The sequence below is a fragment of the Streptomyces sp. NPDC088254 genome, assembly GCF_044740925.1.
Classification (GTDB): Bacteria; Actinomycetota; Actinomycetes; order Streptomycetales; family Streptomycetaceae; genus Streptomyces.
Genome location: NZ_JBIURQ010000018.1, coordinates 1 through 49088 on the forward strand (window position 1 = coordinate 1; position 49088 = coordinate 49088).

General features: G+C 70.9%; 38 protein-coding genes and 1 pseudogene. 25 read left to right on the forward strand and 14 right to left on the reverse strand.

Annotated features, from left to right (window positions below; genetic code table 11):
* Window positions 1-90: 90 nt before the first annotated feature.
* The 3 genes from ACIOC0_RS38555 to ACIOC0_RS38565 all read right to left on the reverse strand — a co-directional run bounded on the left by ACIOC0_RS38555 (window position 91) and on the right by ACIOC0_RS38565 (window position 2281).
* Window positions 91-987 (reverse strand): aminoglycoside phosphotransferase family protein, encoded by an 897-nt coding sequence (locus ACIOC0_RS38555; protein ID WP_402161503.1) that lies wholly within the window; start codon window positions 985-987, stop codon window positions 91-93.
* A gap of 143 nt (window positions 988-1130) precedes the next feature.
* The gene (locus ACIOC0_RS38560) at window positions 1131-1646 is read right to left on the reverse strand and encodes a ferritin-like domain-containing protein (protein ID WP_402161506.1); all 516 of its coding nucleotides are present in this window, start codon (window positions 1644-1646) and stop codon (window positions 1131-1133) included.
* On the reverse strand, window positions 1643-2281 hold the full coding sequence (locus ACIOC0_RS38565) for a hypothetical protein (protein WP_402161508.1): 639 nt from the start codon (window positions 2279-2281) through the stop codon (window positions 1643-1645). Before ACIOC0_RS38565 ends, ACIOC0_RS38560 begins: the two co-directional genes overlap by 4 nt.
* Before the next feature lie 205 nt (window positions 2282-2486).
* Here ACIOC0_RS38565 and rimP point away from each other — a divergent pair, with 205 nt between their 5' ends.
* The 9 genes from rimP to ACIOC0_RS38610 all read left to right on the forward strand — a co-directional run bounded on the left by rimP (window position 2487) and on the right by ACIOC0_RS38610 (window position 13947).
* Window positions 2487-3014, forward strand: coding sequence for a ribosome maturation factor RimP (gene rimP / locus ACIOC0_RS38570; RefSeq protein WP_402161509.1), 528 nt, complete (start codon window positions 2487-2489; stop codon window positions 3012-3014).
* Between the two features lie 2 nt (window positions 3015-3016).
* Window positions 3017-4003, forward strand: coding sequence for a transcription termination factor NusA (nusA, locus tag ACIOC0_RS38575; protein WP_130444844.1), 987 nt, complete (start codon window positions 3017-3019; stop codon window positions 4001-4003).
* Window positions 4004-4105: 102 nt separating this feature from the next.
* Complete coding sequence (locus ACIOC0_RS38580; protein WP_130444846.1) at window positions 4106-4402, forward strand: YlxR family protein; 297 nt, start codon at window positions 4106-4108, stop codon at window positions 4400-4402.
* 148 nt (window positions 4403-4550) lie between these two features.
* Window positions 4551-7616 carry a translation initiation factor IF-2 gene (infB, locus tag ACIOC0_RS38585; protein WP_402161513.1) on the forward strand — a complete coding sequence of 1022 codons (3066 nt, stop codon included), beginning with the start codon at window positions 4551-4553 and terminating at the stop codon, window positions 7614-7616.
* Window positions 7617-7823: 207 nt separating this feature from the next.
* Entirely contained in the window at window positions 7824-8117 is a 294-nt protein-coding gene (locus ACIOC0_RS38590; protein WP_130444850.1) for a DUF503 domain-containing protein, read from the forward strand.
* 53 nt (window positions 8118-8170) lie between these two features.
* On the forward strand, window positions 8171-8620 hold the full coding sequence (gene rbfA, locus ACIOC0_RS38595; protein WP_351096043.1) for a 30S ribosome-binding factor RbfA: 450 nt from the start codon (window positions 8171-8173) through the stop codon (window positions 8618-8620).
* On the forward strand, window positions 8617-9522 hold the full coding sequence (truB, locus tag ACIOC0_RS38600) for a tRNA pseudouridine(55) synthase TruB (protein WP_402161515.1): 906 nt from the start codon (window positions 8617-8619) through the stop codon (window positions 9520-9522). Before rbfA ends, truB begins: the two co-directional genes overlap by 4 nt.
* Before the next feature lie 289 nt (window positions 9523-9811).
* A complete protein-coding gene (locus tag ACIOC0_RS38605) occupies window positions 9812-12907 on the forward strand; it encodes a trypsin-like peptidase domain-containing protein (protein WP_402161517.1) in 3096 nt (1031 codons plus the stop codon).
* Between the two features lie 92 nt (window positions 12908-12999).
* Window positions 13000-13947 carry a bifunctional riboflavin kinase/FAD synthetase gene (locus ACIOC0_RS38610; RefSeq protein ID WP_402161520.1) on the forward strand — a complete coding sequence of 316 codons (948 nt, stop codon included), beginning with the start codon at window positions 13000-13002 and terminating at the stop codon, window positions 13945-13947.
* A gap of 76 nt (window positions 13948-14023) precedes the next feature.
* On the opposite strand, the gene ACIOC0_RS38615 is transcribed toward ACIOC0_RS38610, so the two are convergent.
* The 4 genes and pseudogenes from ACIOC0_RS38615 to eccE all read right to left on the reverse strand — a co-directional run bounded on the left by ACIOC0_RS38615 (window position 14024) and on the right by eccE (window position 20243).
* Window positions 14024-17071: an AAA family ATPase gene (locus tag ACIOC0_RS38615; protein ID WP_402161570.1), complete on the reverse strand. Its 3048-nt coding sequence runs from the start codon at window positions 17069-17071 to the stop codon at window positions 14024-14026.
* 594 nt (window positions 17072-17665) lie between these two features.
* A pseudogene (locus tag ACIOC0_RS38620) lies at window positions 17666-17794 on the reverse strand (SCO5717 family growth-regulating ATPase); the annotation flags it as partial.
* A 362-nt stretch (window positions 17795-18156) separates the two neighbouring features.
* Window positions 18157-18927, reverse strand: coding sequence for a hypothetical protein (locus ACIOC0_RS38625; RefSeq protein WP_402161522.1), 771 nt, complete (start codon window positions 18925-18927; stop codon window positions 18157-18159).
* Window positions 18928-18929: 2 nt separating this feature from the next.
* Window positions 18930-20243, reverse strand: a complete 1314-nt coding sequence (eccE, locus tag ACIOC0_RS38630) for a type VII secretion protein EccE (protein WP_402161525.1) — start codon at window positions 20241-20243, stop codon at window positions 18930-18932.
* A 194-nt stretch (window positions 20244-20437) separates the two neighbouring features.
* Here eccE and eccB point away from each other — a divergent pair, with 194 nt between their 5' ends.
* From eccB to ACIOC0_RS38665, 7 genes are all read left to right on the forward strand, one after another.
* A complete protein-coding gene (eccB, locus tag ACIOC0_RS38635) occupies window positions 20438-21964 on the forward strand; it encodes a type VII secretion protein EccB (protein ID WP_402161527.1) in 1527 nt (508 codons plus the stop codon).
* Window positions 21965-22018: 54 nt separating this feature from the next.
* Complete coding sequence (gene mycP / locus ACIOC0_RS38640; RefSeq protein WP_402161573.1) at window positions 22019-23239, forward strand: type VII secretion-associated serine protease mycosin; 1221 nt, start codon at window positions 22019-22021, stop codon at window positions 23237-23239.
* Between the two features lie 186 nt (window positions 23240-23425).
* On the forward strand, window positions 23426-23860 hold the full coding sequence (locus ACIOC0_RS38645) for a hypothetical protein (protein ID WP_402161529.1): 435 nt from the start codon (window positions 23426-23428) through the stop codon (window positions 23858-23860).
* The gene (locus ACIOC0_RS38650) at window positions 23860-25575 is read left to right on the forward strand and encodes a hypothetical protein (RefSeq protein WP_402161531.1); all 1716 of its coding nucleotides are present in this window, start codon (window positions 23860-23862) and stop codon (window positions 25573-25575) included. The genes ACIOC0_RS38645 and ACIOC0_RS38650 overlap by 1 nt, the downstream gene beginning before the upstream one ends.
* A gap of 202 nt (window positions 25576-25777) precedes the next feature.
* Window positions 25778-26875 carry a S8 family serine peptidase gene (locus tag ACIOC0_RS38655; protein WP_402161533.1) on the forward strand — a complete coding sequence of 366 codons (1098 nt, stop codon included), beginning with the start codon at window positions 25778-25780 and terminating at the stop codon, window positions 26873-26875.
* Between the two features lie 75 nt (window positions 26876-26950).
* Complete coding sequence (locus ACIOC0_RS38660) at window positions 26951-27289, forward strand: WXG100 family type VII secretion target (protein ID WP_402161535.1); 339 nt, start codon at window positions 26951-26953, stop codon at window positions 27287-27289.
* Window positions 27290-27345: 56 nt separating this feature from the next.
* On the forward strand, window positions 27346-27648 hold the full coding sequence (locus ACIOC0_RS38665) for a WXG100 family type VII secretion target (RefSeq protein ID WP_402161538.1): 303 nt from the start codon (window positions 27346-27348) through the stop codon (window positions 27646-27648).
* Window positions 27649-27931: 283 nt separating this feature from the next.
* Here the strand turns inward: ACIOC0_RS38665 and ACIOC0_RS38670 are convergent, their stop codons facing one another.
* The 4 genes from ACIOC0_RS38670 to eccCa form a co-directional block, all read right to left on the reverse strand.
* On the reverse strand, window positions 27932-28474 hold the full coding sequence (locus ACIOC0_RS38670) for a hypothetical protein (RefSeq protein ID WP_402161540.1): 543 nt from the start codon (window positions 28472-28474) through the stop codon (window positions 27932-27934).
* Window positions 28475-28574: 100 nt separating this feature from the next.
* Entirely contained in the window at window positions 28575-30866 is a 2292-nt protein-coding gene (locus ACIOC0_RS38675; RefSeq protein ID WP_402161543.1) for a DUF6571 family protein, read from the reverse strand.
* Window positions 30866-31387 (reverse strand): hypothetical protein, encoded by a 522-nt coding sequence (locus tag ACIOC0_RS38680; RefSeq protein ID WP_402161545.1) that lies wholly within the window; start codon window positions 31385-31387, stop codon window positions 30866-30868. The genes ACIOC0_RS38675 and ACIOC0_RS38680 overlap by 1 nt, the downstream gene beginning before the upstream one ends.
* A 421-nt stretch (window positions 31388-31808) precedes the next feature.
* A complete protein-coding gene (eccCa, locus tag ACIOC0_RS38685; protein ID WP_402161547.1) occupies window positions 31809-35777 on the reverse strand; it encodes a type VII secretion protein EccCa in 3969 nt (1322 codons plus the stop codon).
* 321 nt (window positions 35778-36098) lie between these two features.
* Between eccCa and eccD the strand changes: the two genes are divergently transcribed.
* Window positions 36099-37601 carry a type VII secretion integral membrane protein EccD gene (gene eccD, locus ACIOC0_RS38690; RefSeq protein WP_402161549.1) on the forward strand — a complete coding sequence of 501 codons (1503 nt, stop codon included), beginning with the start codon at window positions 36099-36101 and terminating at the stop codon, window positions 37599-37601.
* A gap of 103 nt (window positions 37602-37704) precedes the next feature.
* On the opposite strand, the gene ACIOC0_RS38695 is transcribed toward eccD, so the two are convergent.
* On the reverse strand, window positions 37705-38004 hold the full coding sequence (locus ACIOC0_RS38695) for a DUF397 domain-containing protein (protein WP_352252956.1): 300 nt from the start codon (window positions 38002-38004) through the stop codon (window positions 37705-37707).
* A gap of 267 nt (window positions 38005-38271) precedes the next feature.
* Here ACIOC0_RS38695 and rpsO point away from each other — a divergent pair, with 267 nt between their 5' ends.
* The 5 genes from rpsO to ACIOC0_RS38720 all read left to right on the forward strand — a co-directional run bounded on the left by rpsO (window position 38272) and on the right by ACIOC0_RS38720 (window position 43787).
* A complete protein-coding gene (gene rpsO, locus ACIOC0_RS38700) occupies window positions 38272-38559 on the forward strand; it encodes a 30S ribosomal protein S15 (RefSeq protein ID WP_130444864.1) in 288 nt (95 codons plus the stop codon).
* 359 nt (window positions 38560-38918) lie between these two features.
* A complete protein-coding gene (locus ACIOC0_RS38705; protein ID WP_402161552.1) occupies window positions 38919-41144 on the forward strand; it encodes a polyribonucleotide nucleotidyltransferase in 2226 nt (741 codons plus the stop codon).
* Window positions 41141-42520: a M16 family metallopeptidase gene (locus ACIOC0_RS38710; protein WP_402161554.1), complete on the forward strand. Its 1380-nt coding sequence runs from the start codon at window positions 41141-41143 to the stop codon at window positions 42518-42520. The genes ACIOC0_RS38705 and ACIOC0_RS38710 overlap by 4 nt, the downstream gene beginning before the upstream one ends.
* A gap of 59 nt (window positions 42521-42579) precedes the next feature.
* Entirely contained in the window at window positions 42580-43332 is a 753-nt protein-coding gene (gene dapB, locus ACIOC0_RS38715) for a 4-hydroxy-tetrahydrodipicolinate reductase (RefSeq protein ID WP_351096078.1), read from the forward strand.
* 11 nt (window positions 43333-43343) lie between these two features.
* Window positions 43344-43787 (forward strand): hypothetical protein, encoded by a 444-nt coding sequence (locus tag ACIOC0_RS38720; protein ID WP_402161557.1) that lies wholly within the window; start codon window positions 43344-43346, stop codon window positions 43785-43787.
* A 105-nt stretch (window positions 43788-43892) separates the two neighbouring features.
* Here ACIOC0_RS38720 and ACIOC0_RS38725 read toward each other — a convergent pair whose 3' ends face one another.
* Window positions 43893-44447, reverse strand: a complete 555-nt coding sequence (locus tag ACIOC0_RS38725; protein WP_402161560.1) for a hypothetical protein — start codon at window positions 44445-44447, stop codon at window positions 43893-43895.
* Between the two features lie 91 nt (window positions 44448-44538).
* Entirely contained in the window at window positions 44539-44784 is a 246-nt protein-coding gene (locus ACIOC0_RS38730; protein ID WP_402161562.1) for a hypothetical protein, read from the reverse strand.
* A 258-nt stretch (window positions 44785-45042) separates the two neighbouring features.
* Between ACIOC0_RS38730 and thyX the strand changes: the two genes are divergently transcribed.
* From thyX to ACIOC0_RS38745, 3 genes are all read left to right on the forward strand, one after another.
* Window positions 45043-45783, forward strand: a complete 741-nt coding sequence (gene thyX / locus ACIOC0_RS38735) for an FAD-dependent thymidylate synthase (RefSeq protein ID WP_402161565.1) — start codon at window positions 45043-45045, stop codon at window positions 45781-45783.
* 204 nt (window positions 45784-45987) lie between these two features.
* On the forward strand, window positions 45988-46887 hold the full coding sequence (gene dapA, locus ACIOC0_RS38740; protein WP_402161567.1) for a 4-hydroxy-tetrahydrodipicolinate synthase: 900 nt from the start codon (window positions 45988-45990) through the stop codon (window positions 46885-46887).
* A 144-nt stretch (window positions 46888-47031) separates the two neighbouring features.
* Window positions 47032-48717, forward strand: coding sequence for a ribonuclease J (locus ACIOC0_RS38745; RefSeq protein ID WP_351096088.1), 1686 nt, complete (start codon window positions 47032-47034; stop codon window positions 48715-48717).
* Window positions 48718-49088: the final 371 nt, after the last annotated feature.

Below are 49088 nucleotides of genomic sequence, written 5' to 3' on the forward strand. Positions count from 1 at the left end.
TGCGGTGAAGATTCGACACCTCCACCACACACGGGGGCCTTCGCCACGATCAAGACCGACCCGCGTTAACAACGCTCGTGATCAATACACCTAGAGCCAGCCGGCGAACTCCAGCAGCAGTTCGGCGTCCCTGGGCCGCCCCACCCTGAGGGCGCGCACGCCGGACTCGACCGCCCGGAACAGGGTCCAGCCCCGCACCCGCTCCTGGTCCAGGTCCAGCGAGTCCGCAAGCTTGCGCACCCGCCGGCGCGTGGTCGACGCCCCGGACGACGAGGCGATCAGATCCTCCACCCGGTCCCGCACCAGCCGGGCCAGGTCGAAGGCGCACTCGCCCACCACCGGATCGGGGCCCACGGCCAGCCACGGCATCCGCTCACCCGCCAGCACCTTGCTCTGCCGGAACGTCCCGTGCAGCAGCCGGTGTTCGGGCGGCGCGGCCAGCAACTCCGCACGCGCCGTGAGCGCCGCGTCCACCAGCGCACTCGCCTCGGGGCCGGCCGCGGTGCCGCGCATCGCCTCCGCCTGTCGCCCGGTCCGCTCGGCGACGGTCTCGAACGACTCCCCGGCCGGCGGCTCCACCCACAGCCGTCTGAGCGTTCCCGCCGCCTCCAGCAGCGCCTTCGCCTCCGGCAGCGACCGCACCGACACATCGGGATGCAGCCGCTCCAGCACCAGCACTCCTTCGTCGGCCGGCCCCTCCTTCAGCTGTACGGCGCCCAGCCCGCCCCAGTGCGCGAGCGCGGCCCGCTCGGCCTCGGGCCGGAACCGCGGCGGGGCCAGCTTCAGCACCGCCGGCGTGCCGTCCGCGTACCGCACCAGCACCACGAGGCTGCTGCGCCCGCCCGGCACCTGCACCCGCTCCACGGTCAACTCGCGTAGAGCGGCGGCCTGTCGGGCCGCTTCGGGCAGCCCCGCCAGCCACTCGTCGCCGTCCGGCGCCGTCTCACCGAGCGCCCTGACCAGACGCGGCGGCGGTTCGAAAGTCATGCGCGAGCCGTCCCTTCGTGGTCGTGCTGCTGGATCCGGTGGTGCTTCGTGCTTCGTGCGTGCTCAGTGGTACTCGATGCTCAGCGGTGCGGGGCCGCCGGTCCGCTTCTGCCCGGCTCCGGCCGCCCGGCCGGCGTCCGCCGTCATCGAGCGGGCGCCGGCGTGGCCGAGGCTCCGGCACCCGTGGCGGCCGGATCCGGGGCCGGGCCGGCCCGCTCCGCCAGACCAGGGAAGGCTACGCTCCCCCCGCGCCAGCGAACCGCCCGGACCGCCGCCTCCCGCAGGACCCCGGCCGCCTCACGGCGCCGAGCGCCCCCGGCCGCCCGCACCAGGTCCGAGTAGACCCCGGCGACGCGCTCCTCCAGCTCCACGGCGAGCCGCACCGCCGCCGCGGAGTCCGGCACCGCGAACGGCAGCGCGTACGCCGCGCTCGCCGCCACCGGCACACCGCCAAGGTCGCGGACCTGACGCATCAGAGCGTCCCGGCGCGCCCGGTGCGCGTCATACGCCGCACGGGCCTCCGCGCGCCGCTGCTCGCCGATCCGCCCGCCGACGACCCCGTACCCGTACACCGCCGCGTGCTCGGCGGCCAGCGCGGCCTGCAGGGCCGTCATCTCGGCTGCCCGGACGGTGTCCTCCGTGCCCTGTGAGCCGCTCATCGGGTCCCCTCCGTCAGCAGATACGCGTGCGCCGCCCCGGCCGCCGCCACCGAGGCCACCAGCCGGGCCAGTTCGCCCGGCAGGCCAGCCAGGGCCGCGACCCGGCTGTCGGCCAGCGTCCGTTCGGCGGCGGCCAGCGCGGCGAGGGCGTCCTTCTCGTTCGCCGGAACGGCCGCCGCGGAGGCGGGCGGTGCGGAACGGCCGGCGGCGGCCGCCCCGGAAGCGGATGCCCCCGAAGGGGAAGCCGAAGCAGCCCCGGAGGGCGCCGCCCCCGAAGGAGAGGCCGAAGCAGCCCCGGAAGACGCCGCCCCCGAAGGCGTAGGTCCCGAAGCCCCCGTCGCGCCGCCCCCGAGCGCCTCCGTGTGCCGCACCACCTCCGCCCGGAGCGGCGTCAACCGCTCCGCCAGCCTCGGGTGCGCGGCGAGGACGGCGTCGTACCGCGCCGCCAGCGCCGCGCTGTCCCGGGCCGCACGCGCGCGTTCCCGCTCCGCCGCCGAAGGGCTGCCGCCCGGGCCCTCCTCACCGGAGTCCCCGGGCCCCGAGCAGCTCATCAGCAGGGCGGTCCCGGCGGCGGTGGCCAGCAGGGCTCTTCTGCGCGGCCCGGACAGGGTGCGCGGCGGCGGAGGGAACGGCACGGCAGACGTCCTCGGGGAACTCGAAGGGAACACCGATCAGGGCCCGCACACGCGCGGCACACCCGTGATCACCGTACCCGCGCCCCCGCCCCCCGCCGGTCACCGGCACCGCCCGGTGGACGGCAACACCCCCCGCGACCCGATACCCTTTGATCAGACACGCGACCCATCCCACAACAGCACACGCGGCCGAGGAGTCACCCGGATGAGCACCACCCAGAGCGAGAGGCTGCGAGAACTGCTGGAACCCCTCGTCGCCTCCCAGGGCCTGGACCTCGAAGAGATCGCCGTTGACTCCGTCGGACGCAAGCGGGTGCTGCGCGTCGTCGTCGACTCCGACACCGGAGCGGACCTGGACCGGATCGCCGATGTGAGCCGCGCGCTCTCGGCGAAGCTCGACGAGACCGACGCGATGGGCGAGGGCGAGTACACCCTCGAGGTCGGCACCCCCGGCGCGGAGCGTTCCCTCACCGAGCACCGCCACTACGTGCGTGCCACCGACCGCCTGGTGAAGTTCCAGCTGCGCGAGGACGGCGAACTCGTCGCCCGCATCCTCGCCGTGGACGACGAAGGCGTCGACGTCGAGGTTCCCGGAGTCAAGGGCCGCAAGCCCACCGCCCGCCGGATCGCGTTCACGGACATCGACAAGGCGCGCGTGCAGGTCGAGTTCAGCCGCAAGGACAAGCAAGACGCGCAGGACGCGAAGGACATGAAGGAAGAGGAGGAGGCGTAGCCGTGGACATCGACATGAGCGCCCTGCGGGGCTTGGTCAGGGAGAAGGAGATCTCCTTCGACCTGCTGGTCGAAGCGATCGAGTCGGCCCTCCTCATCGCCTACCACCGCACCGAGGGAAGCCGCCGTCACGCGCGCGTGGAGCTCGACCGGCAGACCGGTCACGTGACCGTGTGGGCGAAGGAGGACCCCGACGACCTCGAGGAGGGGCAGGAGCCCCGCGAGTTCGACGACACGCCGTCCGGCTTCGGCCGTATCGCCGCCACCACGGCCAAGCAGGTGATCCTGCAGCGCCTGCGCGACGCCGAGGACGACGCGACGCTCGGCGAGTACGCCGGCCGCGAGGGCGACATCGTCACCGGTGTGGTCCAGCAGGGCCGCGACCCGAAGAACGTGCTCGTGGACATCGGCAAGCTGGAGGCCATCCTGCCGGTGCAGGAGCAGGTCCCCGGCGAGACCTACCAGCACGGCATGCGCCTGAGGTCGTACGTCGTCCGGGTGGCCAAGGGCGTGCGCGGCCCGTCCGTGACGCTCTCGCGGACGCACCCCAACCTGGTGAAGAAGCTGTTCGCGCTGGAGGTGCCGGAGATCGCCGACGGGTCCGTCGAGATCGCCGCCATCGCACGTGAGGCCGGTCACCGTACGAAGATCGCGGTCCGTTCCACCCGTTCGGGTCTGAACGCCAAGGGCGCCTGCATCGGCCCCATGGGCGGTCGTGTGCGCAATGTCATGGGCGAGCTGAACGGTGAGAAGATCGACATCGTCGACTGGTCGGACGACCCGGCCGAGATGGTGGCGAACGCGCTGTCACCCGCCCGGGTGTCCAAGGTGGAGGTCGTCGACATGGCGGCCCGCTCCGCGCGCGTGACCGTGCCGGACTACCAGCTGTCGCTGGCTATCGGCAAGGAAGGGCAGAACGCCCGGCTCGCCGCCCGGCTGACCGGCTGGCGGATCGACATCCGGCCCGACACCGAGCAGGCCGGGGAATAGATCCAGGCCTCGGCACGCTCAGATCACGTCAGTTATACGCGCGGCAACTGTTCGAATCCTGCCCCGAAGGGATGAGGGCGCCGCGGGGAGGTAGACTTAACTGTGTCTGGCCGGACGCACGACCGATCATGCCCTGAACGCACCTGTGTGGGGTGTCGGGAGCGGACGGCCAAGACGGAGCTGCTGCGCATCGTGGCGGTCGAGGACGCCTGCGTCCCCGATCCTCGCGGTACGCTGCCCGGCCGGGGTGCGTACGTGCATCCCGCCTCGGTCTGTCTCGACCAGGCGGTACGCCGCCGGGCGTTCACGAGGGCGTTGCGTGCCCCGGGAGCGCTCGACACAAAGGCGTTGCGCCGGTACGTCGAGCAGACGACAGTTGCCGATCAGGCAACACCGTAAGGAAGCGTTGCGTGGAACCCCCGCGCGGCCCAGGTACCCCGCGAGTTGGAAGTAGGTCGAGATTGCGATGAGCACTCGATGAGCACGCGATGAGTACGCCCATGAAGTAGCGACGGTCCGGCCGCAACCCGGACCTAAAAGGAGCGAAGTGGCTAAGGTCCGGGTATACGAACTCGCCAAGGAGTTCGGCGTGGAGAGCAAGGTCGTCATGGCCAAGCTCCAAGAACTCGGTGAATTCGTCCGTTCGGCGTCTTCGACCATCGAAGCGCCCGTGGTACGCAAACTGACTGACGCCTTCCAGGGCGGCGGCAGCGGCAAGTCCGCCAAGCCCGCCCCGCGCAAGGCCGCCCCCAGGCCCGCGGCGCCCTCCCCGGCGCAGGCGGCCCGTCCGGGCCCGGCCGCACCCCGGCCGGCTGCCCCCAAGCCCCCGACGGCTCAGCCGCCCGCGGCTCCGGCCGCCTCGTCGGCGCCGTCCGCCCCGTCGGGCCCCGCGCCGACGACCCCCGGCCCGCGTCCGGGCCCGCGGCCCGCGCCGCGTCCGGCCCCGGCTGCCCCGGAGTTCACCGCTCCGCCGTCGGCCCCGGCCGCCCCGAAGCCGGCCGCCCAGGGTCCGCGCCCCGGCGCGCCCAAGCCCGGCGGCCGTCCCGCGCCCGGTCAGGGTCAGCAGGGCGGTCAGGGCCAGCGCCCGGCCGCGCAGGGTCAGCGTCCCGGCGGCGGCTCGCCGCGTCCGGGCGCCCGTCCGGCCGGTCCCCGTCCGGGCAACAACCCCTTCACCTCCGGCGGCAACGCCGGCATGGCCCGTCCGCAGTCGCCCCGTCCGCAGGGCGGCCCCGGCGGTCCGCGTCCCGGCGCTCCCGGTGCCGGCCCCCGTCCGCAGGCGCCCGGCGCCCAGGGCGGCGGTCCGCGTCCGCAGGCTCCCGGCGGTCCCCGTCCGTCCCCGGCCGGCATGCCGCGTCCGCAGGGCGGCGCGGGCGGTCCGCGTCCCGGCGGCCCGCGTCCCAACCCGGGCATGATGCCGCAGCGTCCCGCTGCCGGCCCCCGTCCCGGCGGCGGCCCCGGCGGCCGCGGTCCCGGCGGCGGCGGTCGTCCGGGCGGCGGCGGTCGTCCCGGTGGCGGCGGCGGCTTCGCCGGCCGTCCCGGCGGCGGTGGCGGCGGCTTCGCCGGCCGTCCCGGCGGTCCCGGCGGCGGTGGCGGCGGCTTCGCCGGCCGTCCCGGCGGTCCCGGCGGTGGCGGCGGTGGCCGTCCCGGCTTCGGCGGCCGTCCCGGCGGTCCCGGTGGCCGTGGTGGCACGCAGGGCGCCTTCGGCCGTCCCGGCGGTCCCGCGCGTCGCGGTCGCAAGTCGAAGCGGCAGAGGCGCCAGGAGTACGAGGCCATGCAGGCCCCGTCGGTCGGCGGCGTGATGCTGCCTCGCGGCAACGGCGAGACCATTCGCCTGTCGCGCGGTGCGTCGCTCACCGACTTCGCCGAGAAGATCAACGCCAACCCGGCGTCGCTCGTCGCGGTGATGATGAACCTCGGCGAGATGGTCACGGCCACGCAGTCCGTCTCCGACGAGACGCTGCAGCTCCTCGCGGGCGAGATGAACTACGAGGTTCAGATCGTCAGCCCCGAGGAGGAGGACCGCGAGCTGCTCGAGTCCTTCGACATCGAGTTCGGCGAGGACGAGGGCGACGAGGAGGACCTGATGGTCCGCCCGCCGGTCGTCACCGTCATGGGTCACGTCGACCACGGCAAGACCCGGCTCCTCGACGCCATCCGCAAGACGAACGTCATCGCGGGCGAGGCCGGCGGCATCACCCAGCACATCGGTGCCTACCAGGTCTCGACCCAGGTCAACGACGAGGACCGCGCGATCACCTTCATCGACACCCCGGGTCACGAGGCGTTCACCGCCATGCGTGCCCGTGGTGCCCGGTCGACGGACATCGCGATCCTGGTCGTCGCGGCCAACGACGGCGTCATGCCGCAGACGGTCGAGGCGCTCAACCACGCCAAGGCGGCCGACGTCCCGATCGTCGTCGCGGTCAACAAGATCGACGTCGAGGGCGCCGACCCGACCAAGGTGCGCGGTCAGCTGACCGAGTACGGCCTGGTGGCCGAGGAGTACGGCGGCGACACCATGTTCGTCGACATCTCCGCCAAGCAGGGTCTGCACATCGACTCGCTGCTGGAGGCCGTGGTCCTCACCGCGGACGCCTCGCTCGACCTGCGGGCCAACCCGAACCAGGACGCGCAGGGCATCTCCATCGAGTCCCGTCTCGACCGCGGCCGCGGCGCCGTGGCGACGGTCCTCGTCCAGCGAGGCACCCTGCGGGTCGGCGACACGATGGTCGTGGGCGACGCCTACGGCCGAGTGCGCGCCATGCTCGACGACAACGGCAACAACGTGGCCGAAGCCGGCCCGTCGACGCCGGTCCAGGTCCTCGGCCTGACCAACGTCCCGGGCGCGGGCGACAACTTCCTCGTCGTCGACGAGGACCGCACCGCCCGCCAGATCGCCGAGAAGCGCGCGGCCCGCGAGCGCAACGCGGCCTTCGCCAAGCGCACGCGCAGGTTCTCCCTGGAGAACCTGGACGCCGCGCTGAAGGCCGGCGAGGTCCAGCAGCTGAACCTGATCATCAAGGGTGACGCTTCCGGATCCGTCGAGGCGCTCGAGTCCTCGCTGCTCCAGCTGGACGTCGGCGAAGAGGTCGACATCCGCGTCCTGCACCGCGGCGTCGGTGCGGTCACGGAGTCCGACATCGACCTGGCGATGGGCTCGGACGCCATCGTGATCGGCTTCAACGTGCGCGCGGCCGGCCGTGCGCAGCAGATGGCCGAGCGCGAGGGCGTGGACGTCCGCTACTACTCGGTCATCTACCAGGCGATCGAGGAGATCGAGGCGGCCCTGAAGGGCATGCTGAAGCCGGAGTACGAGGAGCACGAGCTCGGTACGGCGGAGATCCGCGAGGTCTTCAAGTCGTCCAAGCTGGGCAACATCGCCGGTGTCCTCATCCGCTCGGGCGAGGTCAAGCGCAACACCAAGGCGCGCCTCATCCGTGACGGCAAGGTCGTCGCGGAGAACCTCAACATCGAGGGACTGCGTCGCTTCAAGGACGACGTCACCGAGATCCGCGAAGGGTTCGAGGGCGGTATCAACCTCGGCAACTTCAACGACATCAAGGTCGACGACGTCATCGCGACGTACGAGATGCGGGAGAAGCCGCGGGTGTGACGCCCACGGCGCAAGCTGCTGGCCGACGGGACCACGGTCCCGTCGGCCAGTGGCCCGTTATGGGCAGTGCCGCGGCCCACGCCCTGGGGCGGCCCCGCCGGAAACTCTGTCGAGCCTCCGGCGGGTACGCGGTACCGTTCTTGATGCCCCTGCTCCATGGAGGGCAGGGCCATCTATCCCGCGCCGGCGGGTGAACCGGCTGTACACATGTACGTGGGGACTCTGTCCTTCGACCTGCTCCTCGGCGACGTCCGGTCGCTGAAGGAGAAGCGCTCCGTCGTCCGCCCGATCGTCGCCGAGCTCCAGCGCAAGTACGCGGTGAGCGCGGCCGAGGTGGACCACCAGGACCTGCACCGCCGGGCCGTCGTCGGCCTGGCCGTGGTGTCCGGCGACGCGGAGCACCTGACCGACGTACTGGACCGTTGCGAACGGCTGGTCGCCGGCCGCCCCGAAGTGGAGCTGCTGTCGGTCAGACGCCGCTTCCACGGGGAAGACGACTGACCGGACACGGACCACACAACGCAAGCAGAAGAACAAGAACGGGAGACGGACCAGTGGCCGACAACGCGCGCGCCAAGAGGCTGGCGGACCTCATCCGAGAGGTGGTGGCCCAGAAGCTGCAGCGCGGGATCAAGGACCCGCGGCTCGGTTCCCACGTCACCATCACGGACACCCGCGTCACGGGTGACCTCAGGGAGGCGACCGTCTTCTACACCGTGTACGGGGACGACGAGGAGCGGAAGGCCGCGGCCGCCGGACTGGAGAGCGCCAAGGGCATCCTGCGCTCCGAGGTGGGCCGCGCCGCCGGCGTGAAGTTCACCCCGACGCTCGCCTTCGTCGCCGACGCCCTCCCGGACAACGCCCGCACCATCGAGGACCTCCTCGACAAGGCGCGCCAGTCCGACGAGAAGGTGCGCGAGGCGTCCGCGGGCGCCGCGTACGCCGCCGGCGCCGACCCGTACCGCAAGCCCGATGAGGACGAGACGGACGACGCCGCCGAATGAACCGCAAGCACAACGCGCCCGACGGCCTCGTCATCGTCGACAAGCCGTCGGGCTTCACTTCGCACGACGTCGTGGCCAAGATGCGCGGGATCGCGGGGACCCGCCGCGTCGGCCACGCCGGCACGCTCGACCCGATGGCGACGGGCGTGCTCGTCCTCGGCGTGGAGAAAGCGACCAAACTCCTCGGGCACCTCGCCCTCACCGAGAAGGAGTACCTGGGAACCGTCCGGCTGGGCCAGAACACCGTGACGGACGACGCCGAGGGGGAGATCACCTCCGCCACCGACGCCTCCCGGGTCACCCGGGACGCGATCGACGCCGGCGTCGCCAAGCTGACCGGCGACATCATGCAGGTCCCGTCCAAGGTCAGCGCCATCAAGATCAACGGCGTGCGCTCGTACAAGCGGGCCCGTGAGGGCGAGGAGTTCGAGATCCCCGCCCGCCCGGTGACCGTCTCGTCGTTCACCGTCTACGACGTCCGGGAGGCCGTCGCCGAGGACGGCACCCCCGTCATGGACCTGATCGTCTCGGTGGTCTGCTCCTCCGGCACCTACATCCGCGCCCTCGCCCGCGACCTGGGCGCCGACCTCGGCGTCGGCGGCCACCTCACCGCGCTGCGCCGCACCCGCGTCGGCCCCTACGGCCTGGACTCCGCGCGCACCCTCGACCAGCTCCAGGAGGAGCTGACCGTGATGCCGATCGCCCAGGCCGCCGCGGCCGCGTTCCCCCGCTGGGACGTCGACGCCCGACGGGCCCGGCTGCTCATGAACGGCGTCCGGCTGGAGATGCCCGAGGAGTACGCCGGTGTCGGCGCCGTGGCCGTCTTCGACCCGGAGGGCCGTTTCCTCGCCCTGGTGGAGGAACAGAAGGGCAAGGCCAAGAGCCTGGCCGTCCTCGGCTGACCCTCCGGCCGGACCGCCCGTGGAGCGGCGGCACACGGGGCCTGCTGTGCCGCCGCTCCACGGTCCCCCCTCGGTTCCCCCCTCCCTAGGCTGTGTCCGACGGGACACGTTCATTCACCCGTCCGGCAGGCGCTCGGAGTCAACCCGGGGGGCGCAAGGGGGCGCGTTCGCCTCGCGCGCTGGTCCTGCCGATCTTTCCGGGCCTACCGTTCGGGCTGCAGAGCGGCAGAGCTCTGCGGACGGCACACGGCAGACAGCAGCGGAAGCGGACGGGCGCAGGGGTACGACGATGAAGGAACGGCGCCCGCGCCCTGACGCGACCGCGCACCCGGACGACACCGGAGAATCGGGTGTCGCCTCCGGTTCGGGTGGTGTCGCCCCTCGGTCGGGTGCCTCCTCGCGTTCGGGTGTTTCCTCCCGCCCCGGCGACCATCCCTTCCTTCCCCCCGACCGCTCCCTCGTCCGCTTCCGCGACCCCCTGGGCCGGCCGCGCGGCGTCGGGTTCCTCGCCGACCATCACGGCACGGTGCTCACCGGCCACGAGGTCGTCGACGGCATGACGCCTCTCGTCGTGGAGGACGTCGACGGACGCGGCCACGCGGTGCACCCCGACGCGGTGACCGCGCTGCCGGAGCTCGGCCTGGCGCTCGTGCACACCGAGGGGCTCGACGGCGAGCCGCTGCCGCTCACCGTCCGCGACCACGTCGAGGCGGGTGCCTACGTCCGGCTGACCGCCGGCTGCTGGCGTGAGGCACGCGTGCTGGCCCTGGCCCCCGCGACCTACATGGCCCCGCACAGCTCCCATCTCCTCCACGGCGCACTGGAGTTGGCTATCGGCACGGCCGGCCGGGACGCGCTGCGGCGCGGCGGCGGCGCGGCGGGCGGCCCGGTGCTCGACGCCGCGACCGGCGCCGTCGTGGCCGTCCTGGGCACCTCCCTCAGCACCGGCCACCGCGAGGCCGGCTTCGCAGTCCCGCTCCGCCCCGCCCCCTCCGACGGCCCCCTCGCCGACCTGCTCGCCCGCAACGCGGCGACGGTCCCGGCCTACGGCGCCGACCTCAACCCCGCGGCCCTGCTGGAGCTGACGGCCACCTCGGTCGGCTCCGACTTCCGCACAGCGGTCCCACCGGTCGAACGCCCCGTGATCGCAAGGGAGTTCGCCGACTTCACCGAGGGCCCGGCGGCCGTGCTCGCCCTCGTCGGAGCGCCGGGCAGCGGCCGTACGACCGAACTCGCGGCGCTCGCCGCCCGTCGCGCCCGGGACCCCCGGCCGGCGCCCACCCTGTGGTTGCGCGGCGCCGACCTCAGGGGGGAGGACGCGTCGATCGCGGATGCGGCCCGGCGGGCGCTGACCCGCGCGGCCCGTATCGTGACCGCCTCCCGGCCGGTCCAGGGCGACCCCGGCGAGCTCACCCCGGAGCGACTCGCCCAGCTCGCACGAAGTGCCGGCCGCCCCCTGCTGCTGCTCCTCGACGGACCCGAGGAGATGCCCCCGGCCCCGGCGGACCGCCTGCGGGAGTGGGCCGACGGAACGGCCGGGTGGCTGCGGGAGACCGGGGCGCGGCTGGTGGTGGCGTGCCGCGCCGAGTACTGGGAGGAGGCCGGGGCCCGCTACCCCGCGGAGCTGCTGCACGGCCGTACGGCCCCGGCGCTGCCCCCGTGCGTCCTCCTCGGCGATCTCACCCCGTCCGAGGCGCGCGAGGCCCGCGCCCGCTACGGCGTCCCGGACGCCGAGCTCACCGACGCCGACGCCCGCCACCCCCTCACGCTGCGCCTCTACGCCGAGGTCCGCGCCGCCCTGCCCGAGGCCCCCGGCGCCCCCGTGGACCGCGATGCCGTGCTCGCCGCCCACCTGGACCTGGTGTGCCTGCGCGTCGCGGTGCGGCTGGCCGCCGAGAACGGCGTGCGCGGCGCCGCCGTACGACTGCTCGCGGCGAAGGTGGCCGGACAGGTCCACGAGGCCGCCCGGCGCAGCCTTGGACCGGGCCAGGGGGCGCTGGACCGCGCCGCGTTCGAGGCGGTGTTCCCCTGGGGGCCCGCGCCCGCACGGCTCGGCGGCGGCACTGGCTGGGCGTCCGCCGTCCTCGCCGAGGGCCTGTTCGTGCCCGCGGGCGCCGGTTACCGCTTCGCCCACGAGGAACTCGGCGACTGGATCCAGGGCGCCCATCTCGACCTCGACGAGGCCCTGAACGTCCTGGTGCGCGGACGCGGCCGCCGCGGCTCTCTCGACGGCACCCGCCCGCTGCCCGTCCCGCACCACCGCATCGGCCCGGTCGTCCAGGCCCTGCTGCTCCTCGCCCGCCACCACGGCCCACGGCGACTCTCCGACATCTTGGGGGAGTTGACGGCTGCGCTGCGGGCCGACCCCGACGCCTGGTGGGCCGCGCGTCTGCTGGCCGAGACCCTGCGCGGCGTCCGGGACGCCACGCCGTACCTCGGCGTCCTGCGCCCGCTGGCCGACCTCGTCGCGCGGTGGCGGGGGCGGGGGCGATCCGGCGGGCTGGCGGGTGTGGGGCCGTGGGGCCGGGCTGCTGAGCCGCCGAGTGCGTCTTCCGAGCCGCAGGGTGCGTCTTCCGAGTGGCCGGGTGCGTCTTCCGAGCCGCCGAGCGAGTTCGCCCCGGACTTCTGGGCCGAGCTAGGGCTCCCCGTCGACGCCCGTCTCGACCTCCTGCGCCGGCTGGTCGTCGCCGACGCCGCCCCGCGCGCCGCCGACGCGCCCCGTTACCTCGACGCCGTCGCCCGCCTCCTCACCGCCGACCCCCTCGCCGTACAGCCGCAGCTCACTCTCTGGTTCGACGACGAGCGCCCGCTGCCCGCGACGCCGCACGCCACCGTCGCGACGGCCGCACAGGCGCTGCTGCACACCCACCGGCACACGGCGCCGGACGACCTCGTCGAACTCCTCGCCGACCGCGCCCACGCCCGCGCCGACGAGCTCCTCGCCGTCCTGGCCGAGGAGGAACCGTCCGCACTGTGCCGGGCCGTGCACCGCTGGGCGCACGACGAACGGCCGGTCCGGCGCGTCGCCGCCACGGCGTACGCCCTGCGCGTCGCGCCCCACGCCCGCACCGCCGCCGACCGCGAACTGCTGCGTGACGCGGCCCGCGCGCTGCTCACCAGCCCTGCCGATCCCGCGCCCGCTCCGCACGAGGAAGCCGTGGTTCGTCACCACGGGGCGCTCACTCCGCACGAGGGCGCGCTCGCGTTGCTGCACGCCCTCGCAGACGCCGGCGCGCCCGCGGTGTCCCGCCGTGTCACCGCCCGCGCCGCCCTGGAGAACGGTCCGCCGTCCGTCGTGTCCCTGTGTGACGCCCCGTCCGTGCGTGGGCCGAGTCACAGCACCCATGCCGATGCGGGCCGGGGCCACCCGGCATGGCACTCTTAGAGCTGCGTACGGGTCGCTGCGTAAGCGGTCGACGAACACACGTACGAAGCAACCGACGTACGACACGGACACGGGTTCGAGGAGCGGTCACAGTGCAGCGCTGGCGTGGCTTGGAGGACATCCCCCAGGACTGGGGGCGCAGCGTCGTCACCATCGGTTCGTACGACGGGGTGCACCGCGGCCACCAGCTGATCATCCGGCACGCGGTCGAGCGCGCCCGTGACCTGGGCGTGCCCTCCGTCGTCGTCACCTTCGACCCGCATCCCAGCGAGGTCGTCCGCCCGGGCAGCCACCCGCCGCTGCTCGCCCCGCACCACCGCCGGGCCGAGCTGATGGCCGACCTGGGTGTGGACGCGGTGCTGATCCTCCCCTTCACGACCGAGTTCTCGAAGCTGTCGCCCGCGGACTTCGTCGTCAAGGTCCTGGTCGACAAGCTGCACGCCAAGGCGGTCGTCGAGGGCCCCAACTTCCGCTTCGGCCACAAGGCGGCGGGCGACGTCGAGTTCCTGACCGAGCAGGGCAAGGTCTACGACTTCGAGGTCGAGGTCGTCGACCTGTACGTGACCGGCGAGGCGGGCGGCGGCGAGCCGTTCTCCTCCACCCTGACCCGGCGCCTGGTCGCCGAGGGGGACGTGACCGGCGCCGGCGAGATCCTCGGCCGCCCGCACCGGGTGGAGGGCGTGGTCGTGCGCGGTGCCCAGCGGGGCCGTGAACTGGGCTTCCCCACGGCCAACGTCGAGACGCTGCCCCACACCGCGATCCCCGCCGACGGCGTCTACGCCGGCTGGCTCCACGCGGGCGGCGAGGCGATGCCGGCCGCCATCTCCGTGGGCACCAACCCGCAGTTCGACGGCACCGAGCGCACGGTGGAGGCGTACGCGATCGACCGCGTCGGCCTGGATCTGTACGGGCTGCACGTCGCCGTCGACTTCCTCGCCTTCGTCCGCGGCCAGGCGAAGTTCGACTCCCTGGAGGGGCTGCTGGAGCAGATGGCGCAGGACGTGAAGCGCTGCCGGGAGCTGGTGGCGGCGGCGGGGTAGCCGCGACTCGCGCGCACAGGAAGGGCGGCCGGTGTCCTGGGACACCGGCCGCCCTTCATGCTTCACCCGTCACGGCTCACTGCTGGTGCGGCGGCGGGGGAGGGGGCGGGGTCTGCCCGTCCGGACCCTGCGGGTGACCGGGGTGCGGGTGCGGTGGGTGGGGCTGGGGGTAGTGCTGCGGGTCGGGCTGCCCCTGCGGGGGATAGGCCTGCGGCGCCTGCGGGGCGTAGGGCTGGCCGGGGTGCGGCGGGTGGGGCTGGCCGGGGTGCTGGGGGTACTGCGAGGGTTGCTGGGCCTGCGGGGGCTGCGGGGGCTGCTGGGGGTACGGCTGGCCGGGAGGCATGGGCTGCCCCGGCATGGGCTGCCCCGGCATCGGCTGCCCGGGGAACTGCTGCCCCTGCACGGGCTGTTGGCCGGGCATGGGGTGTTGGCCGGGGATGGGCTGCCCGGGCATGGGCTGTCCGGGCATGGGCGGGGCGGCGACCGGCGGCGGGTTGCCGTCGTTGGTCCACAGGCCCTGAAGCTGCTGATGCCGGACGAAGTCCTCGGCGACCATGGCCGCCAGGTTGAAGTAGGCCTCCCGCACCTTCGGCCGCATCATGTCGAGGTCGACCTCCGCACCGGCGGCGAGATGCTCGTCGAACGGCACGACGATGACACCGCGGCACCGGGTCTCGAAGTGCCCGACGATGTCCTCGACCTTGATCATCTTGCCGGTCTCGCGCACACCGGAGATGACGGTGATGGACCGTGAGACGAGCTCCGAGTACCCGTGCGCGGACAGCCAGTCCAGCGTCGTGCTGGCGCTGCTCGCGCCGTCGACGGACGGCGTCGAGATGATGATCAGCTGGTCGGCGAGGTCCAGTACCCCGCGCATGGCGCTGTAGAGCAGGCCGGTGCCCGAGTCGGTGAGGATGACCGGGTACTGCTTGCCGAGCACGTCGATGGCGCGCCGGTAGTCCTCGTCGTTGAACGTGGTGGACACGGCCGGGTCGACGTCGTTGGCGATGATCTCCAGACCGGAGGCGGCCTGGGAGGTGAACCGCCTGATGTCCATGTAGGAGTTGAGGTACGGGATCGCCTGGACGAGGTCACGGATGGTCGCCCCGGTCTCACGCCGCACCCGGCGGCCGAGCGTGCCGGCGTCCGGGTTGGCGTCGATGGCGAGGATCTTGTCCTGCCGCTCGCTGGCGAGGGTCGAACCGAGCGCGGTGGTGGTCGTGGTCTTGCCCACGCCGCCCTTGAGGCTGATGACGGCGATGCGGTAGCAGGACAGCACGGGCGTCCGGATCAGCTCCAACTTCCGCTGCCGCTCCGCCTCTTCGCGCTTGCCTCCGATCCGGAACCGGGAGGACGCGGCGGCGGGCCGCCCGCTCTTCGGCTTCTGCTTCTTGTTGTTGAGCAGCCGATCGGAGGACAGCTCCACGGCCGCGGTGTAACCCAGCGGCGCGGCACCGGGGTTGACCATCTGCCGCTGATCATGCTGAACAGGCTGCGGCCATGCGGCACCGGCACGGGGGTCCACGGGCTGGGCTGCGGGGGGAGCCTGAGGCACGTCGGACTGAGGAGTGCCGTGCTGAGCCCAGGGGGCAGCACCGGGCGTCTCCGGGGCCTGGGGGTGCCCCATGGGCTGCTGGGGCTGCGGGAAGCCGTAGCCCGGCTGCGAGTGGGGCGCGGGTGCGGCGGGCGGCTGTGGCTGGTCCGCCGACGCAGGGGAGGGCTGCTGGTGAGGGGGGTGCGGGAACCCGTAGCCGGGCTGGGAGTTGACCGGCGGTGCGGCGGACGGCTGGGGGAAGCCATAACCGTCCGGGGCCTTGGCCGCCGAGGGCTGCGGGAAGCCGTAGCCCGGCTGCGAGTTGGGCGCGGGCGGGGCGGGCGGTTGCGGGGCCGGGGGCTGTGGTTGTTCCGCCGGTGCCTGGGAGGGCTGCTGGTGCGGGGGCTGGGGGAAGCCGTAGCCGGGCTGGGGGTTGGGCGTGGGCGCGGCGGGCGGCTGGGGGAAGCCGTGACTGTCCGGGGTAGTGGACGCCGCCGGGGGCTGTGACTCGTCCGCCGGTGCCGGGGAGGGCTGCTGGTGCGGGGGCTGGGGGAAGCCGTAGCCGGCCTGGGGGTTGGGCGCGGCGGGCGGCTGTGGGGCGGCCGGAGGCAGCGGGAAGCCGTGACCCTGCGGCGGGTGAGGCTGCGCGGCGGGCCCCGGCTGCGCGGGCGCGGGAGGCTGCGGGAACCCGTGACCGGCCTGCGGAGCGGCAGGTGGCGCGGGCGGCGGGTTCCAGGCCGCCGGAGGCGCGGTCGGCTGCGGCGCCGGCGCGGTGGCCGCCGGGTCCGTCTGCGGCGGTTGGGCCGGCCACTGTGCGGCCGGTGCCGGCGCGGCGGGCTGGTAGGACGGAGGCAGCGGCGGAACCCCGCTCTGAGGCACCGGCGGGGGAGTCCAGGCAGGCGGAGCGGCCGGAGCGTCGACGCTCGCGGGAGCGGCGTGCTGCGGCCCGGGGGCGTTCGCAGCCGGGGTGCCTTGGGGCTGGGCCTCGGCACCCTCCGGGAGGCCCGCGGGCGGGGCGTCCTGCGGCGCGGCGGCGTTCGTCGCCACATCGCCCTGAGGTTCGGGGGCGCTCGCCTGGAGGCCGTCCTGCGTTTCGGGGACGCTTGCAGGCAGCGTGTCCTGCGGCGCGGCGGGCTCGCTGACGGCCGCCACGGGAGCCGTGTCCTGCGGCTCGACCGCTTCCGCCGGGGCCGCGTCAGACGGCGTCTGCTGCGCGTCGGCGGGGGCGTCGCCCTGCGACGAGGCATCGTCGGAGACGGCAGCCACCGCGGGCTCCTCGCCGCCGACCGCCTCGGCCCCAGCGTCCACGTGTGCCGGGGCTTGCGCCGAAGCGTCCGGTCCACTCTCGGCAGCAGGGGACTCCTCCCCAGTGCCTTCTGTCTGCGCAGGCGTCTCCTCGGCAACGGCCGCTACGGGCAGGTCCGTCGAGGCGGCAGAGGAATCACCGGACTCATCAGCGGCCCCGGCCGCACTCGCCTCAGCGGCCTGCGCCTCAGCCGAGGCATCGGCGCCGCCAGGAGCGCCGGCGGACGCAGCGGCGGCCGCGTTCTCCGTGATCTCCCGCTTGAGAGCGGCCGCCGAGAAACGCATGGTGGCGCCGCTCTCGAGGTCCCCGTTCCCGGCGCCGGCCGACGCGTCACCGGAGGAGGCGTCGGCACCCGGGGCCCCGGACTGCACCCCCTGAGGCTCGACCCCGGTGCCCGAGGACGGCCCGGGCACGCTCGCCGCAGGAGGGGTGAACGGCGCCCCGGGCCCCGCCGGCGGAGCGAAGGGTGCCCCGGGCTCAGGAGGCGTGGGCGGCACGGGAGGAAGCGGAGGAGTGAACGGCGCCCCGGACGAGACGTTGGCGTGGGCCGGCGGAGCCAGCCCGGGAATGGGACCGTCGACGGGGAACTGCCCACCGGGCACCCCCGGACCAGCCGCCCCAGGCTGCGAGCCGTCTCCCGCCCCGGAACCGGAACCGGAACCGGCTCCGGCCCCCACCCCACCGTCCGAACCGGAAGCCGCAGCAGGGTGAGCAGCCCCGGGACCCGCAGCCCCGGGACCCGCAGCCGGGGGAGCCGCCGCAGGGCCCGCAGGGGAAGCCCCCTCAGCCCCCGACTCCGGAGTCGCAGGGGACGCCGTCCCCGAACCCGCCGCCGGAGACGCCGCCCCCGCCCCCCCGCCGGCCCCCGCCGCGTTCTGCGTGTACCAGGCAGGCGGCGCGTAGTCGATGGTGAACTCGCCCGTCGCCTCGACGGCGGACTCCGCGTCGGGCTGGTCATCGCCGGGTGTGGCCCAGCCCCCGCGGATCCCGTCCCGATCGCTGCTCACAGTTCCTCCTGGTGTGGTCGAGCACCCTCATGCCGTGCCGGGGCGACCAGTTCTTGTCGTCCGAAGTCGTTCGATGCCGAGGAAGTCCGAGCAGTGCACGCCCGCGCTGCGGGTCATACGGCCACCGGCTCTCCCCCTGAGACGCCGGCCACCTGTCCACGGGTTCTGGTGCCGCGCCCGCACCCAGCCTAATCACCAGCCACCCCACCCCGGCAGGCCCGCCCGCACCTTCGCACCAGTCCATCACGCCGACCGCTGCCTGACGCAAGCCAACTGCCCACACCGACCGGCCGGAAGCGAAGACGCAGACCGACCTCGGGCGCCCTTGCACCGCCGGACCACGCGCCGGATCGGACGACCCCTCAGTCCATCCGCCGAGGCGTCCCCAGCAGTCCGACCTCCGCGTCCGTGGGCTGCGTCATCACATACTGCCGGTCACGGTCCGAGCACCAGAGCGTCAATCCGTCCATGAGGGTGGGCAGGGCCTCCACATCCTCCCGGGACAGCGTCAACTCCCGTCCGAAATCGACCGCTTCGTCCGGCGAGATGCGCTGCACGCCCACGAGCCGGGCCTGCCGAATGAGGCGCGGCGCCACCGGACTGAGGTACGGCAACAGGGTGAGCACGGCCTGCCACGGGCCGGACGCCACGCGCCCGCGCGGCGGACGCATCCCGCAGTCCCGCACCACCAGCACCGGCGTGCCCGCCGAGGCGCCCTGCGGGGGCACCCGGCCCACCTCGTGCACCGCCAGGCCGTTCTGCCCGCCGCCCATGGCATGCACCATCTGCGCCCAGGCCTGCGGCCGCCCCGTCTCCACGGCCACCCGGGCCCCGGTCGCGGCGGCTCGCAGAGCCAGCACCTGCGCCGTCCACAGACCGCCGATCAGGACGACGTCGTACGGCGTGGGTCGGTTGAGGCCCAGAACGGCAGGCCGCCCCTCTGAGTCGACACCGATGACCACGCCGTCGTCCCCGATGGGAAGGGTCAGCGAGGCGAGTTGTTCCACGGTCGCCGAATGACGGCCGTGCCGTGGTCCGATCAGCCCGAAGCCGCCGCGCAGCAGCCGAGCCCCCAGGCGACCCGACGCGGGTTCAGGCCCACCGGGCGTGGTGGCCGCCCCAGCCGTCGACACCGTCACCGAACACCTCCGAGGGGCAGCGTGGCCAGGACGCCGGGAACCTGTTCCCGGTCGAGACGGGCGAGACCCGCACCGGTGTGCCGGGCCGCGCCCTGCACCGAACGCCGGGCCGCGACGAGTTCGTCGTCACTGCGTCCCGTCACCCGGACGTGCCCGGTGAGGGACACCTCCTGCCGGTCACCGCGCGTGAGGGTGACGCTGAACGTCGTGGTGAGGGCGGGGACCGCGGTGATCAGGGCGACGAACTGCGGGAGCGAAGGACCGGAACCGCCCCCCAGCGAGGGCCACCGCCGCAGCCAGTACGTGGTGTGCCGGCGGTTGTCGCACCGCCAACTGCGGCTTGATTCCTCGGTGCGCCGGTCCAGCGTTCCGGTCCGTTCCGCCTCCGCCGTCACCAGCGGGTTGGCGCACACCGATGTGGCGATGGCGGTCGTCAGCTGCTCCTCGTCCAGGACGGTCGCTCGGAACCCGGCCCCGGTGAGCCGGCTCGCGAGATGGTCGGCGACCCGCACCACGCACTTCTGCGCTCCGACGAGGCCGCCCCCGCGCGCGGCGACAGCCTCCGCGCACAGCTCAGGGTCCAGCTTCAGCGCGATCCACGTGATGCGCACCGCCGGGGCGCCCGTCTGCTCCTGCAGCGGCGCGTAGTTGGAGACGGCCACGGACTGCGGAGGCAGATGCAACGCCGGCGCGGGCTGGGTGTGCAGCACGATCTGAGCGGACTCCAGGCGGATCCCGTCCACCTCCAGCGCGTCGTGCACCAGTGCCAGCGGCAACGGCTGCCGGTCACGCTCGGCCCGCAACGCGGTCGCGTCCGCTTCCACCAGGAGGACGGCGGTGACGAACGTGCCGTCGCCGACGATCCCCACGGGACGCCGGTCACGCCCGCGATAGGTGTACGTCCGCAGGCTCGGGTCGCACTCCAGGGCCGGTCCGAAGCCCGGTTCGGTCCCGGGCGGCACCTCGAACTTTCGGGCGAACCGCTGCCGGGCCTTCAGCGCCCGCACAGTGGCCAGCCACTCCGGAAGGGAGCGGCCGCGACGACGCGCGACGGAGAGTGCCACCAGCGCGACGGCCACAACGCCCGCGACGACCAGGCCCACCGGACCGATCGCCCATCCGACGAGCAGGGCGGCGGCGGCGATCTCCCACAGAACGAGGCGTTGCAGCCGGAATGCCCCGCCCTGCCCTGAACGTGCCCTGATCTGGAGCGGACCCGAATTCGCCCTCTGCTGTGACGGGTCTGTCAGCGGCTCCGGGCCGCCCCGCGTCCGCGACCGGCCGGAGCGTACGCGCGTTCCCACGGCCATCACACGATCCCCCCGCTCTGCTCACGTCCCGCCCGCATTTCGGCACCGCACAGGGCACTTGACGGCCCCGGAACCTTACCCGCTCCCTGGGCGCCGTCCGACACCAGGCATAGTAGGGGGCTGCTCTGACATCGGGGCGGCGACAACGGCTCCGATGGTGCGGCCAGGCCGGAAACGGGGAGAGACAGAGACAGATGGCATCCCGGCGCGATCAGCTCAATGCCTACACCTTCGCGAAGCGCCGTACACTCGCGGCCTTTTTGCAGTCGTCGCCCGACGGGTCGGAGGAGGGAGCGCCACGACCGCTGCGCGCGATCCTGCCCGGCGCCATCGTGGGCGTCGTCGTCATGGCGGTCTTCGGGGCGTGGGGCATGTTCAAACCGACCGCGCCGAAAGGCTGGGACGAACCCAACGCCAAAGTGATCGTCGCCGACAAGTCGACCACGCGGTACGTCGTCCTGAAGACCGACGGCCAGGTGCAGCTCCATCCGGTCCTCAACATGGCGTCCGCGAAACTGCTTCTGGAGGAGGGCGGGGGAGACGTCGTCACCGTCGCCGAGTCCGTCCTCGACAACGGCAAGATCCCGCACGGCGTCACCATCGGCATTCCGTACGCGCCCGACCGGCTGCCCTCCCCCTCCGAGGCGGGCAGCGCGAAGCGCTGGGCGGTGTGCGAGCGCCCGAGCGCCGGCGGCGGCGACTCCGTGCAGAAGGCCGCTCTGGTGCTCTCCGCCCGTGACATGAAGGCGACCGACGGCAAGGGCCGCCTCACCGGCGGCCAACTGCTCTACGTGAGCGACCCCGACGGCAAACGCTATGTAGTCGACGCGGACGGCCGGGCGTACCCGATCGACAAGAGCGACGAGTTGTTGCTGCGTGCCGTGGTCGGCTCGGGCCGGCAGCCCCAGAAGGTGTCCGCGGAGTGGCTGGCCACCCTGCACCGGGGCGACGCGATCACGTTCCCCGACATCACCGGCCGACCGGGCGAGCCGGCCGACGCGCCGGGGCAACTGGACCAGTCGGCCGACAAGGTGGGCATGGTGCTCAAGGGGTTCGACAACAACCAGGAGCAGTACTACGTCGTCCTGCCCGGCCGGGTGGCGCCCGTCTCCGCCTTCGTCGCCCAACTCCTGCTGTTCAGCGAGGAACTGGCTCGCGTCGGCCAGGCCGGTCAGGCGCGCGAAGTCAGCCCCGGCGCGATCGTCCCGGGCCAGGCGTTCGGCACCGAGCACCGCTGGCCGACCGGCGACCCCACGCCCGTCAACGACGCCTCCGCGGCCTCCGGCAGCCGCAGCACGGTCTGCAACGTCCTGCGCGGCGTGGACGCCGGCTCCGGTGCCACGACCCTGAGCACCTGGGCGGGCACGGACTTCCCCGAGAAGCTGCCCGCCGGGTCCTCCAGCGCCTACGTCACCCCCGGCTCCGGCCAGCTCTACCGTCAGTTCCAGGGCGAGGCGACCAAGACCGGCCCCGTCTTCCTGGTCACCGACACGGGCCTGCGCTACGTCCTGCAGTCCAACTCGGACAGCGCCACGGACGACGCCGGCATCGGCACGACGGCCGAGCAGCGCAAGCAACTGCAGCAAGAGGCCCGACAGGCACAGAGCCGCCTCGGTTACAAGGACGTCGACCCGGCGCCGATCCCCGTCGCCTGGTCCAAGTTCCTGCCCACCGGCCCACGTCTGTCGACGGCCGCGGCACGCCAGCCGCAGGGCTCCTGAGAGGGGACGACAGTGTTGCGTACGACGCTGGTGGCGGCCGCGACCCTGGTGACGATGGCCACGGTCGTCGCACCGCCCGCCACGGCCGCGGACAAGCTGCCCTACTCGGACCAGTGCCAGTTCCCCAACGGCCTCTATCCGGGCCGCCCCTGGTCGCTGCAGCGTGTGCTCATGGAGGAGCTGTGGAGCCGTTCCAGAGGTGAAGGCGTGCGGGTGGCCGTCATCGACACGGGCGTCGACGTCAAGAACCCGCAGCTCACCGACGCGGTAGACGTGAAGAGCGGCCGGAACTTCCTGCCCAAGGGCCTCAAGGACGAGAACGGCGATCCGATCGAGCGGGGCAAGGAGAACGGCACGACGGACACCGTCGGCCACGGCACCAAGGTCGCCGGCATCATCGCGGCCCGCCCCGCCGAGGGCACCGGCTTCGTGGGCCTCGCTCCCGAAGCGACGATCATCCCGATCCAGCAGAACGACGCGGAGGGCCACGGCACCACCGACACCTTGGCCGACGCGATCCGCTACGCCATCCGGGCCAAGGCCGGGGTCATCAACATCTCCCAGGACACGGCCAACGCGATGAAGCCGTCCTCCACCCTGGAGAACGCGATCGACGAGGCACTCGCACAGAAGATCGTGGTCGTGGCGTCAGCCGGCAACGACGGCCTCGGCGGCCACGAGAAGAAGACCTACCCGGCCTCCTACGAGGGTGTCCTCGCGGTGGCGTCCTCCGACCGCAACAACGAACGCGCCTCCTTCTCCCAGTCCGGCGACTTCGTCGGCGTGGCGGCCCCCGGCGTCGACATGATCTCCACGGTCCCTCAGGGGGGTCACTGCTCGGACAACGGCACGAGTTTCTCCGCGCCGTACGTCGCGGGCGTCGCGGCCCTGCTCAAGGCGCGGCACCCCGACTGGACCGCTCGCCAGATCGTGGCTCAGATCGAGCAGACCGCCGAGCGCACGATCGCCGGCCACGACCGCCTGGTGGGCTGGGGCGTCGTCGACCCGGTCCGCGCTCTCACCGAGGACGACCACCCGATCGAGTCCCCCGACCCCCGGGAGGGCCTCGCCCGAGCGGAGGCCCCCACCGCGGCGGAGTTCCAGGTCGGTGAAACCCCTGACGAGCGGAACACCCGCCTCGCGACGTACGTCGCCGTGGCCGTGGCGGTACTCGTCGCGGGCCTCACCGGCACAGCGGTGGCGATCCGCGACGCGCGGCGGCGGGCGAGGAGGGTGGCGGGAGCCGAGCAAGCCGGCCAACTACCGGGGACCTGAAGGACAGATGCCGGCCGCTCAGTGTCGTGAGGAGTGTGTGAAGCCTCCATGACCTGTAGCACATTGGACGCAAAGGGCAGTTGGGAGTGGCGTAGGCAGTCAGTAGAGTGGTCGCGTTGCGGTCATGAACACTTGAGGAGTGCGGGCTGCTCAGGACAGCAGCGGAAAACGGGGAGGGAAAGCTTCGTGCTTCCTGCAGACATGGGCGGCGGATCCGCCGACGTACGGCGTGGCTTGATGGCGCTCTCGACGTTCAAGAAGCGAGTGGACGACCTGCTCAAGTCCTTCGAGGACTCAGCCGGCGGCTCGTCGAAGGTCGCGGCGCACAGCCTGTCGCAAACCGCTTTCGGCATGGGGAACTTCCCGGAAGCGAAGGCGCTCCACCTGGAGTACGAGCGCGTCCACGAGCGGATCACGTCACTGTCCAAGTCGCTCGGGCTTCAGCTGGAGGCGATGCAGATCGCCGTCCACGGCGTGGACGTCACCTTCGACAACCTCGACGAGGATCTTCGCTACCGGTTCCACGAGATCCGCGCCGAGGTCAACCAGGAACGCGACGAGATGCTGAACGAGCACGGCAAGCGCGGCAACGACGCCGACCACACTGACGCGGGGTACTGATGAGCGGTCAGAGCGACAGCAAGAAGCAGCCGGACCCCTACAAGGCCGAACGCCAGGAAGCCGCGCAGCAGAACGGCACTCTCGACGCGGTCATGAACATGCCCAAGGTCATCAATCCCTGGGGACTCAACAGCGGCTTCCACTTCGGCAAGACCAGCTTCGAGGGTTACGACCTCAACGAGATGATCGACATCGTCGAGTCCTCGAACCCCGAACTCGTGGAAAGCGCGGGCACCGCCCTCGTGGCCGCCCGGGACGCCATCACCAAGGCGGCCGAGGAACTCAGCCTCAACCTGGGTGACGTCGACTGGAAGGGCGAAGCCCACACCGCCTTCACGACCTGGGGCAACGACCTGGTCACCACGGCCTACGGCCTGGCCGACTACGCCGACGTCGTGGGCACCCAGGTCCTGGCCGCGAGCTCGGGACTCGCCTCCGTACGCAAGTCCATGCCGCCACGCGACGCCCGCACCGACCCCAAGAAGGTCGACGACATCCCCGAGGCCAAGCGGGTCGACAGCAACGACGAGTACACGGCAGCGGTGAAGGCGGAAGCCCACCGGCAGGAAGCCATCAACCAGATGTACCGGCTGGCGTCGTTCTACACGGTGTCGAGCGGAATGATGCAGACGGCCGAGGAACCGGTGTTCCCGAAGATGCCGGCTGCGGGGGTGCCGACGCCTCGAAGCCGCGACGGCGCGGAGCCCCCTGTCGCCGCGGAGCCCCGCTCCCTCGCGAGTACGAGCGTTTCGGAAGCCACGCGCCATCACTCGGTGAGCGCGTCGACAGAGCGCCCGCAGGCGGACGTTTCTCTGCCGACCGCCAAGGACACGGACGGCTCTGTCACGATCCCGGACCGGCACGTGGGTACGCAGATCGACAGCGTAGGAACCTTGCCGCCGCAGGAGACCGCGAAGCCAGCGCCCGTCACGTCGCCTACGACGTCTGGCCCCAACGTCACCCCAGTGGCAACGCCCGGCCCTATTGCGCCTGTTGCGGGACCGCCTGTATCGCGCGGTCCGGTCGGGCGCTCAGGCATCAGCGGCGTGCCGGCGGCCAGGACTCCTGCTACCTCACAGGGGCGACTCGGCGGTATGCCGCCTGCGGCCCAGGCCGGACGGACGGGAACCGGCTCCATGGGGCCGGTGGGACGTGCCGGCACACCGGGTCAGGTGGGCGGTCGTACGACCGGCCCCATGGGGCGAGGCGTTGTCGGCGGAGTACCCAAAGCCGCGGGACCGACGGCCAGGCAGACCGGTGGCGTTCCGCGGGGCCCCGTCACTGGCATGGGACCCGCGAACCCCGGGCGTACCGTTGCCGGCCGTGCCGGAGTGGCGCGTACCACCGATGGCGTCGTCGGTGGGCGTCCCGTCACCGGAGCCCCGCCTGGCACCAGCGGCTCCAGGGTCCCGCGGGGAACAGTCATCGGCGGTCAGAACACGCCCACCACGCTAGGCACGGGGGAGCGGCCGGGCCAGCGGGGAGTCGTCGGGGCGCCGGGTTCGACCACGGGCACGGGACAGACGCCCCGCCGCCCTGTCCCCAGCCCTGACAGGGCGGCGGGAACGCCGACGGGGCGAGCCACCGGATCCAGGAACGCCGGACGCGGGCCGGGCGGCACCGGTGTGACGCGCGACGCCGCAGGCAATCAGCGTTCCGGCGAGACGCGTGCGCGCCGTGAGAAGCGGCGCGACGGGTCGTCGTCGACCGACTGACCGGACAAGAGCGAGGACAGACAGAGACATGGTGGCAGGGAACAGCCGACGCGGAAGGTGGAGCGCGCCTTTCGCGTCACGGAACGGGAGACGGGTTTCCGCCGTCTGTTCAGCGCTTGGCGCCTTGGCAGTCCTGTCGGTAGGTCTGGCCCCGAGCGCGGCGACCGCGGACGTCCAGTCCCAGCAGTGGTACCTGTCGGCGATGAAGGCCGACGAAATGTGGAAGGTGAGCACCGGCAAGGGGGTCAAGGTCGCGGTCATCGACTCGGGCGTCAACCCCAACACCTCCTCCTTGAAGGGACAGGTGCTCACCGCCGAGGTGCCGCAGACTGTGGCGTACGGTGCCACAAAAGACTACGACGGGCACGGAACCACCATGGCGGAACTGATCGCCGGTACGGGTGCGGGTGGTGGTCTGAAAGGCCTTGCGCCGGAAGCAAAGATCGTCCCCTACCGCATCGCGTTCGACGATCTGACGGGCAAGGCCGAGCGAACGAAGACCGCCAGCTCCGCTCAGGCAATCAAGGCCGCCGCTGACACCGATGTCAAGATCATCAGCATGTCCTTCGGTAGCCCCGGCAGCAGCCCGGAGGAGGAGGCGGCGGTCAAGTACGCCCAGTCCAAGGGCAAGCTGATGTTTGCCAGTGTGGGCAACGACGCACAGCGCAAAAGCCTCATCGGTTATCCAGCCGCGTACCCGTTTGTCGTAGGAATCGCGGCATCGGACGAGGACGGAAAGGCCGGTGACTTCTCGGAACACGGCAACTACGTCGATCTCGCCTCCCCCGGCCTGAACGTACCCTCCTGGTGCGACAACACCTTCCGCTCCTACTGCACCGGCCAAGGCACCAGCCAAGCCACCGCCATAGCCTCCGCCTCCGCCGCCCTCATCTGGTCGGCCCACCCCGACTGGACGGCGAACCAGGTGCTCGCCAGCCTGATCGACACCGCCGGGCGCGACTGGGCGAAGAACGACCCGAGCACCTACCTCGGGTACGGCCTCATCCGCCCCCGCAAGGTGCTGGAGAACAGCGGAATCAACCCCGGCGCGGCCGGCACCGACCCCCTCGCGAAAGAGAACGCGGCGGGCGTGACGAAGGCCGCCGACGCCTCCCCCTCCGCTTCCGCATCAACCTCGTCACAAGCGCCGCAGAACACTTCAGACGGCCCGGCGTCGACGACAGGATCAAGCTCGGAGTCGTCCGACAGCACCGCGATGTGGGTGGCACTCGGAGCCGCGGCGGTCCTGGTGCTCGGCGGCGGTGTCTTCGCGGTGATCCGCTCCCGGCGACGCGCATGACGGAGGCCGTGCGGTCTCGCACAACTGACCGCGCCCTAACGACAAACCCCAGCTCTCACGAAACGGAGTGCCGACATGGTCGACCGCAAGCTCAATGACGCAGACGTACAGAAGCTCCAGACCGAGGTCATCGACCGCTACGACAACATCCGGGGTTCCCTCGCGAAGCTGCAGGGCACGATCGACATGATCGAGAAGGCCTGGACGGGACAGGGCGCCCTGTCGTTCAACAAGAAGCAGACCGAGATCAACGGTCACATGGTCCAGATCGGCAAGATGCTCGACGACTTCCTCGAGGGCGTCCATATGACGAAGACCGACAAGCAGAACCTCGAAGACCAGATCACCGCCGACATGACCAAGATCTCGGTCGAGGACCTCGGCGGCAAGACCTCGGCGCTCAACAGCTACTGATAGCCCGGTCTGTGAAGTCCGGCTGAAATCTTCAAGGACAAGGAAACGAGGGAACAATGCCCGGAGCCCACTACGACGACCTTGCCGTCACGTACGGCACCATGGACGCGCTCGCCACCGAACTCGGAAACCAGGCCACGAAGCTCGAGGAGGACCTCGAGGCCCTGAGGAAGGCCGTGCTCGACGTGTCCGCGGGCTGGGGCGGCGAGGCGTTCAACGCCTTCCAGGGCAAGAGCGAGGAGTGGAACAGGCACGCCCGCGGCATCCACTCGGCCCTGGTCCAGATCTCCAAGCTGGTGCACTCTGCCGGCGGCGACTACCGCGGCGGCGACCTGAAGGGCGCCAGCTACTTCCAGTAGAGGCACGAGCCGCGCAGTACCGGGGTGGGCACACACGGGAGGTGCCCACCCTTACTGCTCTACGGCTGCGCACCGGACGACGTAGCAGCCGTCGGTACCCCGCAACCTGCCGCCTGTCCGCCGGCTCGCACGAGGGCCGGGAGAATTCTGGTTCCTTTCGGAAAGTCCTGGATCTATGCTTCGCGCGACACAGTGGAATATGACCGGCGGGTGTGACATTTGAAGTAGAAAGCCCCGCATTACTGTAGGTTCAGGGACGCCCGGAGAGCCCCGCCCGCAGCTCTCATTGGGTGCACCCCTGTGAATCGCCGACGGCAGCTGCGTATGCCTTTATAAGCTTGAGCATGTCCGCCGCCTTCGCTTTGTCGTGAGTCACCCTGATTGAAGCCCACAGTGGCGCGTGGGCCGCCTCGGCCTTGGCGCAGTCAACCTTGCCGACCGCTCCGGTCGCCGAGTAGATGTATCGCCCTTTGTCGCTCTGCGCGTCCTGCGGATCGACGGCGAGGGCGGACTGGGCGACATCGTTCGCTGTCGTCTCGTCTTCCCAGCGTTCGGTGCTGGCGGAAAGGACGGATTTGCCGTCGATATGAATACGGCAGCGCTTGGTGCTTCCCGAGGACTCCAGATGTTCCGTCAGCGTTTCCCCCTCCGGGAGAAGCGGCTTCAGCAGGTTCTGCGGAACGTCGATTCCGCAAAGCGACTCAGGGACTGTGTACTTCTTGTCGGACGACGAGCACGCGGCGGCCGACAGCAGAGCGGTCATCGCGGCGACACATGCGAGGGTGACGTGAGCCTTCGGCCGCGCGGCGTTGCGGTTCTTCTTCACAGGAGCCCTTTGCTCGGATAGTAAGAGACGCTCGGACAGCAGGCAGAGGAAGGAACCTTCGCGCCTATTCGGCTTGCCGCCGGGTTCCCGGGCGTTGGGGTCAGTCAGGGATCTCCGTCTCCATATCCTTCGCCATGCGGTGGCCTGCAGTGGACGCATCGTTGAAACCGTCGTTTGTGCCGACTCGCGTCCACTCCTCGACCTTTTCGGAATATGGCGAGTTGTGAGCATTAGCCGCAGCCAGAGCCGCGTTGTGACTCATTGCTGTATTGGCGTCCTTGGAGTTTTCCCAGCGTTCAGCGATGTCCGTCCCCAACTCTTTACGGAACTCGGGCTCGGAGTCCTTGAAGAACTGCTCCAACACGATGCTGGTCACGGTCCCGGCCGCGCCGCCGACGCCGGCACCCACAGCGGGGCTGGCGAGGAAGGATGTGCCCACACCGGTGAGGGTGCCGACTGTGCCGGCAATGAGATTTTTCTTCTGGTTCACGGCATTTCCGAAGTCGCCGTCTTGCGCAGCGGCTGGCCCCAGCACAGCTTCTTGACGAGCGATTGCGAGGGTGCCGCCGATCTCACCCGATCTGCGAGAGATCTCCTTGACGGTGTCCTCGGTGCTCTGGCCGTAGCGCTGGCCCTCAGGCAAGTCGGGGTTGAGGTGATAATCCATGAGGCTGGCCATGTAAGTTTTCTGGCTGACCTCGATCGCTGCATAGCCTTCCGGGTTCTGCCCCACTGTGATGAGGAAGCGGCTGACATCAGCGTGCTTTAGATCGGCGGCCACACCGGCGATCGGGAAGAGGCGCTCCACACTCGTATTGCCCTTAGGTGCGTCCGCTGTGGCCCGATTGATGTCCGGGAGGTATTCAGAGGCGATCTGGCCCATGCTGTCCGACATGTAGCTGTTGCTCGTGAGTCGTTCGCCGTTTTCCGCGATCGAGGCCACGATGTTCTCGAACAGCCTGGTCTGGCCCGCGTTGTGCGCAGGGGTGTCCGCCGTCGGCATCTCCCCCGCCGGATGCCCGGTAGTGGCCGCCTCCAGCGCCAGGGCGAGGTTGTTCCGCCCCGTTACGCTGTCCTCGCCCTTGTCGTCCCGGTCCTGAGGCCAGTCGCGCTCCTCGAAGAGGTAGTCGAAGTTGCTCAGGGCCCGGCGCCCCTGCTTGCCGTCGCCGTCCGTGTCGTGGGTGAAGTCGTGGTCCTCGTCCTTGGTGACGAAGGTGCCGTTGAAGAAGTCCGTGGCCGCGTCGGGGCTGTTGGACAGAGCCTTGAGGTAACCGGTCATCGGGTCCCAGCCCGAGTCGGTGCCGGTGCGGTTGAGGAGAGGGTCGCCGGCGGTACGGGACCAGGCGCCGTGACGGCCGTTGCCCGTGAACTTCTTCTCCGCCTCGATCAGCTTGTCGCCATAGTCGACGAGGAACCGGTCGTCGTAGTCGCCGTACCGCATCAAGTTGGACATGACCTGTCCGCCGAGCGGGAAGCCACCGCTGCGGCCGACCGGCTTGTCGACCGAGTCGATCATGTTGGATTTCCACGTGGTCATGTCGGCACTGTCGCTATGCGAAGCAGTGGCTAGCGTGAGGCTGAGATTCTTCTGCAGGTCGTCGAACTGGTTGCCCCGCGCCTGACTGACCTTCCAGGCGCTGTGCGGGTCGTTGATGCCTGTCCAGAAGTCCAGAGTGCCCTGCGCTCCCAGGCGCGTGGCAAAGCGCTCCGCGAACAGTGCGTCGTCGGCGTGGTCCTTCAGCCCCGTGTTGAGCCGGTCGAACTCCGCGGGCGACAGGTCCTCGAGCTTCTGCTTCGCCAGCTCCGCCAGTTCGTCGGCGTCCTTCAGTGCCTTGGCCGCAGAGTCCCGGTCCGAGTAGTCGACGTCCGAGAAACCCAGCTTGCTATGGTCAGCGATGGCCGTCAGCACCTTGCCGGCCGTGGTGTCGCTCTCGGTAGCCTTGTCCAGAATCCCCTGGATCTCGTCGCGAAGCGCGGTGATCTCGCCCGCGTTGTCCTTGTTCTGCCGGGCGCGGCCCTCCGGCGGGAGGTTCGACGTGACCGTGAATCCGCCCTCGTAGCCGATCACCGTCAGGTTCTTCGAGCGGCCGCGCTCAATGGCGTCGTCGAGCTGGCCTTTGTACTTCTTCAGCTCGTCCCGGGTGTCCTTGAGGATCTTGTAAATGGACGAGGCCTGGCTGTGCGCGTCCCTGAACTCACCGGCCGTCTTGCCGATGAACTCCTTTGAAACGGTGGCGTTGAAACCCGCCCAGTTGGCCTTGTTCGCGGCACCGCGGAGACCCTTGTCGGCGGCGTCCATCAGCGTATTCAGGTCGTCGACCATCGTGGACCAGTCGTCGACGGCGTCATCGAGCAGGCCGAAGTCGATGTTCCTGAGGGCGTCGAGATCCATCAGTCCTTCTTGCCCTTCTCGTCGTTCTTCTCGCCGTATACCGGGTTTGGCTTGCCGGGGTTGCCGACGCGCTCGTCGAAGCCTGCGTCCAGCAGCTCGATGCTGCTCATCTGGCGGCGGATGTAATGGTCGTCACCGGCGTGCAGCTTCTTTGTGACGGTCATGTGGTTCGAGATGTGGGCGCATGCGTCCCTGAGGGAGCCCAATTGTTCGTCCCAGCGGAGCGCCACGTGCTGCAGAGCCCCGCCTAGGGCAAACCCGGCGGTGCTGAGTTTTCCGGCGGCGTTCTCGCTGGTGGGTACCGCCCGGCGCCCCTTGTTCCAGAGATCTTCGTACAGCTCGAACGCGTGGCTGCCGATGTTCGCCAGATCGGACTGACTCACCTTGAGCTCGCCGTATTGTCCGGGATCGGGTGCTGGGCGCACCGGTCCGCTGCCGGGGTCCAGCTGGTTCAGCCGCATGTGGGGAGCACCGCTCCCGGCCGCCTCCGCCTTCAGCTGTTCCCATTCGTCCCAGGCCATGCGTGAATCCCTTCCCCCGTGTCCCCGTTAAGCCCCATCCGTGACAGGCGGTTCCGACAAGCTGCTGACAGGGCAGATCCATGAACTCGTTCGGAGCAAGTTCACGGATGTCACCCTACTTTCCGCGCATCACGGGTCCGTGGCTCGGCAGGGTCGACCGTGCCCCCGCGGATCCACCCCGCCGTCGTCTCACATGTGCGTGGCCTGCTGAAACGTCCATATGGCGAGGCCCACCATGAACGCCGCACAGAGAACGCCACAACTTGCTTCGACCGGTACTCCGCGTTTGACGGCTCGTTCGCCTCCGGATCCCGGAACCGTTTCGCCTGGAACCGCCACCACAGTGCCCGCTGGTCGGCCGCGCCGAGTCCGGCGAGTGCCCCGGCCAACACAAGCAGGAATATCCCGACACCGACCATCACTAGGCCCCTTCCGGTGCCAAACCCACCTGGATCAACGGCTTCCCCCGCCGCCGCGACACGAAGACCCCCCGCCCCGCGGGCATGGGTCGCGGTCGGACCCCGCCGAGGAGGTCGCCTTCTCCGGGGTCGCCCGCCAGCACCACACCCTGAGCGCCGAGTTCCTTGATGCGCTGCATGAAGCCCTCGTAGGAAGCCCGGCCCGCGCCGGCCGTGGAGCGCGCGATGATGAAGCGCACGCCGACGTCCCGGGAGAAGGGCAGCATCTCCGTGAGCCCCGCCAGAGGGTTGCCGCTGGACGTCGCCACGAGGTCGTAGTCGTCGATGACGACGAACACCGTCGGCCCCTGCCACCAACTGCGGTCCCGCAGCTGCCGTGCCGTCACGTCCGCGGTCGGAGTGCGGCGCTGCATCAGGTTGGCCAGCGCGGACATGTGATGGTCCATGGAGTTGGACATCGGGATGTACTCGGCCAGGTGCGAGGACGGTGTGACGTCCAGCAGCGAGCGGCGGTTGTCGACCACGAACAGCTTGCACTCGTCGCCGGAGTAGCGTTCCGTCAGCTGCTTGATGAGCAGGCGCAGCAGGTTGGACTTGCCCGATTCGCTCTCACCGAAGACGAGGAAGAACGGGTCGGTCTCGAAGTCCACGAAGACCGGCTCGAGATTGTTCTCGTCGAGGGCGAAGGCGACGCCCTGCCGGGGGAGACGGTCGCCGGCCGGCAGGTCCGAGGCCGGGAACACCCGGGGCAGTAGCCGGACTTCCGGAGCCGGCGGCGCCTGCCAGTGGCGGGTCACCTCCGTCGCCAACGCCTGCGTGGCGTCTGCGAGGTCCGTGTCCGAGGCGAGCCCGTCGATCCGCGGCACCGCCGCCATGAAGTGCAGCTTCTGCGGGGTCTGACCGCGGCCGGGCACGCCCGTGGGGACGTTCGCGGCGACCTTGCGGTCCAGCTCGGAGTCCATGGTGTCGCCGAGCCGCAGCTCCAGGCGGTTCATCAGGTGGTCCTTCATGTTCGCCCGGACCTCCATCGAGCGGGAGGCCGTCACGACGACGTGGATGCCGTAACCCAGGCCCCGGGCCGCCATCTCCAGGACGATCGGCTCCAGCGCGTCGTAGTCCGTGCGGAAGTTGCCCCAGCCGTCGATGACCAGGAAGACGTCGCCCCAGGGCTGGTCGGAGACCGAGATCTCGCCTCGGGCCCGCCGCGCCCGGAAGTCCCCGATCGAGGCGATGCCCGCCGAACGGAAGTACTCCTCCCGGCGGGTCATCACGCCGTACACCTCGGCGACCGTGCGCCGCACGCGTTCCGGGTCCAGCCGCGAGGCCACCCCGCCCACATGCGGCAGCCCGGCCACCGACGCCATGCCGCCACCGCCGAAGTCGAGACCGTAGAACTGGACCTCGTACGGCGTATGGGTCAGCGCGAAGGAGCAGATCAGCGCCCGCAGCAGGGTCGACTTGCCGGACTGCGGGCCGCCGAGGATCTGCATGTGGCCGGCCGCGCCGGAGAAGTCCACCCAGAGGGCGTCGCGGCGCTGCTCGTAGGGCTTGTCGACGAGACCGACCGGCACGACCAGACGGCCCGCGCCCTCGTAGCCCGGCTGCGTCAGACCCCGGCCCGGCACCGCGGCGAGTCCCGGCAGCAGAGCGTCCAGCGACGGCGGGCTGTCCAGCGGCGGCAGCCACACCTGGTGCGCCGACGGGCCCTGCGCCTCCAGACGGCGCACGATCACGTCCAGCACCGTGTCCGCAAGGGCCTCGTCGATCTCGGGATCCCCCTGGGCGGTCCGCGGTTGGGGCACCTGCGCGTACCGCACCGGCACCTCGGCCGCGGTGAACAGCACCGGCCGCCGGTCCACCGGCAGCGGGCCCGACCCCGCCGCCGCCCGCTGCGGGCCCGAACGGTAGACGCCGGAGACGTAGGCAGCCTTGAACCGGAGCATCTCGTCCGTGCCGAACTTCAGGAACCCGGAACCCGGCACGTTCGGCAGCTCGTAGGCGTCGGGGACGCCCAGCGCGGCACGCGACTCCGCCGCGGAGAACGTCCGCAGACCGATGCGGTACGACAGGTAGGTCTCCAGTCCGCGCAGCCGGCCCTCCTCCAAGCGCTGCGAGGCCAGCAGCAGGTGCACGCCGAGCGAGCGGCCGATACGGCCGATCTGGACGAACATCTCGATGAAGTCCGGCTTGGCCGTCAGCAGCTCGCTGAACTCGTCGATCACCAGGACGAGTGACGGGATCGGCTGGAGCGGGGCCCCCGCCGCCCGTGCCTTCTCGTAGTCGTGGATGTTGGCGTAGTTGCCCGCGTCCCGGAGCATCTCCTGGCGGCGGTTGAGCTCGCCGCGGATGGAGTCGCCCATCCGGTCGACCAGGGTCAGGTCGTCCGCCAGGTTGGTGATGACGGCCGCGACATGCGGCATCTGCGCCATTCCCGCGAAGGTCGCGCCGCCCTTGAAGTCGGCGAGGACGAAGTTCAGGGTCTCCGAGGAGTGAGTGACCGCCAGGCCGAGCACCAGGGTGCGCAGCAGCTCCGACTTGCCGGAGCCGGTCGCACCCACGCACAGACCGTGCGGGCCCATGCCCTCCTGCGCCGCCTCCTTGAGGTCGAGCATGACGGGCCGGCCGTCCTCCCCGACGCCGATGGGCACCCGCAGCCGCTCCGCCAACGACCGTGGGCGCCAGGTGCGCCGGGGGTCTACGGAGGCCGCGTCGCCGAGGTTCAGCAGATCGGTGAACTCCAGCTTCGCCAGCAGCGGTTCGTCGTCGTCCCCGCCGGAAGCCATGCGCAGGGGCGCGAGTTGACGCGCGAGCACCTCCGCGGACTCGTACGACAGGACGTCGGGCGTCCCCTCGTAGACCATGCCGTGCCCCGACTCCAGGCGCAGCGCTCCGGGCTGTACGGCGATGTTCAACTCGCCGCTGACCGTGGTCGGTTCACCGGGAACGATCTCGAGGACCGTCACGCCCTGGAGGCCCTCGGGGTTGGCCAGGTGCGAGTCCGGGGGGAGCGAGAGGCCGTCGAGCAGAACGACGATGTGCGGCTCGTCCGGCAGCGGCGTGGCATGGGGATGGAAGCGGGGACGGCCGGTGAGCCGGGGGGCGATCAGGTTCTCCAGCTCGCGTGGGTCGGTGCCGATCAGCCGACGGCTGCCGGCGCCGTCCATGGAGTCCGGCGACTGCGCGTGCGGCAGCCACTTCGCCCACTCCCAGTGCGCCAGTTCCTCCCGGCCCGCGGCGACGACGAGGACCAGGTCCTCAGGGGAGTGCAGCGCGGCCAGCGACCCCGCCAAGGCGCGGGCACAGGCCCGTACGGACTGCGACTCGCCGCTGAGGGTCACGTGATAGAAGGCGCGCAGCGAGACGGCCATCGGCAGGTCCTCCACCGTGCCGTGGACGGCGAGGAAGCGCTGCAGGGCGCCCGCGGTGAGCGGCTCCAACTGCTGGACGGGCCCGGTCTCGGGCGCGAGCAGTGGTGTGGCGAGTCCCTGGGGGCCGAGACCGATACGGACCTGGGCGAAGTCGTCGTCACCCGGACGCCGTTCCCACACCCGGCTGCCCTCGGCGACCAGCGCCCACAGCTGCTCCGGGGAGGGGTGGAGATAGTACTGCGCGTCCCGCTGTGCCCTCGCGGTGTCCAGCGTCGTACGGCGGGTCTGCGCCAGGTAACCCAGATAGTCACGGCGCAGGTCCGCCAGTTGTCCCTGGGAGCCGCGGCGGAAGCGCACCACCATCGCGATCGACATGGCGATCGTCGAGGCGATCATGACCATGCCCATGATCCTCATGAACGGTTGCCCGCTCGTGAAGAAGAAGACGACCGACCCGCCCATGCCGAGGGTGGGCAGGAGTTGCATCAGCACGCTCTCCTGATGACCCCGCGGCAGTTCCGGCGGGGGCTGAACCGCGATCTCGCCCGTGGGCACCTCGGACGGCAGCGACCGGGCAGGGCGCTTCACGACGATGTGGCTCACTGCTCACCAATCCCCAAGCGGCCCCGGGAAAGTAATCGTCCGCCACCCCGTGTCAGGCGGACGCAGGCCGCCGCGCGATCCTACTGACTTCGCGCACGACCAGGGGAAGGTAGGGTGCCGGATGTTCGCGTGAGCACAGTTGACGCAGGCCGTGCGGCCCCGCACGGTTCGGCCTGGTCACAGCACGTTCCGACGCTCCGCGGCCGCTCGACGACGACTGTTTCGCCGCCCAGCCGGATTGCATCGGTCCCGCGGGGCACGAACCGGCGTGCACGACCTTCACACCGCCGACGCGAAACCATCACTGAGGGGGAGCAGCAGGTGAGCATCACGGCCTCCGCGGCAGCCACCGGAGGGGGACAGGGAACAGGCGCCTCCGGCACAGGCCTCGGCTTCTGCCGGGTCACGATCGTCGCGCCCGACAGCAGGATCGACGTGGCACTGCCCGACGACGTCCCCGTCGTCGACCTGTACCCCGAGATCCTCAGGCTCTCCCGGCAGAGTCCGGCCGAGGGCGCCCCGGTCGGCTACCACCTGGTCCGCCGGGACGGAAGGGTGCTCGACGGCTCGCGCTCCTTCGCGGCCCAGCACATCCTCGACGGCGAACTCCTCACGCTGCGCCCGTTTTCCGAGTCACTGCCTCCGGCCGTCCACGACGACGTGTCCGAGGTGATCGCCTCAGCAGTGACGCGCGAGCACACCCTGTGGAGCGGCGACCTGACCCGTGCGGCCGGCCTCGTCGGCGGGGGAGTCCTGCCGGCACTGCTCGCCTTCGTCGCCTGGATGGGCGACCCGCGCCACGACATGCACTCCCTGCCCGGAGTCCTCGCCGCGGTCACCGGCGTTCTCCTGGTCGCCCTCGCCTGCGTACGGGCACGCGTCTACGACGACCGAGCCTCGACCATCGCCCTCGGGCTCGGCGCGCTGCCGAACGTGGGCGTGGCCGGTTCGGGACTCCTTCCGCTCGCCGACGGCCAAGGCATCGGCAAGCTTCAGTTCCTGCTCGCCTGCGCGGCGGTGCTGCTCGCCACGGTGATCCTCACCTTCTGCTCCCCGGGCGGCGACGCGCCGTTCGTCGCAGGCGTCGTGGCCTCCGGCGTCGCCCTGGCGGCGGTGTTCGCGGCGATCCTCGCGCACTGGTCGCCGGCCGAGACCGCTGCCCTGTGCGCGCCTGTCGCCGTGGGCGCACTCGCCTTCCTTCCCGGCCTGTCCATGCGCTTCGCCCGGCTGCCCATCGGGTTCGACGCCCCGGACACCGCTCCACGCAGTGCGTACGGCACCGACCCGGCCCCGCAGGAGCCGGTCGACGTCGAGCGGATCACCGCTCAGGCCCGTCGCGGCCACGAACTGCTCGTCGGCCTGGTCGGAGGCTGCGCCGTGCTCGCGGTCGGCTCCAGTGCGGTCCTCGGCTTCTCGGACGGTCTCTGGGCCCAACTGCTCGCGCTGGCCGTGGGGATCGCGCTGCTGATGCGGGCCGGTCTCTTCCGGTACACCGCCCAGGTCGCCCCGCTCCTGGCCGCGGGACTGGGCTCGCTCGTCCTGCTGGGGCTGGGGCTGGCGCTCAACCCGCCCCGGCCGGCCTTCCGCGACGCCCTCACCGGCGACCACACCGACCTCGACGTCCGCACGATCTGGCTGGTCGCCGCCATCGCGGTCGCGTCCGCGCTCATCACCGCGATCGGCCTGATCGCATCGAGGGGCGGCCCCACCCCGTTCTGGGGGCGCTTCATGGAGATCGCCGAGGGCTTCGTCCTGCTGACCCTGGTGCCGTTGGCACTGGCCGTCTTCGACGTCTACGCGTCCGTCCGGTCCATGACCGGCTGACCGCGGTCGTCAGAAGGGCGGCGCGGACAGAAACCGCCGCCGACCCACCGACGCAACAGGGCGGGCAAGCCGGTGCGCAGCCCGGCCTCCCGCCCTGTCTGCGTCACTTCTGGGCGTCCAGCCCCCCGTTGTGCGGCGCCGGTTCAAGGTCGAACTCCCCGTCGCGTGCGCCCAGGACGAAGGCGCGCCACTCCGCCTCCGTGTAGCGCAGCACCGTCTCCGGGTCGAGCGACGACCGCATCGCCACGGCGCCCTCGGGAAGGTACGCGATCTCCACGCGCTCCTCGTGCTGCTCCGTGCCCGGTGCGCACGTCCATTCGACGCCTGAGATGTCGAGCGCGTACAGCTCGTCGCGCTCCCTCTCCTTGCGGGCCTTGACGTCCTCGTTCACTTCCTCCGCCATGGCGAAGCGACCCCTTCCCGGCATGTGGGTGATCCAGCAGCCGAGCCTAACGGCGGCGTCCGCCCCGGCGGCGGGATTCGCAGGCCGCGGCCAGGGCGGTCCCTGCCTGCTGGTACGCTGTCTGTCGGCCGTTTGTGTACGCACCCCCGGAGCCCTCGGCACTGGAGGACGCGCCCAGCGGATCCCCGCCTCCCGAGTAACGGAAGCTCCCCCGAGACAAAGACCGGGGGCACTCGGTGGCCATTTCAGAGACTACGAGGAGTACGCGTGCCGCTCGACGCCGCTACCAAGAAGCAGATCATCACCGAGTTCGGTACCAAGGAGGGCGACACCGGCTCCCCCGAGGTCCAGGTCGCGATGCTCTCGCGCCGTATCTCGGACCTGACCGAGCACCTCAAGACCCACAAGCACGACCACCACTCCCGCCGGGGTCTGCTGATCCTCGTCGGTCAGCGCCGTCGCCTGCTGCAGTACCTGGCGAAGAAGGACATCCAGCGCTTCCGTGCGCTGGTCGACCGCCTCGGCATCCGCCGCGGTGCGGCCGGCGCCAAGTAAGACGCCGTGAAGGGAGCGGTTCCCGTGACGATCGGGGGCCGCTCCCTTTGCCGTACACACGGTCGTACGAACACAGCGGTCCACGCAGCCGTACGCACGCACCCGTCGGACGGAAACATGCGGAGTGTCACTCGCGCTTTGTAGTGTGGTAGCACAACGCAATACGGACGACACACACGACGACACATGAGGAGGAGCGCACCGCGCCGCCGCCGGTCCTCGGTAGTGGCCCCCGGGCGACGAGCCCCGGGTGCTTCGATCGAAGACCGGCCCGCACCAGACGGAGCGCTTCTCCGCCACGGTCCCCCCGCCACACGGGCGGACGGGACGAAAGACGACAAGTAACGGAGAAAACGCTAGTGGAGAACGAGACCCACTACGCCGAGGCCGTCATCGACAACGGCGCCTTCGGTACCCGCACCATCCGCTTCGAGACGGGCCGCCTGGCCAAGCAGGCCGCCGGCTCCGCCGTGGCCTACCTGGACGACGACACCATGGTGCTGTCGGCCACCACCGCCTCCAAGAACCCCAAGGACCAGCTCGACTTCTTCCCCCTGACGGTGGACGTCGAGGAGCGGATGTACGCCGCCGGCAAGATCCCCGGCAGCTTCTTCCGCCGTGAGGGCCGCCCCTCCGAGGACGCCATCCTCACCTGCCGCCTCATCGACCGCCCGCTGCGCCCGTCCTTCAAGAAGGGCCTGCGCAACGAGATCCAGGTCGTCGCCACCATCATGGCGCTCAACCCCGACCACCTGTACGACGTCGTCGCGATCAACGCCGCGTCCGCGTCCACGCAGCTGGCCGGTCTGCCCTTCTCCGGCCCGATCGGCGGCGTCCGCGTCGCGCTGATCCGCGGCCAGTGGGTGGCCTTCCCGACGCACACCGAGCTCGAGGACGCCGTCTTCGACATGGTCGTCGCGGGCCGCGTCCTGGAGGACGGCGACGTCGCGATCATGATGGTCGAGGCCGAGGCCACCGAGAAGACGATCCAGCTGGTCAAGGGCGGCTCCGAGGCCCCCACCGAGGAGATCGTCGCCGCCGGCCTCGAGGCCGCGAAGCCCTTCATCAAGGTCCTCTGCAAGGCGCAGGCCGACCTCGCCGCCAAGGCCGCCAAGCCCACCGGCGAGTTCCCGATCTTCCTCGACTACCAGGACGACGTCCTGGAGGCGCTGACCGCCGCCGTCAAGCCGGAGCTCGCCTCCGCGCTGACCATCGCCGGCAAGCAGGAGCGCGAGGCCGAGCTGGACCGCGTCAAGGCGCTCGCCGCCGAGAAGCTCCTGCCCCAGTTCGAGGGCCGCGAGAAGGAGATCTCCGCCGCGTACCGCTCGCTGACCAAGACCCTGGTCCGTGAGCGCGTCATCAAGGAGAAGAAGCGCATCGACGGCCGCGGTGTCACCGACATCCGCACCCTGGCCGCCGAGGTCGAGGCCATCCCGCGCGTGCACGGCTCCGCGGTGTTCGAGCGTGGCGAGACCCAGATCCTGGGCGTCACCACCCTCAACATGCTCCGCATGGAGCAGCAGCTGGACACCCTCTCCCCGGTGACCCGCAAGCGCTACATGCACAACTACAACTTCCCGCCGTACTCCACGGGCGAGACCGGCCGCGTCGGCTCCCCCAAGCGCCGCGAGATCGGCCACGGCGCCCTCGCCGAGCGCGCCCTCGTGCCCGTCCTGCCGACCCGCGAGGAGTTCCCCTACGCGATCCGCCAGGTCTCCGAGGCGCTCAGCTCCAACGGCTCGACGTCCATGGGCTCGGTCTGCGCCTCCACCATGTCGCTGCTGAACGCCGGTGTGCCGCTGAAGGCCCCCGTCGCCGGTATCGCCATGGGCCTGATCTCCCAGGAGATCGACGGCGAGACGCACTACGTCACCCTCACCGACATCCTCGGTGCGGAGGACGCCTTCGGCGACATGGACTTCAAGGTCGCCGGCACCAAGGAGTTCGTCACCGCCCTCCAGCTCGACACCAAGCTGGACGGCATCCCCGCCTCCGTCCTGGCCGCCGCCCTCAAGCAGGCCCGTGACGCCCGCCTCCACATCCTCGACGTGATGATGGAAGCGATCGACACGCCGGACGAGATGTCCCCCAACGCGCCGCGGATCATCACCGTGAAGATCCCGGTCGACAAGATCGGCGAGGTCATCGGCCCGAAGGGCAAGATGATCAACCAGATCCAGGAGGACACCGGCGCCGAGATCACGATCGAGGACGACGGCACCATCTACATCGGCGCCGCCGACGGTCCGGCCGCCGAGGCCGCCCGCGCCACGATCAACGGCATCGCCAACCCGACCATGCCGGAGGTCGGCGAGCGCTACCTGGGCACGGTCGTCAAGACGACCACGTTCGGCGCGTTCGTGTCGCTGCTGCCGGGCAAGGACGGTCTGCTGCACATCTCGCAGATCCGCAAGCTCGCCGGCGGCAAGCGCGTGGAGAACGTCGAGGACGTCGTCGGCGTGGGCCAGAAGGTCCAGGTCGAGATCGCCGAGATCGACTCCCGCGGCAAGCTCTCCCTCATCCCCGTGATCGAGGGCGAGGACGAAGCAGCCTCTGACGACAAGAAGGACGACGCCGACCAGTGACGTCCCACGGCTCCAAGGCGACGGCCCGCACCTCCACCAAGGCGCGGGCCGTCGCCCGTACCCAAACCCTCATCAAGGGCGACGACGGCATCGGCACGGTCCGCAAGACCACCCTCCCGGGCGGCCTGCGCATCGTCACCGAGACGCTCCCCTCGGTGCGCTCCGGGACCTTCGGCATCTGGGCGCACGTCGGCTCCCGCGACGAGACGCCCGCGCTGAACGGCGCCACGCACTACCTGGAGCACCTGCTCTTCAAGGGCACCTCCCGCCGCAGCGCCCTGGACATCTCCGCCGCAGTGGACGCCGTCGGCGGCGAGATGAACGCGTTCACGGCCAAGGAGTACACGTGCTACTACGCGCGCGTGCTCGACGCCGACCTGCCGCTCGCCATAGACGTCGTCTGCGACATGCTCACCGGCTCGCTGATCCGCGAGGAGGACGTCGACGTCGAGCGCGGCGCGATCCTCGAGGAGATCGCGATGACCGAGGACGACCCCGGCGACTGCGTGCACGACCTGTTCGCGTACACGATGTTCGGCGACAACCCTCTCGGCCGCCCCGTCCTCGGCACCGTCGACACGGTCAACGCCCTCACCGCCGACCGCATCCGCCGCTTCTACAAGAAGCACTACGACCCCACCCACCTCGTGGTCGCGGCGGCCGGCAACGTCGACCACAACAAGGTCGTACGCCAGGTCCGCGCCGCCTTCGAGAAGGCCGGCGCCCTCTCAGACGTCGACGCCGCCCCCGTCGCCCCCCGCGACGGACGGCGAGCCCTGCGCACCGCCGGCCGCGTGGAGCTGATCGGCCGCAAGACCGAGCAGGCCCACGTCGTCCTCGGCATGCCCGGCCTCGCCCGCACCGACGACCGGCGCTGGGCGCTGGGCGTCCTGAACACCGCGCTCGGCGGAGGCATGTCCTCGCGCCTCTTCCAGGAGGTCCGCGAGAAGCGCGGCCTGGCCTACAGCGTGTACTCGTACACCTCCGGCTTCGCCGACTGCGGCCTGTTCGGTGTGTACGCCGGATGCCGGCCCAGCCAGGTGCACGACGTGCTGAAGATCTGCCGCGACGAACTCGACCACGTCGCCGAGCACGGCCTGTCCGACGACGAGATCGCCCGCGCCATCGGCCAGCTCCGGGGCTCCACTGTGCTCGGCCTGGAGGACACCGGTGCGCTCATGAACCGCATCGGCAAGAGTGAGCTGTGCTGGGGCGAGCAGTTGTCCGTCGACGAGATGCTGACCCGGATAGCGGCCGTCACCCCGGACGAGGTCCGCGCGGTGGCCCGCGACGTCCTGGGGCGGCGCCCCTCGCTGTCGGTCATCGGCCCGCTCAAGGACAAGCAGGCCTCCCGTCTGCACGAGGCCGTGGCCTGACACCCCGCTCCGGCCACGGCGGACATCCTCGGAAGTCACCTTCGGTAAGGAAGCAAGACATGAGCAAGCTGCGCGTGGCGGTCCTCGGCGCACAGGGCCGCATCGGTTCCGAGGCGGTCCGGGCGGTCGAGGCCGCCGAGGACATGGAGCTGGTGGCCGCCCTGAGCCGGGGCGACAAACTGGAGACCCTGGCGGAGACCGGCGCCCAGGTAGCCGTCGAACTGACGACCCCGGGCTCGGTCATGGGCAATCTCGACTTCTGCGTACGGCACGGCATCCACGCCGTGGTCGGCACCACGGGCTGGACCGACGAGCGCCTCGCGCAGCTCAAGGGCTGGCTGGCGCAGTCCCCGGAGACCGGTGTGCTCATCGCGCCGAACTTCTCCATCGGCGCCGTGCTGACCATGAAGTTCGCGCAGATCGCCGCACCCTGGTTCGAGTCGGTCGAGGTCGTGGAGCTGCACCATCCGAACAAGGTGGACGCCCCCTCCGGCACCGCCACGCGCACCGCCCAGCTCATCGCCGAGGCCCGCCGCGCCGCCGGCTCCGCCCCCGCCCCCGACGCCACCACCACCGCCCTGGACGGCGCCCGCGGCGCGGACGTCGACGGCGTCCCCGTCCACGCCGTGCGGCTGCGCGGCCTCCTCGCCCACCAGGAGGTGCTGCTGGGCGGCGAGGGCGAGACCCTGACCGTCCGGCACGACTCCCTGCACCACACCAGTTTCATGCCCGGCATCCTGCTGGGCGCCCGCCGGGTGGTGTCGACCCCGGGCCTCACCTTCGGCCTGGAACACTTCCTCGACCTGAACTGAGTCAAACCGTCATGCGCGCCAAGCTCTCCTACGCCCTCACGGCCGCCGTCCTCGTCTTCTACTTCGTCCTGGTCGGCAGCCGCGGCGTCATGCTCATCCGGGCCGGCACGCTGCTGACCGTCACGTTCGGGGTGGCGGTGCTGATCCTGCCGCTCATCGGCGTGTGGTTCCTGTGGAAGAACACCCAGTTCGTCCGCAGGGCCAACCAGCTCGCCGCCGAACTCGACGCCGAGGGCGGTCTGCCCGTCGACGAGCTGGAGCGCACCCCCAGCGGCCGCATCGACCGCGACTCCGCCGACGCGGTGTTCGCCCGCCGCAAGGCCGAGACCGAGGACGCCCCCGACGACTGGCGCAGCTGGTTCCGCCTCGCCGTCGCCTACCACGACGCCCGTGACACCCCGCGGGCCCGCAAGGCGATGCAACGGGCGATCACGCTGCACCAGGCGTCACGCTGACGCACAGCAGCCCGACCGTCCCGACGCACACAAGCGGCGGGCCCGGCCCACGTCGATGACGCCGGCCGGGCCCGCCGCCTGCCCGTGGAGACCCTCAGACAGAGCCTAGGGCTGCCGGTACTCGTCGGCCCATGCCTCGACCGTGTCCGCCGCCCGGTCGAACGCCTCGATCCGCCCCAGGAAGTCCGCCCCGTGCGTGGTCAGCAACGGCACGGCGTCCTGCGGGGACCCGTCCCGCCGTACGAGCGTCAGGGCCTGGCCCTGCAGCGTCCGCGGCAGCCCCAGCCAGCGCACCGGCTGCTGCACGGTGCGCACGGACGCGACCTGGTTCCAGGTCACCGTGCGGGTCACGAAGAACCTCACGTGCCGCAGCCCGCGCTCGCTCACCCACACGCCCATCCGCAGCAGCCGCAGCGCGGCGGTGATCACCAGCAGCGAGAGGCCGAACACCGTACCGGCCTCGCTCGGCGAGCCGGTCAGCGCGATCACCACCGCGGCGAGCAGCACGTACGAGGCGATCAGCAGACTCAGCGCGGCCACGGCGACCCGCCAGGGTCCGGGACGGTAGGGGCGCCGCCAGCGCTCACGGTCCTCGAAGGGCAACGCGACGTCGTCCGCTGCCTCGGATGCGCGGTCGGCCGTCAGGAAGGGCAGGGGCACGGCTGGTCCTCACTCGATCCATGCTGGGGCTGTGCCCGGTGAGGTTATCCGCCTGTGTCCCCGCTCACCACCTGCGGGGGGCCGGACGGTGTCAGCGCCCCTCGGAGGTCTGCGAGGCCTGGGACTGCTGGGACGGTGCGGTGTGGTCCAGGCTCAGCGCCGGCATCCCGATGACCAGGGAGCCCACCAGCGCGGCCACGATGGTGACCGCCATGAGCCAGCGCCCGGCTATCTGTCCGGCGGAGGACGGCTCGGGCGGCGGAGGGGCCACGTTACTGCGGAACGTGTCGGCTTCGGCGACGAAGGCGAAGGGAACGGGCTCGCGCCGACGGGACATGGTGGGTTCTTCCTCCCTGGGTAGACGAACTGCGTGACCGAGTGGACGCCGCCACCGATGACGAGTGGACGCTGCCACTGATTCAGACGAGCGGGTGCCCGAAAAGGTGCCCCATGTCACGAGATTTCCGGGAAAAAATTCTTGCGGCGGGCCGTCGGCCGCCCGAGTGCCCCGGCCCGCCCGCCCGCCCCGGACCCCCGTAGAGTTGGCGCCGCTCGCAAGCCGCCTCTGCAACGCCCCTGGAAGGACCTCCGCACCGTGACCGACAGGCCCGCCGACGACACCAAGATCCACACTCGCAGCGACGTCACCGTCGAGCTGGTCAAGCACAGCGCGTCCGACTCCGACGTGCTGTGGGCCGCCCGTGTCTCCACCGCCGGCGAGCAGTCCCTGGACGAGCTGCAGAAGGACCCGGAGCGCTCGAAGGGCCTGATCAACTACCTGATGCGGGACCGCCACGGCAGCCCCTTCGAGCACAACTCGATGACCTTCTTCATCAGCGCCCCGATCTTCGTCTTCCGCGAGTTCATGCGGCACCGCGTGGGCTGGTCCTACAACGAGGAGAGCGGCCGCTACCGCGAGCTCCAGCCCGTCTTCTACGTCCCCGACGCCTCCCGCAAGCTCGTCCAGCAGGGCCGTCCCGGCAAGTACGTCTTCGTCGAGGGCACCGAGGACCAGCAGGAGCTCGTGGCCCGCACCATGGAGGACTCCTACCGGCAGGCCTACGAGGCCTACCAGGAGATGCTCGCCGCCGGCGTCGCCCGCGAGGTCGCCCGCGCGGTGCTCCCCGTAGGCCTGTTCTCCTCGATGTACGCCACCTGCAACGCGCGCTCCCTGATGCACTTCCTCGGCCTGCGCACCCAGCACGAGCTGGCGAAGGTCCCGTCCTTCCCGCAGCGGGAGATCGAGATGGTGGGCGAGCGGATGGAGGCCGAGTGGGCGAGGCTCATGCCCCTCACTCACGCCGCTTTCAACGCCAACGGCCGTGTCGCCCCTTGACCGCCTCGCAGCGGGAGACGTATGTGCGGATCAGCCGCGCGAAGTGTCCGTATTGCGGCATTTAGAGAAGTTCATCTAGCCTGATCAAACGGACCCGGCACTGCTTGAACCCCCGAGCAGGCAGTGCCGGGCTCCACATTTGTCCCGACTTGCCGCCTGCCCCGAGGGCAGACCCCGCTCTGAGCAACGAGTAGCGTGTTACCCATGGCTCCGACCTCCACTCCGCAGACCCCCTTCGGGCGGGTCCTCACCGCCATGGTCACGCCGTTCACGGCGGACGGCGCACTAGACCTCGACGGCGCTCAGCGGCTCGCCACCCACCTGGTGGACGCAGGCAACGACGGCCTGATCGTCAACGGCACCACCGGCGAGTCCCCCACGACCACCGACGCGGAGAAAGCGGACCTGGTACGAGCCGTCCTGGAGGCCGTCGGAGACCGGGCCCACATCGTGGCCGGCGTCGGCACCAACGACACCCACCACAGCATCCAGCTGGCGCGCGCGGCGCAGCAGGCGGGCGCACACGGCCTCCTGGTCGTCACCCCGTACTACAACAAGCCCCCGCAAGAGGGCCTCTACCGCCACTTCACGACCGTCGCCGACGCCACCGAGCTGCCGGTCATGCTCTACGACATCCCCGGCCGCAGCGGTGTCCCGATCAACACCGAGACGCTCGTCCGCCTCGCCGCCCACCCGCGTATCGTCGCCAACAAGGACGCCAAGGGCGACCTCGGGCGCGCCAGCTGGGCCATCGCCCAGTCCGGCCTCGCCTGGTACTCCGGCGACGACATGCTCAACCTGCCGCTGCTCTCCGTCGGCGCGGTCGGCTTCGTCTCGGTCGTCGGCCATGTCGTCACCCCGGACCTGCGCGCCCTCGTCGACGCCTTCTCCGCCGGCGACGTCCAGAAGGCCACGGAGATCCACCAGAAGCTGCTCCCCGTCTACACCGGCATGTTCCGCACCCAGGGCGTCATGACCACGAAGGCCGCGCTCGCCCTCCAGGGCCTGCCCGCCGGCCCGCTGCGGGCGCCCCTGGTGGGACTCACCGCGGAAGAGACCGAGCAGCTCAAGATCGATCTTGCCGCGGGCGGGGTACAGCTCTGACATCGGACTTCACAACTGAACACCGCACAACTGAATACGGCAGGCCACCGGTGCCTGCACATCACAACGACAACTGCTTCTGCACGAACGTCATACGCGCCACGTGCCCACCGGTACGTGGCGCGCATGGTTGAGGAGAGTCTTTTGAGTCATCCGCACCCCGAACTGGGCCCGCCCCCGCCGCTTCCCGAAGGGGGTCTGCGGGTCACCCCGCTCGGCGGCCTCGGCGAGATCGGCCGCAACATGACGGTCATGGAGTACGGCGGCCGTCTTCTGATCGTCGACTGCGGAGTGCTCTTCCCCGAGGAGGAGCAGCCCGGAATCGACCTGATCCTGCCGGACTTCTCGTCCATCCGGGACCGCCTCGACGCCGTCGAGGGCATCGTCCTCACCCACGGCCACGAGGACCACATCGGCGCCGTCCCCTACCTCCTCCGGGAGAAGCCGGACATCCCGCTGATCGGCTCCAAGCTGACCCTCGCCCTGATCGAGGCCAAGCTCCAGGAGCACCGCATCCGCCCCTACACCCTCGAGGTGGCCGAGGGGAACCGCGAGCGCATCGGTCCGTTCGACTGCGAGTTCATCGCAGTCAACCACTCCATCCCGGACGCCCTCGCCGTGGCCGTGCGCACGCCGGCCGGCATGGTGGTCCACACCGGCGACTTCAAGATGGACCAGCTTCCGCTGGACAACCGCCTCACGGACCTGCACGCGTTCGCACGACTGAGCGAAGAGGGCATCGACCTGCTTCTCTCCGACTCGACGAACGCCGAGGTCCCCGGGTTCGTCCCGCCGGAGCGGGAGATCTCCAACGTCCTGCGCCAGGTCTTCGCGAACGCCCGGAAGCGGATCATCGTGGCGAGCTTCGCGAGCCATGTCCACCGCATCCAGCAGATCCTGGACGCGGCGCACGAGTACGGCCGCAGGGTCGCCTTCGTCGGCCGCTCGATGGTCCGCAACATGGGCATCGCCCGGGACCTCGGCTATCTGAAGATCCCGCCGGGCCTGGTCGTCGACGTCAGGAGCCTGGACGACCTGCCGGACCACGAGGTGGTCCTGGTCTGCACGGGTTCCCAGGGCGAACCGATGGCCGCCCTGTCCCGGATGGCCAACCGCGACCACCAGATCCGCATCGTCGACGGCGACACGGTGATCCTGGCGTCCTCGCTCATCCCCGGCAACGAGAACGCGGTCTACCGCGTGATCAACGGCCTGACGCGCTGGGGCGCGAACGTCGTCCACAAGGGCAACGCCAAGGTGCACGTCTCGGGCCACGCGTCCGCGGGCGAGCTCCTGTACTTCTACAACATCTGCCGGCCGAAGAACCTGATGCCGGTCCACGGCGAGTGGCGCCATCTGCGGGCCAACGCCGAGCTGGGCGCCATGACCGGCGTTCCGCACGACCGCATCGTCATCGCCGAGGACGGCGTCGTCGTCGACCTCATCGAGGGCAAGGCAAAGATCGCGGGCAAGGTCCAGGCGGGGTACGTGTACGTCGACGGCCTCTCGGTCGGCGACGTGGGTGAGCCCGCCCTGAAGGACCGGAAGATCCTGGGCGACGAGGGCATCATCTCCGTCTTCGTGGTGATGGACTCCTCGACCGGCAAGATCACCGGTGGTCCGCACGTCCAGGCCCGCGGTTCGGGCATCGAGGACTCGGCCTTCGCGGACGTCATCCCGAAGATCACCGAAGTCCTGGAGCGCTCGGCTCAGGACGGCGTGGTGGAACCCCACCAGCTGCAGCAGCTCATCCGCCGCACCTTGGGCAAGTGGGTCTCGGACTCCTACCGGCGCCGGCCGATGATCCTCCCGGTCGTCGTGGAGGTCTGACGGACCGTCGGGTCCGCCAACGGCCCTCAGGGCGCGTGCACCTGGAGCGGAGCTCCTCGATTTGCATCGGGGCGCTCCGCTCCAGTACGTTTACGGCTCCGCCTGAACGGGAACCCAGCCGCCTCGCGTGTCTGGACCACTCCCCGGAGGGGCCGGGAAATCCGACTCAGAACTTCTGATAAAGTCGGAACCGCCGGAAAGGAAACCGCGAAACAAAAGCGGGAACCTGGAAAGCACCGAGGAAATCGGATCGGAAAAAGATCTGATAGAGTCGGGAACGCAAGACCGAAGGGAAGCGCCCGGAGGAAAGCCTGAGAGAGTCTCTCGGGTGAGTACAAAGGAAGCGTCCGTTCCTTGAGAACTCAACAGCG

What these genes read in the sequence shown, in the direction of transcription:
- ACIOC0_RS38555 (WP_402161503.1), bottom strand. Translation starts at nt 987, where the DNA reads ATGACTTTCGAACCGCCGCCGCGTCTGGTCAGGGCGCTCGGTGAGACG.
- ACIOC0_RS38560 (WP_402161506.1), bottom strand. Translation starts at nt 1,646, where the DNA reads ATGAGCGGCTCACAGGGCACGGAGGACACCGTCCGGGCAGCCGAGATG.
- rimP (WP_402161509.1), top strand. Translation starts at nt 2,487, where the DNA reads ATGAGCACCACCCAGAGCGAGAGGCTGCGAGAACTGCTGGAACCCCTC.
- ACIOC0_RS38590 (WP_130444850.1), top strand. Translation starts at nt 7,824, where the DNA reads ATGTACGTGGGGACTCTGTCCTTCGACCTGCTCCTCGGCGACGTCCGG.
- truB (WP_402161515.1), top strand. Translation starts at nt 8,617, where the DNA reads ATGAACCGCAAGCACAACGCGCCCGACGGCCTCGTCATCGTCGACAAG.
- ACIOC0_RS38605 (WP_402161517.1), top strand. Translation starts at nt 9,812, where the DNA reads ATGAAGGAACGGCGCCCGCGCCCTGACGCGACCGCGCACCCGGACGAC.
- ACIOC0_RS38615 (WP_402161570.1), bottom strand. Translation starts at nt 17,071, where the DNA reads ATGCGTTTCTCGGCGGCCGCTCTCAAGCGGGAGATCACGGAGAACGCG.
- eccE (WP_402161525.1), bottom strand. Translation starts at nt 20,243, where the DNA reads ATGGCCGTGGGAACGCGCGTACGCTCCGGCCGGTCGCGGACGCGGGGC.
- eccB (WP_402161527.1), top strand. Translation starts at nt 20,438, where the DNA reads ATGGCATCCCGGCGCGATCAGCTCAATGCCTACACCTTCGCGAAGCGC.
- mycP (WP_402161573.1), top strand. Translation starts at nt 22,019, where the DNA reads ATGGCCACGGTCGTCGCACCGCCCGCCACGGCCGCGGACAAGCTGCCC.
- ACIOC0_RS38650 (WP_402161531.1), top strand. Translation starts at nt 23,860, where the DNA reads ATGAGCGGTCAGAGCGACAGCAAGAAGCAGCCGGACCCCTACAAGGCC.
- ACIOC0_RS38655 (WP_402161533.1), top strand. Translation starts at nt 25,778, where the DNA reads ATGAAGGCCGACGAAATGTGGAAGGTGAGCACCGGCAAGGGGGTCAAG.
- ACIOC0_RS38660 (WP_402161535.1), top strand. Translation starts at nt 26,951, where the DNA reads ATGGTCGACCGCAAGCTCAATGACGCAGACGTACAGAAGCTCCAGACC.
- ACIOC0_RS38665 (WP_402161538.1), top strand. Translation starts at nt 27,346, where the DNA reads ATGCCCGGAGCCCACTACGACGACCTTGCCGTCACGTACGGCACCATG.
- ACIOC0_RS38675 (WP_402161543.1), bottom strand. Translation starts at nt 30,866, where the DNA reads ATGGATCTCGACGCCCTCAGGAACATCGACTTCGGCCTGCTCGATGAC.
- ACIOC0_RS38680 (WP_402161545.1), bottom strand. Translation starts at nt 31,387, where the DNA reads ATGGCCTGGGACGAATGGGAACAGCTGAAGGCGGAGGCGGCCGGGAGC.
- ACIOC0_RS38695 (WP_352252956.1), bottom strand. Translation starts at nt 38,004, where the DNA reads ATGGCGGAGGAAGTGAACGAGGACGTCAAGGCCCGCAAGGAGAGGGAG.
- dapB (WP_351096078.1), top strand. Translation starts at nt 42,580, where the DNA reads ATGAGCAAGCTGCGCGTGGCGGTCCTCGGCGCACAGGGCCGCATCGGT.
- ACIOC0_RS38720 (WP_402161557.1), top strand. Translation starts at nt 43,344, where the DNA reads ATGCGCGCCAAGCTCTCCTACGCCCTCACGGCCGCCGTCCTCGTCTTC.
- ACIOC0_RS38730 (WP_402161562.1), bottom strand. Translation starts at nt 44,784, where the DNA reads ATGTCCCGTCGGCGCGAGCCCGTTCCCTTCGCCTTCGTCGCCGAAGCC.
- dapA (WP_402161567.1), top strand. Translation starts at nt 45,988, where the DNA reads ATGGCTCCGACCTCCACTCCGCAGACCCCCTTCGGGCGGGTCCTCACC.